This is a genomic window from Martelella lutilitoris (assembly GCF_005924265.1).
GTDB classification, from domain to species: Bacteria; Pseudomonadota; Alphaproteobacteria; order Rhizobiales; family Rhizobiaceae; genus Martelella; species Martelella lutilitoris.
The window spans coordinates 57,672-113,586 of record NZ_VCLB01000001.1 but is presented as its reverse complement, the minus strand read 5'-3'; the positions used below and the strand labels follow the sequence as shown (position 1 = coordinate 113,586).

Here is a 55,915-nt window from a genome sequence, read left to right as displayed (position 1 = left end):
GCCCGCGGCATCGGGCTCGGCGAGTTTCTCGATCATGTTGGCCGATGCGCGGGCGTTGACGGTTGCCGCGCTTTCTCCAAGGCCCGCGAAGCGTTCGCGCTGGGCCTCGCGGGCGCGGGCAACGCGGCGGGCGACGGCGGCGCTGGTCTCGCCGGTTGCGCTTGCGCCGATGAGGTCGATGGCGGCAACCGCCGGCACGTCGATGCGGATGTCGATCCGGTCCATCAGCGGTCCGGAAATCCGTGCCTGATATTCACTTGCGCAGCGCGGCCCGCGCGCGCAGCTGTGGCCCGGCTCCCCTGCCATGCCGCAGCGGCACGGGTTCATGGCGGCGACAAGCTGAAAGGCAGCCGGATAGGAGACGCGATGATTGGCGCGGGCAATCACGCACTCACCGTTTTCCAGCGGTTGGCGCAGCGCATCGAGCACCTGCGGTGAAAACTCCGGCAGTTCGTCGAGAAACAGAACGCCGTGATGGGCAAGCGAGGCCTCGCCGGGCCTTGCCTTGATGCCGCCGCCGACAAGCGAGGCCATGCTGGCGGAATGATGCGGCGCACGGAAGGGCCGTCGGTCGGAAAGCCGCCCGCCGGCAAGCTTGCCGGCAATCGAATGCACCATCGACATGTCCAGCAGTTCCTGCGGCAGGAGCGGCGGCAGGATGGAGGGCAGGCGTGCGGCCAGCATCGATTTTCCGGCGCCCGGCGGGCCGACCATCAGAAGGTTATGGCCGCCAGCGGCCGCCACCTCCAGTGCGCGCTTGGCGCTTTCCTGCCCCTTGATCTCCGAAAGGTCGGGCAGGTCATGCGCTGCGGCGCGCACGGCGGGGGCGGGGCGGGAGAGCACCTGGGTTCCCTTGAAATGATTGGCGATCGCAATCAGGCTTTTGGGCGCGAGGACATCGATATCGGCGCCGGCCCATGCCGCTTCCGGCCCGCAGTCCGCCGGGCAAATCAGGCCCTTGTCCATGGCATTGGCGGTCATCGCCGCGGGGAGCGCGCCGGTCACGGCGGCGATCGTGCCGTCGAGATTGAGCTCGCCGATGACGACGTAATCCGCCAGCGCGTCAGCCGGAACCGCGCCGAGCGCTGCCATCAGGCCCAGTGCTATGGCGAGATCGAAATGCGAACCCTCCTTCGGCAGGTCGGCGGGCGCAAGATTGACCGTCACGCGCTTGGCCGGCAAGGCGAGGCCCGTTGCGTGGAGCGCGGCCTGCACCCGTTCGCGGCTTTCGGCCACGGCCTTGTCCGGCAGGCCGACGATTTGCATGCCGATCTTGCCCGGCGCGACCATCACCTGGACATCGACCGGCACACCCTCGATCCCCTGAAATGCAACCGTTTGAACCCTGGATACCATGTAAAGCCCCGCGCCGGCCCCACCCGGCGTCCCCTCAAGAACAGCGTCTCATCAAACCCAATGGTTGTAAGGATTCCACAATGCGCGCCGATATGCAAGAACAAAAGATGAACTTCTTTTCATTCAGCCGTGCATTGGCGCCTGTGGGATGGACATTTGCGTTGGCGCCGCCGTACACAGGCGGAAAAGGTTTGCCGAAGCAGAATGGCGGAGAATGGCATGGGACTTTCGACCGAAGAACAGATCCTGATCGAGCAGCGGGTGACAAACGGCGCGAAATCGGCGGCGGCGGCGTATCTCCTGTGGTTCTTCGTCGGTTGGGCCGGCGCGCACCGCTTCTATCTCGGCAGACCGGGGTCGGCGATCGCCATGCTGCTTCTCAATGTCGTCGGCTGGTTCACCGCCGTCTTCGTTGTCGGTTTTCTGTTTCTCGCCATTTTCGGCATCTGGTGGCTGGTCGACCTGTTCCTGATCTCCGGCATGATCGACGCCCAGAAGAGCGCGCTGCGCAATTCGCTCACGCAGCAGGCGCTGGTGTCACAAAACAAGTAGAGCCTCAGCCGCGCTTCTTCTCGATCGCGTCCCACATCAGGCTCGCGATATCGGCGCCGCCGAACCGCTTCACCTCGCGAATGCCGGTGGGGGAGGTGACGTTGATTTCCGTCATGTAATCGCCGATCACATCGATCCCGACGAGAATGAAGCCGCGCTCCTTCAGCGAGGGGCCGATGCGCGCGCAAATCTCTTCCTCGCGCGCCGTCAGTTCGGAAGGCTCGGCGCGTCCGCCGACATGCATGTTGGAGCGGCTGTCGGTCTCTGCCGGCACGCGGTTGATCGCGCCGGCGAACTCGCCGTCAACGAGGATGATCCGCTTGTCGCCCTTGCGCACGGCCGGCAGATAGGCCTGGGCGATATAGGGCTCGCGGAACATCTGCTCGAACATTTCCAGAAGCGAGGTGAAATTGCGGTCGTCACGGGTGGAATGGAACACGCCCGCACCGCCATTGCCGTAGAGCGGTTTCAGGATGATGTCGCCCATTTCCTCGCGGAAGCGCGCGATCTCGCCGACATCCTTGGTGATCAGCGTCGGCGGCATCAGGTCGGCGAATTCGGTGACGAAGATCTTCTCCGGCGAGTTGCGCACCCAGGCCGGGTCGTTGACCACCAGCGTCTTGGGGTGGATGCGCTCAAGCATGTGGGTCGAGGTGATATAGGCCATGTCGAAGGGCGGGTCCTGGCGCAGCAGCACCACATCCATGGTCGAAAGGTCGGTGCGTTCGGCGGGCTCGAGCGTGTAATGGTCTCCCTCCACATCGCGCAGCGTCATCTTCTCGACGGCGGCAATCACCTTGCCGTCCCTCAGCGTCAGCCGGTCGGGGGTGTAGTGATAAAGCTCATAGCCGCGGTTTTGCGCCTCCAGCGACATGGCGAAGGTGGAATCGCCCGCAATCTTCACAGTGGAGATATGGTCCATCTGGACGGCGACTTTTTTGATTGCGGCCATGAAACTGGAGCCCCCGGTCTGGTTTGAAGCGCCTCGATATGTAGTCACCGCGCGGGCGCTTGGCAATCGCCTTCAGTCAGGCGGAGATGCCCGAGACCGTGCAGATCAGCAGATCGTGATCCGAAAGGGGCGTGCCCTCGTCATCCAGCGCGTCGATCACGCGGCTTTCGGCAATCTGAAGGCCGCGCGACAAAAACCAGTCGAGCTTCATCGGCTTGGGGGCCGTCCCGGAGATCAGGCTCGGGCGCGTGGTGATCCTGTCTTTCGGGCCGCCATGGCGCTGATAGCCCCTGTCGCGCGCCAGATCGAAAAGGGTTTCTGCGTCCGGGTCGCCGCCGGTGCGGTTGCCGGTGTTGAGATCGCCGCCGATCAGCACCGGCAGGTCGGAAAAATGCCAGTCGATCAGGTCGAAGATGTCGGCCATCTGGCGTTCGCGCAGTTCAATGTCGCCGTGGCTTTCCAGGTGGGTCGACAGCGCGACGACCGGGCCCCCGGTGGTCTCGATCTTCGCGCCGATCGCCATGCGCGCACCGATGCGCGGCTGGTCGTTGTCTTCTGAAAACCAGATCGGCGGGCCGGAAAGCGGCAGCATGAAAGGGGTCTCCAGCGCCGTGGCGGCAAGAAGCGCATTGCCGTGGAAGCCCTTGGCATTGAAATCATCGCTGCAATAAGGCCGTTCCGCCGCATTGCCGAGGCCGAGTTCGAGGAACTCGACGCCGTAGGCATAGGCCATTCCAAGCGCGCTGGCGATCTCGGCGGTCGGGTGGCGCTGGGCGGTGCGCGCCATGCCGTTGTCCATCTCCGAGAGCATCACCAGGCCGGCCTGTTCGGCGGCGAGCTTTACGGCGCTCTTTTCGGAGAACAGCCCGCGCTGCAGGTTCCAGGCGGCCGCCTGAAAGGGGAAAGCGAGCGGGTCTCTCGTAGACATGCCCTCGCCGGTCTCGATCGTCTGCAGGCAGGAGAGTTCTTGCCGGCAGCGATCATGAACATGCGTCGATTTTTCCAGTCCCAGTATGCGCGCGCGTTCGACGCGGCCGGGCGCATCAAGGGTGTGGACGCAATCGGTGAAAAGTTCCGGCATGGGCGTTGCTTCAGGCTGTAACCGTCGCGCTCCGGGAATGGATCCGCTTGCCGGTTTCCCGATCATAGAAATGGAGTTTCGCCGGATCAATCGAAAAGCGCATCTCGTCGGAAAGCGGAATTGCGGGCGAAAGGGCGGCGGTCAGGCTCTGCTCGCCGATCAGGCAATGGGCAAGACGCGTTGCGCCCAGCTCCTCGACATAGTCGAGCTTGGCGGTGATCGTCTGCGCGGCCGGATCCTCGGCGACCTGCAGGTCCTCGGCGCGGATGCCGACCGTCAGCAGGCCGTCAACCGGCAGGTCGCGCGTCATGTCCAGCACATTGTAGCCGACGGCGAGACGGTCACCGTTGAGCTCCGCGGACAGCAGGTTCATCGCCGGCGAGCCGATGAAGTTGGCGACGAAGGTCGAGGCCGGCTTGTGGTAGACCTCGAGCGGCGTGCCGATCTGCTCGATGCGGCCCGCATTCAGTACGACCAGCCGATCAGCCAGCGTCATCGCCTCGAGCTGGTCATGGGTGACGTAGATGGAGGTGGTGCCGAGGCGCTTCTGCAGATGCTTGATCTCGCCGCGCATCGAAACGCGCAGCTTGGCGTCGAGGTTCGACAGCGGCTCGTCGAACAGGAAGGCTTTCGGTTCGCGGACAATCGCGCGACCCATGGCGACGCGCTGGCGCTGCCCGCCGGAAAGGGCGCGCGGCTTGCGTTCGAGATATTGTTCGATCTCCAGCATTTTCGCTGCCGCCCGGATTCGCCTGTCGATCTCGTTTTTCGGTGTCTTGCGGTTCTTCAGGCCATAGGCGAGATTGTTGTAGACGCTCATATGCGGATAGAGCGCATAGTTTTGAAACACCATGGCAATGTCGCGATCGGCCGGTTCGACAGTGTTGACCGTCTTGTCTCCGATCCGGGCTTGACCGTCGGAAATGGTCTCCAGTCCGGCAACCATGCGCAGCAGAGTGGATTTGCCGCATCCGGACGGCCCGACGAGCACAATGAACTCGCCATCGGCAATGTCGAGATTGATATCGCTGACGGCTCTGGTGCCGCCGGGATAGACCTTCGCAATGTTCTCAAGCGTTATTGAGGCCATGTTTATTTCTCCGTCTCGACGAGGCCCTTCACGAAGAGCTTCTGCATGAAAATGACGACCAGAACCGGCGGCAGCATGGCCAGCGTCACGGATGCCATCACCAGGTGCCAGCGCGGCTCGGCGTCAACGGCATCCGACATGCGTTTGATGCCCATCACAATGGTGTAAAAACGCTCATCCGTGGTCACGAGCAGCGGCCAGAGATACTGGTTCCAGCCAAAGATGAAGAGAATGACGAACAGCGCTGCCATGTTCGTGCGGGAGAGCGGCAGCAGCATATCCTTGAAGAATTTCATCGGGCCTGCGCCATCGATGCGGGCGGCCTCGGTCAGTTCGTCCGGCATGGTGAGAAAAACCTGACGAAACAGGAATGTTGCCGTGGCAGAGGCAATCAGCGGCAGCGACAGCCCCGCATAGCTGTTCAGCATGCCGAGATCGGCAACCACCTTGTAGGTTGGCATGATGCGGACTTCCACGGGCAGCATCAGCGTGACGAAGATCAGCCAGAAGGCGAGCATGCGGAAGCGGAACCGGAAATAGACGATCGCAAAGGCCGAGGTGATCGAGATCGCGATCTTGCCGATGGCGACGATCAGGGCCATCAGCAGGCTGTTGAACAGCATCAGCGAGATCGGCGGCGTGCCGGAGTTGTCGATCCCCGAGAAGAGAATGGCCTTGTAGTTTTCGAACGCATGCGTACTGGGCAGGAGCGGGATCATGCCCGACAGAAAATCGCCGGATGCATGGGTCGAGGCAATCACCGCGATATAGACCGGGAAGGCGACAACCAGCAGCCCGAGCAGCAAGACGGCATGGGCGAGGACGTCGAGCCAGCGCTTGTTTTCAACCATGGTTTTTTCCTCAGTATTCGACGCGGCGTTCGATGAAGCGGAACTGGATCACCGTCAGTGCGATCACGACGAGCATCAGGACCACGGACTGGGCGGCCGAGGAACCGAGGTTGAGGCCGATATAGCCGTCCTGATAGACCTTGTAGACGAGGATGTTGGTGGCCTGCGCGGGCCCGCCTGCCGTTGTCGCATCGATCACGCCGAAGGTGTCGAACATGGTGTAGACGACGTTGACGACCATCAGGAAAAACGTCGTCGGGGAGAGCAGGGGAAACGTGATCGTCCAGAAGCGCTTGAACGGACCGGAGCCATCGATTGCAGCGGCTTCGCGAAGCGCGCGCGGGATCGATTGCAGGCCGGCCAGAAAGAACAGGAAATTGTAGCTTACCTGTTTCCAGCTTGCCGCGATCACGACAAGGATCATGGCGTCCGTCGAAGACGCCGTCTGGCTGAAATCATAGCCGACCTGTCTGAGCAGATAGGGCAAGACGCCGAGGGTCGGATTGAAGATGAACCACCACAAAACGCCCGCCACCGCAGGCGCGACGGCATAGGGCCAGACCAGAAGCGTCGTATAGGTCTGCGCCGATTTCACCAGGCGGTCGACCGCGACGGCAAACAACAGCGCAAGCCCCATCGAGAGCAGCGCGACCGATAGCGCGAAGACGACGGTCACCTTTGCCGAGTTGATATAAACCGGGTCATGAAACAGACGAGTATAGTTCGCAAGGCCCACGAAGGTGGTCTTGAAGCCGAAAGCATCTTCGCGAAGGAAGGATTGTCGGATCGCCTGTCCGGCTGGCCACAAAAAGAAAATCACCGTAATCGCCATCTGGGGGGCCAGCAGCAGATACGGCAAAACCGGATTGCGGAAGATCGTGCGCTTCGTTGACATGGTGTGCTTTTGGAAAAATGCCGACGCGCAAGCGTGTCGGAAGACAGAAGAAGGTCCGCACAGAAAAGTGCGGACCCGTTTGTTGCCAGGTGCCGGATTTACTGGTTGGCGGCCTGGAACTCGACGAGCAGCTCGTTGCCGCGCGAAACAACGCTGTCGAGAGCGCCCTGGGCGTCCTTCTTGTTGTTGAGCATGGCTTCGAATTCATCGTCGATGATGTTGCGGATCTGAACATAGTTGCCGAAGCGAAGACCCTTGGAATTGGCGGTCGGCGGGTTCAGCGTGATTTCCTTGATGCCGACATCGGCGCCCGGATTGGCTTCGTAATAGCCCTGTTCCTGGCCGAGTTCGTAAGCGGCATTGGTGATCGGCAGATAACCGGAGAACTGGTGCCAGTCGGCCTGGACTTCCGGCGAGGACAGGTAGGAGAAGAAGTCGGCCACGCCCTCGTAGACGGCATTGTCCTTCTGGCCCTGGAGAACCCAAAGCGTTGCGCCGCCGATGATCGAGTTCTGCGGAGCGCCGTCGACGTCGTCGTAATAGGGCAGCATGCCGAAGCCGACGTCGAAGTCCTTGGCGTTGGCCATGACGCCGGCGCGCGAAGCGGACGAGTTCATCATCATGGCGCAGGTCTGGGCATAGAAGAGCGGCTGGGCATCGTCGCCGCCGACAGGGCCGGCATATTTGTAAAGACCCTCGTCAGCCCACTTCTTCATGTTGCCCCAGTGCTTGGCCTGAACCGGTCCGTTCATGGTCAGACGGGCGTCGAGGCCGCCGAAGCCGTTTTCTTCGGTGCCGAGCGGGACGTTGTGCCAGGCGGAGAAATTCTCGGTCTGGATCCAGGAGACCCAGCCCGTGGTGAAGCCGCAGTCAGCCGCACCGCTGTCGACGATCTTCTTGGAAAACTCTTCCATCTCGGCCCAGGTCTTCGGCGGCGTGTTCGGGTCGAGACCGGCCTTTTCGAAGACGTCCTTGTTGTAATAGAGGATCGGCGTGGAGGAGTTGAAGGGCATGGACAGCATGTTGCCGTCGGTATCGGTGTAGTAGCCGACTACTGCAGGCAGGAAGGCGTTCGGATCGAAATCTTCGCCGGTTTCCTTCATCAGCTGATAGACCGGATAGATCGCGCCCTTGGCGGCCATCATCGTGCCGGTGCCGACTTCGTAAACCTGAACGATGGCCGGTTGCTGGCCTGCGCGGAAGGCCGCGATCGCGGAATTCATCGTGTCGGCATAACCGCCCTTGTACGAAGCGACCACTTCGTATTCGTCCTGGGAGGCGTTGTAACCAGCGACGATCTCGTCAACTTTCTTGCCAAGTTCACCGCCCATGGCATGCCACCACTGCACCTGGGTTGCGGCGAAGGCCGTCGAGCTTGAAAGGCCGACGGTCAGCGCGGCCAGAACAAATTTCTTCATCATGAAAGTCCCCGTTCAGAATCTGAGTAATCATCGTGATGGATGATGGAAGCGGGGGTATCGTTGTTGCGTGACGTCTGAACGACGAATTTGTTTCACTTTTATAAAACCGAAGGCGCTCATCCTTTCATTTGCGCATCTTCAATGTTCGTATCGTCAAAATGCATCGGGGAAATGCCGCGGCAGGCGGCGGGGCAGGCAGGCGAGGATGTCGTATCGTTGCGACAGGCGATGGGCGTCGGCCTGCCGCGAGAGCCAGACATCGGAGGCCGCGCGGATGCGTCTTTGGGCAGAGGCGGTCACGGCGTCGACGGCGAGCTGCTCGCTGACGCGCGCCTTGACCTCGACAAAGACGGCGAGGTCGCCTTTGCGGGCGATGATGTCGATTTCGCCGGCATGGCATTTGAAGCGCATGGCAAGGATGCGGTAACCTTTCAGGCGAAGGTAAAGGGCGGCAAGGCTTTCCGCGCGCCGGCCGCGGCGTTCCGCATCCCGCCGTCTCGTCGCCTCACGCGCCATCGCCGTGCTTCAGGTCGAGAAGTCGCTGGTAGAGATCCTTGCGCGCAAGGCCGGTCTGTCTCGCCGCCTGCGCTGCAGCCTTTGCCGCAGGCATATCGGCGACAAGCGCCTGCAGAAGCGCGTCGACATCCGCCTCCCCCGGCGCTTCCGGCTCGGGCGGCGGGCCGATGACGAGCACGATCTCGCCTTTGACCTCCGCTTGGCGATAGGCCTCCGCAAGCTCGCCAAGCGTGCCGCGCCGGAATTCCTCATAGGTCTTGGTCAATTCCCGGCAGACGGCGGCCTGCCGGCTTTCGCCGAGTACCGCACTTGCCGCCTCAAGCGTCGCGCCGATGCGATGGGGCGATTCGAAGAAGATCAGCGTTGCCGGAATATCCGCCAGTTCCGCCAGCCGGTCGCGGCGGCCCTTGTCCTTGTGCGGCAGGAAGCCGGCAAAGAAAAAGGCATCATTGGGCAGCCCCGCGCCGACAAGGGCTGCCAGCGGCGCGGAAGCGCCGGGGATCGGCACAACCTTGATGTCCTCGGCGATCGCCAGGCCTGCGAGCCTGTAGCCGGGGTCGGAGACGAGCGGCGTTCCGGCATCGGAGACGAGGGCGACGCTCTTTCCCGCGCGAAGGGCCGTCATCAGCTGCTCCCCGGCCTTTTCCGCATTGTGCTCGTGATAGGCGAAGGGGCGCTTGGCGATGGCGAAGCGGTCGAGCAGCTTGCGGGTCACGCGCGTATCCTCGCAGGCGAGGATGTCCGCGCCGGCAAGGGTCTCGAGCGCGCGCACGGTGATATCGCCGAGATTGCCGATCGGGGTGGCGACAAGGTAGAGGCCGGGCGAAAGGGGCCTTGCCTCGATCGAATGTCCCGCGATTTCAAATCTGTTGCCGTCGCTCATCTCACGTCCCCGGTTTCCCTCTTTGATCATGGCCGTCAGGCCGCGACAAGGGGAGAGGGCATCTCTGCGGCCCGGGGGTGGGCGGAATATGGGTGGAGGCTTGATGGCGGGCCTTGCAATCGGCGCGGATTTGCTGTCATTTTGTCTCCCCGCCCGTGGCCTTTTCGGACGCGTGGCCCCGTTCGATTGCCGTCCGGCATTTGACCCGTGCGAAAGAGTGAAAGCGAAAGTCATGCGTATCACGCTCGAAAGATCCGACCTTCTGAAGTCCCTGAACCATGTTCACCGCGTGGTCGAGCGCCGCAACACCATTCCGATTCTCTCCAACGTTCTGTTGAAGGCCGAGGGCAATGATCTCGAAATGAAGGCGACCGACCTTGACCTCGAGATCACCGAGAAGACGCCGGCCATGGTCGAGCAGGCGGGCGCGACAACCGTTCCGGCCCACCTGCTCTACGAGATCGTGCGCAAGCTTTCCGACGGCGCCGAGGTTTCGCTGGCAACGGCCTCAGACGGCCAGACCATTTCGGTCGCCTCCGGCAAGTCCAAGTTCTCGCTGCAGTGCCTGCCGCAGGAGGATTTCCCGGACCTGACCGCCGGCACGTTCAGCCATGCCTTCAAGCTGAAGGCCGCCGATCTGAAGATGCTGATCGACCGCACCCAGTTCGCGATCTCGACCGAGGAAACGCGCTACTATCTCAACGGCATCTATTTCCACGCCATGACCGAAGGCTCCGAGCTGAAGCTGCGCGCGGTCGCCACCGACGGCCACCGTCTGGCGCGCGCCGAGATCGATGCGCCGTCCGGCTGCGAGAACATGCCGGGCGTCATCATACCCCGCAAGACCGTCGGCGAGTTGCAGAAGCTCGTCGATGACCCTGAGATCATTGTCAGTGTCGAAGTCTCAGACGCGAAGATCCGCTTTACCATCGGCTCAGTGGTCATCACCTCCAAGCTGATCGACGGCACCTTCCCGGATTACCAGCGCGTCATCCCGGCCAATAACGACCGCGAGATGCGGATCGAATGCGATGCCTTCGCCAAGGCGGTCGATCGCGTGTCGACCGTTTCGTCGGAGCGCGGCCGCGCCGTCAAATTGTCGCTTGCCGAAGGCCAGCTGACGCTCACCGTCAACAATCCCGATTCGGGCAGCGCCACCGATGAACTCGCCGTCGGCTATGACAGCGAGGCCATGGATATCGGCTTCAATGCCAAATATCTGCTCGACATCACCTCGCAGCTGACCGGCGACGAGGCGATCTTCCTGTTCGCCGACGCCGGCTCGCCGACGCTGGTGCGCGACACTGACAGCGAGAACGCGCTTTATGTGCTGATGCCGATGCGGGTCTGACCCGGCCTTTTTGCTTCCCATCCGAGCGGTTTTGTGCGACTTGAGGCTCCCAGAACGGCTATCGGCAAGAAGGGGAATGGCATGAGCGCACGCGAACGCTTGATCGTGGGACTGGATGTCCCGAGTGTGGACGAGGCGGCGCAGATGGTCGCGCGGCTCGGCGACAGCGTCTCCTTCTACAAGATCGGCTACCAACTTGCCTTCGCCGGCGGGCTATCCTTTGCCCGCGAACTGGCTGCCGACGGCAAGCAGATCTTCCTCGATATGAAGCTGCTCGACATCGACAATACGGTCGCCAAGGGTGTCGAGAACATCGCCAAGATGGGCATGTCGATGCTGACGCTGCATGCCTATCCCAAAGCCATGCGCGCGGCCGTGGAAGCGGCCGAGGGCTCCGGGCTCTGCCTTCTCGGCGTGACGGTGCTCACCTCGATGGATGACGCCGATCTTGCCGAGGCCGGCTATCCGGGCGATGCGCAGGCGCTGGTGAAGCGCCGCGCCGCGCAGGCGGCGGACGCGGGCATGGGCGGCATCGTCTGTTCGGCGGCCGAAGCGGTGCTGGTGCGCGATATCATCGGCCCCGATCGCGCCATCGTCACGCCCGGCATCCGGCCTTCGGGTGTATCCTCGGACGACCAGAAGCGGGTGATGACGCCGGCCAAGGCCATTTCCGCCGGCGCGTCCCACCTCGTCGTCGCCCGACCGATCCTCCGGGCGGACGATCCGAAGGCGGCGGCTAAGGCCATTGTCGCCGATATCGAGAACGCTATGTCAGTAGGAACAGGGTTCGCATAAGGGGCAATGTGTCACTTTGGACACGCCAGGCGGGAAATAATGTGAGGTCTGCTGCGCCTGCGAAAACTGCGTCAGCTTGACCCTTCACCTTCGGCCCGGTTTGGGCTATTGCACTCATATAATCAATTCGGCTTTCGGCGATTTCAGGAGCTAGGCATGACGCTATCGAACATTCCTCCGCTGGTCACGGTTTTCGGCGGGTCGGGTTTCGTCGGGCGTTATGTTGTCCGCGCGCTCGCAAAGCGGGGCTATCGCATCCGCGTTGCCGTGCGCCGGCCGGATCTCGCGCTGTTCCTGCAGCCGCTCGGCAATGTCGGGCAGATCACCTTCTTCCAGTCCAATCTGCGCTATCCCGACTCGGTGCGTCGGGCTGTTGAAGGCGCCGATCATGTCGTCAACTGCGTCGGCATCCTGTTTGAAAGCGGCAAGAACGGGTTTAACGCGGTGCAGGCCGACGGCGCCCGCCTCGTGGCCGAATGCGCGCGCGATGCCGGCGCCACGCTGACCCACGTTTCGGCAATCGGCGCCGACGAGAAAAGCGAATCGCACTATGCCCGCTCCAAGGCCAAGGCCGAGGCTTCCGTCCGGGAGATCCTGCCGGAAGCCGTGATCGTCCGTCCCTCGATCATCTTCGGACCGGAGGACGACTTCTTCAACAAGTTCGGCAAGATGTCGCTGATCTCGCCCTTCCTGCCTCTGATCGGCGGCGGCAAGACGAAGTTCCAGCCCGTCTATGTGGCTGACGTCGCCGAAGTGATCGCCCGCGCCGTCGACGGCAAGGTCGAAGGCGGCAAGGTCTACGAGCTCGGCGGTCGCGATGTGCTGACCTTCCGCGAATGTCTCGAGGAGGTGCTGCGCGTGACCGGTCGCAAGCGCGGTCTCGTGTCGCTGCCCTTCGGCCTCGCTTCGTTCTTCGGCGGCATTGCCGGTTCCGTACCGCTGATCGCTCCGCCGCTGACGGCCGATCAGGTGAAGCTCCTGAAGGCGGACAATGTCGTCTCCGAGGAGGCAGCTGCCGAGGGCCGCACGCTTGCAGGTCTCGGCATTCGCCCCGCCCAGCTTGACGCGATCCTGCCGACTTACCTCGTGCAATATCGCCAGCACGGCCAGTTCGGCCGAACCGCCTGAACAGCCCACATGGCGGGGTTTTCGCCTGAACGAGAGAAAAATGCGCGTGTTCTGCGGAACCCGTCACATGGCTTACGTCTTTACCAATTATTGAAAGGTCATCGGGAAGATGACCTTGCCGGTCCTACTGAAACAAGGTGTCTTTGAAAATGGGTAAGTCAATTGCTGTTCTGTTTGCAGGTGCGGCTTTGATCATCATGGCGGCGTCTCTGGCCGCGCCGGGCAGTATCGCGGCAGGCAAGCCGGGCTGCGCGCCCTCCTATGGCATCGATCCCTGCGCCATGGCCTCCATCAAATAAAGACCTTTCGGCGGCAGATGCTGCTTCAACGTGACGTGAGCGCTGGCGATAGCGTTTAATCTTGACAGCGACCCTCTCCTTTTGCAAATAAGGGAAGATCGCTGACGAACGTCAATGGTGAAGCGCATGCTTGTCTGCAGCTGTAATTTTGTAACTGAAAAAGAAATCGTCGACGTGGTGAACGAGCTCCTCGATGAGGATTGCTGGCGCATCATCGTTCCCGGCACGGTTTACAACCGCATGCAGAAGCGCGGCCGCTGCTGCGGCTGCTTCCCCAACGTCATCGATATCATCGTCCGGACCTCCGAGCAGTATCACGTCAATCGCGACTCGACCGGCGCTGAGTTTTGTGATTTTTTGAGCCGCCTGAAGAAGTTCCAAGAAGAAAAAAGGAGAACGGACGTTGAAAGGCGACAAAAAAGTAATCGAGCGGCTGAACGAAGCACTGTTTCTTGAGCTCGGCGCCGTCAACCAGTACTGGCTGCATTACCGTCTGTTGCAGGACTGGGGCCTGACCAAGCTGGCGTCCAAGGAGCGTGCCGAGTCCATCGAAGAGATGCACCACGCCGACAAGCTGACCGACCGCATCATCTTCCTCGAAGGCCATCCGAACCTCCAGACCGTGGCGCCGCTGCGTATCGGCCAGACGGTGAAGGAAGTGCTCGAGGGCGATCTCGCCGGCGAATATGAGGCGCGCAATTCCTACAAGGAATCCCGTGATATCTGTCACGAGGCCGGCGATTACGTCAGCATGAAGCTGTTCGAGGAGCTGATGATCGACGAAGAAGGCCATATCGACTTCCTCGAAACCCAGCTCGAACTCCTGGAATCGCTCGGCGAGAAAAAATACGCCCAGCTGAACGCCGGCGCGACCGACGAAGCCGAGTAAGGCGCATTCGCTTTTGTATTTCAAGGGCCCGGACCAAAGCGGTTCGGGCCTTTTTCACGTTCCGGGTCAGCCCTTGGCCAGATGCCGGAATTCGGCCACCACCTGCTCGTAGACGGCACGCTTGAAATCGACGATCAGGCCGGCAAGTTCGTCGATATCGGTCCACTGCCAGGCATCGAACTCCTGCATGTGGCCCTCCGGCGGCGGGTTGATCGCGATCTCGCCGTCAGACCCAAGAAAGCGAAAGGCGAACCAGCGCTGGGTCTGGCCGCGATAGCGACCCTTGAGCCCGATGCCGATCAGGTGGTCGGGCAGGTCGTAATTGATCCAGCCCTTTGATTCGCCGAGAAGCTTGACCGTCTTCATACCGGTCTCCTCGTAGAGCTCGCGCCTGGCTGCCTCGAGCGGGGCCTCGCCCGGATCGATGCCGCCCTGCGGCATCTGCCAGAGCTGTGGTGAACCGTCGGATTCCGAATTGCCCTCCGAAAGGCGGCGGCCGAGCCAGACCTTGCCTTCAGGGTTCAGGATCATCACGCCGACATTGGGGCGGTAGGGGAGGTCTTGGGCTTTGGGAAGGGGGTGTGCGTCAGACATGGGCGCTCCTTGGGAGGGAGGGGGAAGGACGGTTGTTTCCTCCTAGCACGCCTCCCGAGCCTGCCAAAGGGGTATGCGCCTATGCCGAGCGTTCCATCAGCGCCGTCATGGCCTTGCGGAAGCGGGCCGAAATCGCCGTGCGTTTGCGGTGACGCCCGCCCTCGACCTGTTTTGTGCCGTTCACCCAGACGCAATCCGGCTTCACCTGGTTTGCGAAGATGAAGCCGTCGAGCGCCTGATCGTCCTTCAGCCACGGGGCGGCGCTATCGTCGAGCGAGAAGAAGTTTCCCGGCGCGCCTTTGAAAATGCCAGCCTCGATCCCCATGGCCTGAGCTCCGCCGGCAAGCGCGCCGTCAAACAGGCGGCGACCGGTCGTGCCGCCGGTTTCGGCGATGACGTTGCGGGCCCGTTCGCCGAGACGCTGGGCATATTCGAGCTGGCGCAACTCATCGGCAAGGCCGATCAGCACATTGGAGTCCGAGCCAATGCCGAAGCGGCCGCCTGCGCCAAGGAACCGGCTTGCGGGGAAGATGCCGTCGCCGAGATTGGCTTCGGTCACGGGGCAAAGGCCGGCGACCGCGCCGGACTTTGCAAGGCCATCGGTCTCGGCGTCGGTCATGTGTGTCGCGTGGATCAGGCACCAGCGCCCATCGACGCCGGTATTGTCGAGCAGCCATTCAACCGGGCGCTTTCCGCTCCAGGCAAGGCAGTCGTCGACTTCCTTCGTCTGCTCGGCGATATGCATGTGCACCGGGCCGTCCGTCATGCTTTCGGAAAATGCGAGCTCTTCCGGGGTGACGGCGCGCAGGGAATGCGGGGCGACGCCGAGAACGGCGCTTTCCAGCCCGGCAACCACTTTTGCCGAGGCTTCCATCAGCCGCTGAAAGCTGTCGCGATCATGGATGAAGCGGCGCTGGCCATTGTTCGGTTCCGCGCCGCCGAAATTCGAGTGGGCGTAGAAGACCGGCAGCAGCGTCAGGCCGATGCCGGTTTCAGACGCCGCAGCGCCAATGCGCTCGGCCATCTCGCCGATGTTTCCGTAATGGCTGCCGTCCTTGTCATTGTGCAGATAGTTGAACTCGCCGACGCGGCAAAAGCCCGCTTCCAGCATTTCCATGTAAAGCTGCGCCGCGATCGCCTCGGCCTCGTCCGGTTCGATGGCGAAGGTGAAGCGGTACATCACTTCCCGCCAGCTCCAGAAATTGTCGCTGGCCGGGCCGCGGCGTTCGGCAAGGCCGGCCATGGCGCGCTGGAAGGCATGGGAATGGAGATTGGCCACAGCCGGCACGATGGTCCCGTGTCGCTCGTCCCCGGCCTCCGGCGCCTGCTCGAAGGCAAGGCCGGAAATGCGCCCTTCTGCGAGCGAAAGACGCGCATTCGAGCGCCAGCCTTCCGGTGTCAGCACGTTTTCTGCGAAGATCGTCATTGGCGTCTGGGGCATCTGGTCGGTTCCGCCTCGAAATTTATTCTTGCTGATCGTTTCGTTATGTATATACATAATAATCAACCAAGACAATAAGGGGGAAGAGATGCGTTCTGCGCCGAACACGCTTTTTACCAATGCCCGGATTTCCGCGATGACCGGCGGCGACATCGCGCCAGTTTCCGGTGTTCTGGCCGTCCGCGACGGGCGGATTACCTATGTCGGGCCCGAAGACGGGCTCCCGCCGGACTGCGCCGGTTTCGAGACGGTCGATTGCGGCGGCAGGCTGGTCACGCCCTCGCTGATCGATTGCCACACCCACATCGTCTATGGCGGCAGCCGCGCGAAGGAATTCGAGATGCGGCTCGAGGGCGTGCCCTATGAGGAGATCGCCCGCGCCGGCGGCGGCATCGTCTCAACGGTTTCGGCCACCAATGCGCTTTCGGAGGATGACCTGGTCGAAACGGCCCTGCCGCGCCTCGACGCGCTGATTGCCGAGGGCGTGGCCACCATCGAAATCAAATCCGGCTACGGGCTCAATGTCGAGGCCGAACTGAAGATGCTGCGCGCCGCCCGCCGTCTTGCCGCGCTGCGGCCCGTTCGCATCAAGACCACCTGGCTTGCTGCCCACGCCACGCCGCCGGAATACGGGGGACGTAACGGCGACTATATCGCGGAGGTGGTCCTGCCCGGTCTCGAGGTTGCCCATGCGCAGGGCCTTGTCGATGCCGTCGATGCATTCTGCGAGGGCATTGCCTTTTCGCCAGACGAACTGAAGCCGGTGTTCGAAAAGGCAACGGCGCTCGGCCTGCCGGTCAAGCTCCATGCCGAACAGCTTTCCAACCTTCACGGCGCGGAAATGGCGGCCTCCTTCGGCGCGCTTTCCGCCGATCATCTGGAGTATCTCGATGCGGCCGGCGCGAAGGCAATGGCTGAAGCCGGGTCGGTCGCGGTGCTCCTGCCCGGCGCGTTCTACACGCTGAAGGAAAAGCAGCTTCCGCCCGTCGCCGCCCTGCGTGAGGCCGGTGCGAAGATCGCGCTTGCGACCGACTGCAATCCCGGAACCTCGCCGCTGACCTCGCTTCTCCTGACCATGAACATGGGCGCAACGCTGTTTGGCCTGACCGTCTCGGAATGCCTCGCCGGCGTCACCCGCAACGCGGCGGTCGCCCTCGGCCTTTCGGAAGAAACGGGCACGCTCGAAGCCGGCAAGGCGGCGGACATCGCCATCTGGGATATCGATGCGCCGGCAGAGCTGGTCTACCGCATCGGCTTCAATCCGCTTGATCGCCTTTACGCTGAAGGTCGGGAGGTCCGGCTGTGACGATCACCCTTGAACCCGGTTCCGTTACGCTTGCCGTGCTGGAAGAGGTCTATCGCGGTGTCGAGCCGGCAAGGCTTGCGCCGTCCTGCGACGCTGCCATCGAAAAGGCGGCCGCCCGCATTGCCCGGATCGCCGCCGGCAACGCGCCGGTCTACGGCATCAATACCGGTTTCGGCAAACTCGCCTCGATCAAGATCGACGCCGCCGATACGGCGACCCTGCAGCGCAATCTGATCCTCTCGCATTGCTGCGGGGTCGGCGCGCCGCTGTCCGCCGAGATCGTCCGTCTGATCATGGTGCTGAAGCTGATCTCGCTCGGGCGCGGCGCGTCCGGCGTGCGCCTGGAACTCGTCCGTCTGATCGAGGCGATGATCGAAAAGGGCGTCACCCCGCTGATCCCCGAAAAGGGCTCCGTCGGCGCCTCCGGCGATCTTGCGCCGCTTGCCCATATGGCGGCGGTGATGATGGGCGAGGGCGAGGCCTTCTTTGCCGGAGAGCGGCTTTCCGGCGCTGAGGCATTGGCACGGGCGGGGCTGACCCCGGTCACCTTGGCAGCCAAGGAAGGCCTCGCGCTGATCAACGGCACGCAGGTCTCCACTGCGCTCGCACTTGCCGGGCTCTTCCGCGCTTTCCGCTGTGCCCAGACGGCGCTAATCACCGGCGCGCTGTCCACCGATGCGGCGATGGGCTCGCCCGCGCCCTTCCATCCGGATATCCACACGTTGCGCGGCCACCAGGGCCAGATCGATGCCGCCGCCAGCCTGCGCGGTCTGCTCGAAGGTTCCGAAATCCGCGTGTCCCATATCGAAGGCGACGAGCGGGTGCAGGATCCGTACTGTATCCGCTGCCAGCCGCAGGTCGATGGCGCCTGCCTCGATCTTCTGCGCCAGGCCGGTCGCACGCTGGAAATCGAGGCCAATGCGGCGACAGACAATCCGCTGGTGCTTTCCGACGACAGCGTCGTTTCCGGCGGCAATTTCCACGCCGAGCCGGTGGCGTTTGCCGCCGACCAGATTGCCATTGCCGTTTCGGAGCTCGGCGCGATTGCCCAGCGCCGCATTGCGCTTCTGGTGGACCCGGCGCTCTCCTTCGGGCTTCCGGCCTTTCTGTCGAAGAAGCCGGGGCTCAATTCCGGGCTGATGATTGCCGAGGTCACCTCCGCCGCGCTGATGAGCGAGAACAAGCAGATGTCGCACCCGGCGTCTGTCGATTCCACGCCGACCTCCGCCAACCAGGAGGACCATGTGTCCATGGCCTGCCACGGCGCTCGTCGCCTGCTGCAGATGACGGAAAATCTTGCGGACATCATCGGCATTGAGGCGCTTTGCAGCGTTCAGGGCGTGGAACTGCGCGCGCCGCTTTCCACCAGTCCGGCTCTGCAAGGGGGGATTGCCGCATTCCGAGGACTGGTGCCGACGCTCGAAGACGACCGCTACATGGCCGACGATCTTGAGAAGGCTGCGATGGCGGTGCGCGACGGCGTACTGATCGATGCGGTCGGGGCAGGGGTGTTGCCGGAGTTGAAGGTTTGATGGCACTTGTGGAAAGGGAAGGTGTGCGACCGCCCACACCGGGGTTCCGCCCCTCACCCGGCGCATCCGCGCCACCCTCTCCCCCGCGGGGCGAGGGTGAGCGAAGCAGCCAGCGCCGGAACGCGCGGACAGGCAGAGCCTCGCCGGCGTGCCCTTCTCCCCTTGGGGAGAAGGTGGCCGAAGGCCGGATGAGGGCAAGCGGCGCAAGCAGTAACACTAGACGTAGGAATATTGTCCCATGATCGATCCCGTTATCGTCAAACAGGGCGCATCGCCCGTCGTTCTGGGCTTCCCCCACACCGGCACCTTTGTCCCGCCCGAAATCGAGGCGCGGCTGAACGAGAACGGCCGCCTGCTGGCCGATACCGACTGGCATGTCGACCGGCTCTATGATGGTCTGCTCGACGGCGCGACCACGGTGAAGGCGAATTTCCATCGCTATGTCATCGATGCCAATCGCGATCCGGCGGGCGTCAGCCTCTATCCGGGTCAGAATACGACCGGTCTGGTACCCGAAACCGATTTCGACGGCGTCGCGATCTGGAAGGATGGCGAAGCGCCGGACGATGCCGATAGCGCCGAACGGCTTGAGGCCTTCCATAGGCCCTATCATGCAGCCCTTGCAGCCGAGCTTGAGCGGGTACGTCAGGAGCACGGCATCGCCATTCTCTATGACTGCCACTCGATCCGCTCGCATATTCCGTTTCTGTTCGAGGGCAAGCTGCCGGATTTCAACATCGGCACCAATCTCGGCACAACCTGCGCGCCGGAATTTGAAGCAGCCGTGGAGAGCGTCGTTTCGCTGGCGCCGGGCTACGATTATGCCGTCAATGGCCGCTTCAAGGGCGGCTGGACGACGCGGCATTACGGCAGGCCGGAGACCGGCATTCACGCCATCCAGATGGAACTGGCGCAGTCGACCCATCTTGCCGCCGAAGCGCCGCCATTCGCCTATGACGAGGAGAAAGCGGAAAAGCTGCGCCGCCATCTGCAGGATATTCTCGAGCGGATCGAACGCCTGTCGTTCTCCGCGCGCATGTAACAGAGGGAACACGCCATGACCGACAATCCGCGACACAACGCCCGCGAAATTCACGCCCCGACCGGCACGGAGCTCAATGCCAAGAGCTGGCTCACCGAAGCGCCGCTCCGGATGCTGATGAACAATCTCGATCCGGACGTCGCCGAAAAGCCGCATGAACTTGTCGTCTATGGCGGCATCGGCCGCGCCGCCCGCACCTGGGACGATTTCGACAGGATCGTCGAGACGCTGAAGACGCTTGAAGATGACGAGACGCTGCTGGTGCAGTCCGGCAAGCCGGTCGGCGTGTTCCGCACCCATGCCGATGCGCCGCGCGTGCTGATCGCCAATTCCAACCTCGTGCCGCACTGGGCCAACTGGGACCATTTTCACGAGCTCGATAAGAAAGGCCTGATGATGTACGGCCAGATGACGGCCGGATCGTGGATCTATATCGGCGCGCAGGGCATCGTGCAGGGCACCTATGAGACTTTCGTGGAGGCCGGTCGCCAGCATTACAACGGCGATCTTTCGGGCAAGTGGATCCTGACCGGCGGTCTTGGCGGCATGGGCGGCGCGCAGCCGCTGGCTGCCGTCATGGCCGGCGCCTGCTGCCTTGCGGTGGAATGCGATCCGACCCGCATCGATTTCCGCATCCGCACCGGCTATGTCGATGAAAAGGCCGAGACGCTCGACGAGGCGCTCGCCATGATCGACGCCTGGACCAAGGCCGGCGAGGCGAAATCCGTCGGCCTGCTCGGCAATACCGCGGAAATTCTTCCCGAGCTTGTGAAGCGTGGCGTCCGGCCCGATATCGTCACCGACCAGACCTCGGCGCATGATCCGGTCAACGGCTATCTGCCCGCGGGCTGGAGTCTCGGCGAATGGCGCGACAAGGCCGAGCGTGATCCGAAGGCGGTCGAAAAGGCGGCGCGCGCCTCGATGCGCACCCACGTGGAGGCGATGCTCGCCTTTTGGGACATGGGCATTCCGACGGTCGATTATGGCAACAATATCCGCCAGATGGCCAAGGAAGAAGGCTGCGAGCGCGCCTTTGATTTTCCCGGCTTCGTGCCGGCCTATATCCGCCCGCTGTTCTGCCGGGGCATCGGCCCGTTCCGCTGGGCTGCCCTTTCCGGCGATCCGGAGGACATCTACAAGACCGACCGCAAGGTCAAGGAACTGCTGCCGGACAACACCCACCTGCACAACTGGCTCGACATGGCCCGCGAACGCATCCATTTCCAGGGACTGCCGGCGCGCATCTGCTGGGTTGGCCTCGGCGATCGTCACCGGCTCGGCCTCGCCTTCAACGAGATGGTGAAGAACGGCGAACTGAAGGCCCCGATCGTGATCGGTCGCGACCATCTCGATTCAGGCTCGGTCGCCTCGCCGAACCGAGAGACAGAAGCGATGCTGGACGGTTCCGACGCCGTCTCCGACTGGCCGCTCTTGAACGCGCTGCTTAATACGGCCTCGGGCGCCACATGGGTGTCGCTGCATCACGGCGGCGGCGTCGGCATGGGCTTTTCCCAGCATGCCGGCATGGTGATCTGCTGCGATGGTTCCGACGATGCCGCCCGCCGCGTCGGCCGCGTGCTCTGGAACGACCCGGCCACCGGCGTCATGCGCCATGCGGATGCGGGTTACGACATCGCCATCGAATGCGCGAAGGAAAACGGCCTTCGCCTGCCGGGGATTCTGGGCAACTGAAGGTCCAGGGCGTCTGGCATTTTTGAAATATTTACCCGAACCGGGCATTCGGGTGCAAGACTGCGCATTTGGCGTGTCTGTGGTTCTCCAATGCGTGCCGGGAGGAATTTCATGCGCTGGTTCGCCGCCATCCTCGTTTCGTTTGCCATCACAATACCGGCACGGGCTGCCCTTGCCGAAACGCTCTGCACGCTCGTTGCCGATGCGGCAACGGGTGCTGTGTTGCTGGAAGAGGGCGATTGTCAGGTCAGGGTCACGCCGGCTTCCACCTTCAAGGTGCCGCTGGCGGTGATGGGATATGACGCCGGATTTCTGAAAGACGCCGCGCATCCTGTTCTGGCCTATCAGGAGGGCGATCCCGATTGGGGCGGGGCGAACTGGCGGCGCGATACCAATCCGGCGGACTGGCTGCGTTACTCGGTCGTATGGTATTCACAGCGTATCACCCATGCGCTGGGGGCAGAGGCGCTGACGGCCTTTGCGCAAGCCTTCGGCTACGGCAACGCCGATTTTTCCGGCGATGCGGGTTTTGACAACGGGCTTGATCGGGCATGGATCGCGTCCTCTCTTCAGGTTTCGCCCGCTGAGCAGGTGCGTTTCCTGCGCGCCCTTCTTCTCGGTGCGCTGCCGGTGCGCGAAGATGCCATGGCCCGCACGCGCGCCATCGTCGAGACCCGACAGGCCGGCGACTGGCTGGTGCACGGCAAAACCGGCGCGGCCTATCCCCGCCGGGCGGATCGCAGTTTCGACTATGCGCACGGGTGGGGCTGGTATATCGGGTGGGCTGAAGAGACCGATCAAACGCTGATCTTCGTCCGGCTGACACAGACACGCGAGAGAATGAAGGGCTCTGCCGGGCTTCATGCACGGGACGCCTTTCTGTCCGAATGGCCAGCGCTTGCCGCTCAATTCCAGTAACATGCGTCAACCCGATGCATCTCAAAATGCCGGCCGATTGGTGATGCGATATTTTGTCTAGACAAATTATCGGACGCCTGACTAATATGCCCATCGGAATAGCAATCAGCAAAACTGCTCAAAATAAAGCAAAGAGGGGTTCCAACATGACATTCAAATGGCTTGCAGCCACCGCTATCGCCGTCTCGTCTCTGGCTACCGGCGCTCAGGCGCAGGAGACGAAGGTCGCCGTCGGGCTTTCCGGCTGGACCGGTTTCGCGCCGCTGACGCTCGCCAAGGAAGCCGGCATTTTCGAGAAGAACGGGCTTGATGTCGATCTCGTCAAGATCCCGCAGGCCAGCCGCCATCTGGCGCTCGCCTCCGGTGATATCCAGTGCGCGGCAACGACGGTCGAGACCTGGATCGTCTGGGCCGCAGCCGGCGTGCCGACCACGCAGATCTTCCAGCTTGACAAGTCCCACGGCGCCGACGGCATGGTCGTGCGCTCCGATATCGAGAAGATCACCGACCTGAAGGGCAAGACCGTCGCGGCCTCCGCGCCGGGCACCTCGCCCTATTTCTATCTCGCCTGGATCCTCAAGGAAAACGGCATGACGATGGATGACGTCAAGGTCGTCAATCTGGAGCCGGGCCCGGCCGCCCAGGCCTTCATCGCCGGTCAGAACGACGCGGCGATGACCTACGAGCCTTATCTGTCGTCCGTCCGCGAAGCGCCCGATGCCGGCAAGATCATCGCCACCACGCTCGACTATCCGGCCGTCATGGACACGTTCGGCTGCACGCCGGCCTTCCTGGAGGAAAACCCGGATGCGGCGAAAGCGCTCGCCACCTCCTATTACGAAGCGCTCGACATGATTGCCGAAAGCCCGGAAGAAGCCTATGGCATCATGGGCGCGGACGTGAACCAGTCGGCAGAGCAGTTTGCCGGCTCGGCGCAGTATCTCGAATGGCAGGACCGCGATGCGGCGATCGCCTTTTTCGGCGGCGAGTTCAACGACTTCTCCTCCGACGCAGCCGAGCTTCTGCTCGATGCCGGCGTGATCCGCGAGATCCCGGACCTTTCGACGCTGGCCGATCCCTCGTTTATCCAGGAGTAACACGAAACGCCCTCATTCAATCTCCCCCCTTGAGGGGGAGATGCCCCGACAAGGGGCAGAGGGGGGTAAACCCTATCCGAGAGCACGGAGATTGCGGCTTATAGGGCTTGCGCCCTCTACCCCTCTCTGTCGCTTTCGCGACATCTCCCCCTCAAGGGGGGGAGATTGGTGGGAGTGCGAGGCGAGCGCAACCAGATGCAACAAGGGATCGCAACCCACCGCTGCCCTAACCACGGAAAACCCAATGAAACCGCTTGAGCCGATCAGCCCACGCTTGAGAATATCTCTCGGCATCCTGTTCTTCGCCATCTTCTTTGCCGGCTGGTCGTTTGCGACCTTTGGCGGCTTTGTCTCGAAAACCTTCCTGGCGGACCCGATCACCATGCTGCAGGACGGCTGGTGGCTCTTGTCGAAGCGCGGCTTTCTCGGCGATATCGGCATCACCGTCTGGCGCGTGGTTGGCGGCTTCGTGCTGGCCTCGGTCATCGCCGTGCCGCTCGGCATCGCCATGGGGGCCTACAAGCCGATCGAGGCGCTGCTGGAGCCTTTCGTCTCCTTTGCCCGCTACCTGCCGGCCTCTGCCTTCGTGCCGCTGTTGATCCTTTGGGCCGGCATTGGCGAAATGCAGAAACTGCTCGTCATCTTCATCGGCGCGGTGTTCCAGATCATTCTCATGGTCGCCGTCTATGTCGCCAATACCAGGCGTGATCTGGTCGAGGCCGCCTATACGCTCGGCGCCTCGCATCGCGGCATCGTCCGGCGCGTGCTGTTGCCGGCCTCCGCCCCCGACATCGCCGAGACGCTGCGCCTCGTGCTCGGCTGGGCCTGGACCTATGTGATCGTTGCCGAGCTGATCGGCGCATCATCCGGCATCGGCTACATGATCATCAATTCCCAGGCGCTGATGGCAACCGGCCAGATCATCTTCGGCATCATCGTCATCGGCGTCATCGGCCTGATCTCCGACTTTGCCTTCAAGATGGCCAATCGCGCCCTGTTTGCCTGGAGGTTCGCATGAGCGCGCCGGAACTTGAGATCAAGGGCGTCTCGCGCGTCTTTCCGGGCCGCAAGGGCGGTGCGCCCATCGAGGCGCTTTCGCCCACGGACCTTACGCTCGCAAAGAACGATTTCGTCACCATTCTGGGCCCGTCCGGCTGCGGCAAGTCAACGCTCCTGCGCATCGTTGCCGGTCTCGACAAGCCGACCACCGGCGAGGTTCTGCTGGAGGGCAAGGCGATCAAGGGGCCGGGCGCAGACCGGGGCATGGTGTTCCAATCCTACACGCTGTTTCCCTGGCTGACGATCCGCGAGAATGTCGGCTTCGGCCTGCGCGAAAAGGGCGTTCGAGACAAGCAGGTTCGAGAGGCAGTCGACCTCTATCTCGACCGGGTGGGGCTTTCCGCCTTTGCCGATCACTGGCCTAAACAGCTTTCCGGCGGCATGCAGCAGCGTACGGCCATTGCCCGCGCCCTTGCCAATGATCCGAAGATCCTGCTTCTCGACGAGCCCTTCGGCGCGCTCGACAACCAGACGCGCGGGCTGATGCAGGAGCTTCTGCTCGGCATCTGGGAGCGGGAAAAGAAGACGGTGATCTTCGTCACCCATGACATCGAGGAATCCGTGTTCATGGCGTCCCGCGTCGTCACCATGTCGGCCCGTCCCGGACGCATCTCGTCGATCACGCCGGTCGATTTCCCGCATCCGCGCGACTATCACCTGAAGGCCGATCCCGAATTCGCCCGGCTTCGGATGAAGCTGACGGAGGAAATCCGCGCCGAGGTGGTGGCCGCCGCAAGTCGGGGGTGAGAAGGACGCCGATGGCAGAAGAGCGCGCGCGCAAAAGCGTTTCCCGAAAGATCGAGACAAAGCCGCTGGCGTTGCACGCCCGCATCCAGCGCGATGTCGAAGACCGGATCGTGTCCGGTGAATGGCCGCCGGGCACGCGCATTCCCTTCGAGCACGAGCTGACCGCCGAATATGGCTGTTCGCGCATGACCGTGAACAAGGCGCTGTCGGAACTCGTCAAGAAGGGCCTGATCGAGCGCCGCCGCAAGTCCGGCTCCTATGTGCGCCAGCCGGAAGTCTTGTCCGCCGTTTTGGAAATCCACCAGCTGGAGCGTGAGGTCAGGGCGCTCGGACTGGCTTACGATTTTCGGCTGATCGAACGGGAAGAGCGGACAGCGGATGACGGCGACCGGAAGCGGCTGCGTCTCCCGCGGTCGGGCAGGGTCCTGAGCCTCAAGGGTCTGCACACGGCCGGCCAGCGCCCGTTCTGCCTCGAAGACCGACTGATCAGCCTCGAAGAAGTGCCGCAGGCGCTGGAAGCGGATTTTTCACGTAATCCGCCGGGCACCTGGCTGCTGGAGCAGGTGCCGTGGAGCGCCGCCGAACATCGCATTCGCGCCACGGGCGCGGATCGTGATATCGCCGATGTCCTCGACCTTGCCGAGGGCGCCCCCTGTCTGGTGATCGAAAGGCGGACCTGGAACGCTTCCGGCTCGATCACCCAGGTCAATCTCACCTATCCCGGCGACATGCACACCCTCGTCGCCCAGTTCGCCCCGTCGGCAAGGCCGGGGTGACGGGCGCAGGGCTGTGCGACAAGCAGAGCGCTCTCGCTTTATTCCTTGTCCATCGTTGGCAGCACCGTCGCGACGATCGAGGCGTCGAGCTTTTCGTAGGCTGCGAGGTCGATCGTCTCGTAGAGCTCGGCGCGGGTCTGCATGTCGTCCAGCATGGCCTTGGTCGAGCCGGTTTCCTTCAATGTTGAAAACAACCGCTCCTGCGCCTTGTTGGCGACCCGCAGCGAGGAGACCGGGAAGATCACCATGCGGTAGCCCATTTCCTCGAACTCCGACGCTGTCATATAGGGCGTGCGGCCGAACTCGGTCATGTTGGCGAGAAGCGGCACGCCCTCCATGCGGGCGGCAAATTCGCGGAACATATCGACATTGGTCAGCGCCTCGGGGAAGATCGCATCGGCGCCGGCCTCCATGAACAGTTTCGCCCGCGCCACCGCGCCGTCGATCCCCTCGCTTGCCGCAGCGTCGGTGCGGGCGATGACGTAGAGATTGCGGCGGGCCTTGGCCGCTGCGGCGATCTTGGCGGCCATGTCATGCGGGTCGGCGAGCTTCTTGTCGTTCAGGTGGCCGCATTTCTTCGGCAGAAGCTGGTCCTCGATATGGACGCCGGCCGCCCCTGCATCCTCGAATGTGCGGACCATGTGCATCACGTTCAGCGCCTCGCCGTAGCCGGTGTCGCCGTCGACAAGCAGCGGCAGGCCGCTGGCCCGGGTGATCTGGCGGATGAAGAAGGCAACCTCGTCCACCGTGATCATGCCAAGGTCCGGAATGCCCATGGAAGCGGTCATCGCCGCGCCCGAAAGATAAAGCGCGTCAAAGCCGGCCTTCTTCGCCTGGAGGGCTGCCATGCCGTTGTGCACGCCGGGCATGGTGACGATGTCGCCCGCCTCCACCTGGCGGCGGAGGCGCAGGCCTGCGGGTTCTTGCGGAAGGTCGGCGGAAATCAGATAGGGCATGGCAATAATCCTGTCAGGCTCGCTCATTCATGGGCACGAAGGGCCGGTTGTCCGGGCCGGTGTAATTTGCGGCGGGGCGGATGATCTTGCCGTCCTCGCGCTGCTCGATGATATGGGCCGCCCAGCCGGCCATGCGGGCAATCACGAAGAGCGGCGTGAACATCGCCGTCGGCACGCCCATCATGTGATAGGAAACGGCCGAGAACCAGTCGAGATTGGGGAACATGCTGCGCGCATCCGCCATGGTGGTCTCGATCTTTTCGGCAATGTCGAACATCTTCATCGAGCCGGCTTCCTCGGAGAGACTGCGGGCGACTTCCTTGATCACCTTGTTGCGCGGATCGGAGACCGTATAAACCGGGTGCCCGAAGCCGATGATCACCTGTTTCTGCGCCACCCGTTCACGGATATCGGCATCGGCTTCTTCAGGCGTGTCGTAACGCTTCTGGATCTCGAAGGCGAACTCGTTTGCGCCGCCGTGTTTCGGCCCGCGCAAGGCCCCGATCGCGCCGCAGACGGCGGAATAGAAATCCGTGCCGGTACCGGTGATCGAGCGGGCGGTGAAGGTCGAGGCGTTGAACTCGTGCTCGGCATAGAGAATGAGCGAGGTGTGCATCGCCCGCACATGGCTCTCGCTCGGCGCCTTGCCGTGGAGAAGATGCAGGAAGTGCCCGCCGATCGAGGCGTCATCGGTCTCCACATCGATCCGCCGGCCATTATGGGAGAAGTGATACCAATAGAGCAGCATCGAGCCGAGCGAGGCCATCAGCCGGTCGGCGATGTCGCGCGCGCCCGCCTTGTTGTGGTCCGCAGCCTCCGGCAGCACGCAGCCGAGCACGGAGGCGCCGGTGCGCATCACGTCCATCGGGTGGGTGGCCGCCGGCAAAAGCTCCAGCGCGCCGCGCACCGCGGACGGCAGGCCGCGAAGGGCGGAAAGCTTGGCCTTGTAGGCGGCAAGCGTGGCGGCGCTCGGCAATGCGCCATAGACCAGAAGATAGGCGATTTCCTCGAATTCGCAGGTGTCGGCAATGTCGAGAATGTCATAACCGCGATAATGCAGGTCGTTGCCGCTTTGGCCGACGGAGCACAGCGCCGTATTGCCGGCGACGACGCCGGAAAGCGCCACGGATTTCTTCGGTTTCCTTGCTTCAGTCATGATCTCTCCTCCCGATCATGCGCCGCGCGGCGTCGGCCCTCCTCAAGGCCGAACCGGCGGCTCGGTTCTTATCTCCAGTCGAAAATGCCGGTTTTCGCCGGTGCACCGAGCTTGTCGGGCGCGACGACGAAATTCAGGCCGGAAAGTTCCTCCGGCGCAAGCGAGGTCAGCCGCTCGACGGTTGCAAGAAAGCGGTCCTGTTCGCCTGCCGCCACCACGCCATGGGCCAGCATGCGGAATTTCTTCACATAATCGGGCCGCGAAAAGGGTCGGTTTCCGAGCGGATTGGCATCGGCGATGGCCAACTGGTCCTCGATGATCCGTCCGTCCTCCATGGTAACGATCACATGGCCGCCGAAAGCCTTTTCGGCTGGATCATGGCTGTGATAGCGTCGCGTCCATTCCGGGTTCTCGGCCGTGGCGATCTTGTGCCACAGCGCAACCGTTTCCGGGCGTTTCGCCCGTTCCGGCGCATAGGAGCGCTCGTGGTGCCAGCCGCCGTCCTCGAGCGCCACGGCGAAGATGTACATGATCGAGTGGTCGAGCGTCTCGCGGCTGGCGTTGGGATCCATCTTCTGCGGGTCGTTGGCGCCGGTGCCGATCACATAATGGGTGTGGTGGCTGGTCTCGATCAGGATCGACTTCACCTTGGAAAGATCGCCGATCGCGGGGCCCATGCGGCGGGCAAGGTCGATCAGCGCCTGGCTCTGGTATTCGGCCGAGTGCTCCTTGGTGTAGGTGTCCATGATGGCGCGTTTTGCTTCGCCCTTTTCCGGCAGCGGCACGGTGTATTCGGCGCCGGGGCCGGAAAGGAGGTAGGCGATGAAGCCGTCCTCGCCCTCCCAGGCCGGCGACGGCGCGCCTTCACCGCGCATCACCCGGTCAACGGCCTCGACGGCCATCTTGCCGGCGAAGGCCGGCGCATAGGCCTTCCAGCTTGAGATCTCGCCCTTGCGCGACTGCCGTGTCGTGGTCGTCACATGCAGCGCCTGCTGCACGGCCTGGTAGATGGTCTCGGCATCAAGCCCGAGCGCGGTGCCGATGCCGGCAGCCGCCGACGGTCCCAGATGGGCGATATGGTCGATCTTGTGCTCGTGCAGGCAGATGCCGCGGACCAGATCGACCTGGACTTCATAGCCGGTTGCAATACCCCTCGCCAAGGCCTCGCCGGAAAGCCCGCAATGCTGGGCGACGGCCAGGATCGGCGGAATGTTGTCGCCGGGGTGGGAGTAATCTGCCGCAAGGAAAGTGTCATGATAATCAAGCTCGCGCACGGCAACGCCATTGGCCCAGGCTGCCCATTCCGGCGAAAAGCGCTTGTCGGCGGCAAGGCCGAAGATGGTCGCGCCGGGGGTAAACGGATGGGCGGTTGCCTGCGCCCGTGCGCTCACGGCCGGCCTGCGGGCGACGGAGGCGGCGGCCACGGCGGCATTGTCGATGATCCGGTTGCCGATCATCTCCACCACGTCATCGTCAAGCGCCACGGGGTCTGCCGCGACCTCGGCGATCTTCCAGGCAAGCTGGTCTTCGCGTTTCAGGTTTTCCGATGATTTGTGGGTGCGCACCTTGTGCTCGAGCATGACGTCTCCTCCCGCTTCAATGCCAACGCCGTTGTCCTCTGTTTGGCGCCGATTGTCCATCGGCGACAATGCAGCCATTAGTCTTAGGCAATTTGGCGGTTTCACGCAAAACGGCCCGCGCATGGCGGGCCGTCGCGTTCAGGCTATGCGGGCGGATCAGTCCGCAGCCACCGTGCGCTGTTCGATTTCCTCAAGCGTGATGCCCTTGGTTTCCGGCGCCACGGCGATCGCGTAGAAAATGCCGATCACGCAGAAGCCGGTGAAGATCCCGAAAGTCCCGACGATGCCGATGCCCGCCAGAAGTTCGGGGAACAGCAGGGCGACGACAAAGTTGAAGAACCAGTTGGCGATCGATGCCAGCGCCATGCCGCGCGGACGCAGTCTCAGCGGGAACAGTTCGGCCATGTAGAGCCAGGGCAACGGGCCAAGGCTGACGGCGAAGAAGGCGATGAAGGCGAAGATCCCGATCAAGGCCAGATAGGGGGTCGCGGCGACATCCATCATGGTCGCGACGGTTACCAGCGCCATGGAGGCGGCGGTGCCGAGAAAGCCCAGGATCAGCAGCTTGCGCCGGCCTATGGATTCAACCAGATACATGGCGACGATCGTCAGCGCCACATTGACGACGCCGATGCCGACGGTGGCCAGAAGCTGGGTCATGGTGCCGGAGAAGCCGGCGCTCTTGAAGATTTCCGGCGCGTAATAGATGATCGCGTTGATGCCGGAGAGCTGCTGCAGCACGAACACGATCATGGCAAAGCTCGTGACCGGCAGGATGCCCTTTTTCAGAAAGGTGCTCCATGCGGGGGTTGCTTCTTCATCCCTCGCGCTTTCCTTGATCTCGGCGATGATTTCATCGATTTCGGCATCGGAACTCTCCGGCTGCAGCTTGGCGATGATGTCGCGCGCCTTGTCGGCGTTCGAATTCAGCGTCAGCCAGCGCGGCGTTTCCGGCGAGAGCAGGATGCCGGCAAGGGCGATGATCGACGGGAACACGCCGACGCCGATCATCCAGCGCCAGTCGCCGGTGCCGCCGAAGGCCGCGTCCGACATGTAGGAAATCATGATGCCGATGGTGATCATCAACTGGAAGGCCGAAACGATGGTGCCGCGAATGCGTGCCGGCGCCACTTCCGCCAGGAACATCGGGGCTGTCATGGCCGATGCGCCGATGCCGACGCCGATCAGAAGGCGGGCGAGCGTCAGCACATATTGGTTGAAGGCGAAAGCGGAAATCAGCGAGCCGACGAGGAAGATCACGGCGCCGAGGATCAGCATCGGCTTTCGTCCGTAGCGGTCGGTGGTAACCATGGCAAGCAGCGTACCCGCCACCGCGCCGAGCGGCACGGCCGAGGTGATCACGCCCTCCATGAAAGGCGTGATGGTGAAATCCTGTTTGATGAACGGCAAAGCGCCGGAAATCACGCCCTGGTCAAAGCCGAAGAGCATGCCGAACAGTGCCGCCACGATGACGATGGCGATAAGCATTGGTTTCCTCCGCAAAATAAGGCGCAGCCGGCTTTCCGGCACGCCTGTCAGTTTTTTCTGTTTTCCGACCCTTAGTCTTTTTTTGTGAACGCTAGCTGAAAATTTCGCCTGCAGCCAAGGTTTCCTGACAACTTGAAGATGAGAATCGCCCTTGTTGTCAACTCAATTCGCCTTTTCGCGGCCGCAAGGAGTGTCGGCGCTTCTTGACCGGGCCGCACGACACGGGCATAGATGAGCGCATCCGAGGGGTGCGATCTTCGTCAGAGGATGCTGAGATGGCTTGAAGCCGAACCCTTGAACCTGATCCGGGTCATGCCGGCGTAGGAACGGAGTTTGGTGTTGAGCGATACGCCCATAAAATCAGCCTGTTTTGTTACGTCCGCTGCCCGGCTGCGCCGGGGAGAGGGGACTTGAGACAAAGCCTTGTCGCCGTTTTCAGATCTCTTCTGGTGGTGCTTGCACTCGTCCTGCTGTGGCAGGCGGTCGTCACGGCGCTTGAGCTGCCGCGCTATATCCTGCCCGCGCCCTCAGCCGTTGCCGCAAGGCTGTGGACCGGCCATGCTTCTCTGCTGACGAATGCCCTCATCACGCTGCGCGAGATCATCGCCGGCTTTGCCGCCGGCGCGGTTTTTGGCGCGGGCGCCGCCTTTCTGCTCGCCGGTTTTCCCCGGTTCGGACGTCTCGTCTGGCCGGCGCTCGTCGTGCTGCAATCCTTCCCGGTTTTCGTCATCGCGCCCATGCTGGTGCTCTGGTTCGGGTTCGGCATGACGTCCAAGGTGGTGATGACGATGATCATCGTCTTCTTTCCGGTCGCCTCGAATTTCGCCGACGGGCTTGCCCGCACCGACAGCGCCATCGTCAAGGCGGCGCATCTCGATGGGGCCGGACACTGGCAACTTCTCATTCTCATCCGGCTGCCGCTCGCCATGCCGCAACTGTTTTCGGGCCTGCGCATCGCAGCACCCCTTGCCCCTCTCGGCGCCGTCGTCGGCGAATGGGTGGGCGCTGCCGGCGGTCTCGGTTTCGTCATGGTGCAGGCCAATGCCCGTATGCAGGCCGATACGGTGTTTGCCGCCATGTTCATCCTGGCGCTCGAGGCCGTCCTGTTTCGCAAGGCGGTGGATCTTGCCGCGCCCTTTTTCACCCGCTGGTCGCCCGCCCAATGAGCGGCCGCGCGATTTCCCAAGGAGGATCAAATGCTCAAAAGACTAGCCCTCGCGGCCGCCCTGGCGCTTCTGCCCGGCCTTGCCGCCGCCAATGACAAGCTCAGCGTCATTCTCGAATGGTATGTGAACCCGGACCACGCACCAATGGTGATTGCCGAGGCAAACGGCTATTTCGCCGACGAGGGGCTCGACGTGGACCTCGTGCCGCCGGCCGATCCGTCCATGGTGCCGCGCATGGTCGCCGCCGGCCGGGCCGATATCGGCGTTCACTACCAGCCGAACCTCTATCTCGACCATGCCGCCGGCATCGACATCAAGCGCTTCGGCACGCTGGTCTCCACACCGCTCAACACGCTGACGGTAATGGCAAACGGACCGGTGCAGTCGCTCGCCGACCTGAAGGGCCGCAAGATCGGCTTTTCGGTCGCCGGCATCGAGGAGGCGGTGGTTTCCGCCATGCTCTCGAGTGCCGGGCTCACGCGAGACGACATCACGCTGGTCAATGTCAATTTCGCGCTTACCCAGTCGCTCCTCTCCGGTCAGGTCGATGCCACGATCGGCGCGTTCCGCAATTTCGAATTGACCCAGATGGCGATCGAAGGCGAGGAGGGCAAGGCCTTTTTCCCGGAGGAGAACGGCGTCCCGGTCTATGACGAGCTGATTTATGTGACCCGCAGCGACCTCATCGACGATGATCGCCTGCCGCGCTTCCTCGACGCGGTGGAACGCGCGACGATCTTCATCACCAACCACCCGGACGAGGCCTGGAACTCTTTCGCCGAGGCCTATCCCGATCTCGACGACGAACTGAACCGCACGGCCTTTGCCGATACCATCACTCGTTTTAGCAAGAGCCCCGCCGCCTTCGATGCCGGCCGCTACCAGCGGTTCGGCGCATTCATGGCGGAAAACGGACTGATCGAGGAGGCGCCCGAGGTTTCGGACATCTCGGTTTCGCTTTACGAGGGATAGGCCTTTCCGGCCTCAAATCGCCACAAAACCGGATTAGAAGGAACGAAATACAGGAAGGCGGCCACTGGCCGTCTTTCGCGTTTCGGTCTTTTTAAGTTGAAAGACGGACGGCGGCGCGTCGTCCCGAGGAAGACCGATCTCGATCATGCGCTTTTCAGCCTCAGGGAGATCGGAACATGAAACTAGCCGGCCTGGTGCTGGTGGTGATCGGCCTTGCCACCCTGACCATCCGTTTCGGCCTTTATCACTATCGCGACGTCGCTGGCGATATCGAGGGCAGTCTTCTGACCCCGCTCGCCCATCTCGTCCTCCTGGTCGGCGCCCTGCTTCTGGCGCTGCATCTCGTGCTGCGCTTCGTCCGGCATGTGATCTGGCACGATTGAGAGCGTCGTCGGCGGAGGGCGGCGGCCCTCAGCCGGCAATCTTCGAGAAGTCCGCCACCGTGCCGGTCGCCTCGCGGATCATCGCCAGCAACGCCAGGCGGTTTGCCCGCACGGCCTCGTCCTCGGTATTGACCAGCACATCCTCAAAGAAGGCGTCGACGGGTGCACGCAGCGCCGAAAGCGCCTCCATGGCGGCAAAGTAGTCTTCCCGCTTCGAGGCTTCGCGCGCCCTCTTCTCCGCCGCAAGAATGGCGTCGTGGAGCGCCTTTTCGGCATCGGTTTCAAACAGCGCCGGATCAACCGTGTCGGCAACCCGCGTCTTCTTCTTTTCTTCCGCAGCGAGAAGCTGTCCGGCGCGTTTTTCGCCCGCCAGCAGGTTCCTGCCGTCTTCTGAATCGAGGAATTTCGTCAGCGCCTCCACCCGCCGGGCAACGACTTCCAGATCATCCGCGTCCGCCGACAATACCGCGTCGATCAGATCGTGACGCGCGCCCATGTCGCGCAGATAGACCTTGAAGCGGTCGTGGAAGAAGGAGAGCAGGTCGCGGTCGTCGAAGACCGAAAGCAGCGGCAGGCGGACGCCGCGCTCCAGTATGATGCGGATGACGCCAAGCGCGGCGCGCCTCAAAGCATAGGGGTCGCCGGAACCGGTCGGCTTTTCGTCGATCGACCAGAAGCCCGTCAGCGTGTCGAGCTTGTCGGCGAGCGCCACCGTCAGCGAGACCTTGTTGCGCGGTACGACATCGGAGGGGCCGAGCGGCTTGTAGTGTTCCTCGATGGCGGCCGCGACATCCTCGCTCTCGCCCTGCAGAAGCGCGTATTTGCGGCCCATGGCGCCCTGAAGCTCGGGGAATTCGCCGACGGCCTCGGTGCGAAGATCCGCCTTTGCCAGAACCACGGCGCGGTCCACCTCGGCCGCATCGGCGCCAACGATCGGGGCCAGATCCCCTGCCAGTTTGCGGATGCGGTCGACGCGGGCGCCCTGGCTGCCGAGCCTGGCGTGGAAGGTCACGTTCAGCGCGTCGAGCTTGGCCATGCGCTGGTCGAGCGGTTTCTTCAGGTCGAGGCCGAACTGCGCCGCCGATTTCTTAAGCGTCGCAAGGTCCGGCAGGTCGCGCTGGTCCATATGCCAGAAATGCAGCGCGTCGGAGAGGCGCGCGCGCACGACCTTGCCGTTGCCGTAGCGGATTTCCTTGCCGCCGTCGGTGGCGGCGATGTTGGCAACCAGGATAAACTTGTTGGTGAGGCTGTCCTCGCCATGCTTCCTGACGACGAAGCATTTCTGGTTGGTCTTGATCGTCAGGCGGATGATCTCGTCCGGGATTTCGAGGAAGGCTTCCTCGAATTCGCCGAGCAGCACCTGCGGATATTCGACAAGGCCGGCAACCTCGTCCAGAAGCCCCTCATCCTCGACCACGTCGAGCCCGTTGGCAAAGGCCAGATTGGCGGCGTCATCGCGGATGATATCCTTGCGCCGGTCGGCATCGAGAATGACGCAGGCCTTTTCCAGGCCCGCCGCATAATCGGCGAACCGCCTGACCTCGAAGGGTTCCGGCGCGTGGAAACGGTGACCATAGGTGACATTCGAGGCGGCAATGCCGTCGATCTCGAAATCGATGACCCTGGTTTCCTCGATCTCCGTGCCGAAGGTGCAAACGATCGACTGCAGCGGCCTCACCCAGCGCAGCGCGCCGGGCTCGGAAGACGCAGCGCCCCAGCGCATCGATTTCGGCCATGGGAAGTTGCGGATGATGCCGGGCATCACGTCGCGGATGATCTCTTCGGCATCGCGTCCGGGCTTTTCGATGACGGCGACGTAGAAATCGCCCTTCTTCGGGTCCGACTGGATCTGCGCCTGGGAAATGTCGTCAAGGCCAGCGCCGCGCAGAAAGCCCGCGACCGCCTTTTCCGGCGAGCCGACGCGCGGGCCCTTGCGCTCCTCGCGCACATCGGCCGAGCGCGCCGTCAGCCCGTGGATGTCGAGCGTCAGCCGGCGCGGGGTGAAATATTCGCGCGCGCCCTCATAGGTCAGACCCGCATCCACCAGCGCATCGGTCACGCGCTTCTTCAGTTCGCCTGCCGCCTGGCGCTGCATGCGGGCGGGGATTTCCTCGGAACGGAGTTCAAGCAAAAGGTCGGGCATGGGACAGCTTCTATCGTGGTCTGAATGTCGGTGACGGCGTGTTAGCAAGCCCGGCGGCAAAAGTCATCCGGGAATAGAGGTTTTGGAAGGTCCGACGGCACAGAAGCGCCGCCGCGCCACGCAATTGCCGGATTTTGGGATCCATCATGCAGCATGAACAGAAAAATCGCAGTCCCATTCTCCGCGCTTGCCCTTATGGCGCTTGCCGCCGCGCCCGCCCAGGCGGAAACGATGTTGCCGCAGGGCCACTACAAGACGGCCTGCCTGCCGATCGGCAAGAATGACCGCCACGGCTTTATCGCCGAGGTGACGATCGAAGGCGCAGTTCTGTCGGCGACCGCGCAATCCTATGCGCATGACAACTGCGATGTCCCGACCGTGAAGGCGGAGTATCGCGGCGTTATCGAGGAGGCCAGCCGCCAGGAAAACCATATCGATTTCGTTCAGCGCACCGGTCCGTTCCTCTACACATTGCTGCTGCCCGAAGTGACGACCTATTACAACGCCAATATCGGCTCCGCCGGCTGCGATATCGGTGACTGGGAAACCGGCGTCCCGCGCGATGTTTCGGGCAAGACCTGCGCGCCCTACACCTTCCCGGAGGTCGGCTCCAGGCTGAAGGACCGGCTCTGGATCAAGGGCGACCGGATATCCTTCGGCCATCTTCCGCTCAGCTGGCAGAACGAGGCCGATGGCGGCTTTCCCGAGACGTCGTCTCCGATAAGCTTCGTCAGGGTCGAGGACTGAGCCGCCTACCAGCCGCCGCCGCCACCACCGCCGCCTCCGCCTCCGGAGAAGCCGCCGCCGCCGGAAAAACCGGAGGACGAGGTGTTTTGCGTCGGCATGGAGGACGACATGGTGGACGCCATGGAGGAGGAGAAGCTGCCGATCTGGTCGGACAGGTTCTGGTGGCGAAAATCCCCGTAATACCAGTAGGGCGAATAATAGCTCGCCGTGCCCGCCGCGATTGCCGCCGTCAGCCATGTGTCGAAGGTCTTCGACCATGGTTTTTCAACGCCGAGCGCCACGGCATAGGGCAGCAGCGTCTCGAAGTGCTGCGGCGACATTTCCGGCGCGCCCGCAAGGTTCATGCGGTTTGCCTCGGCAAGAGTCAGATATTGTTTCAGCCCGGCGATCTCGTCCATTTTCTTCCGACCCGAAGGCGTCGGCGCGCCCATCAGGAAAAAGAACAGGAGGTTCATCAGCACGACCCCGCCGACGGAGGCGATCACCGCCCAGTCCTCGGCGTAAAGATGCGAGCTTGCGAGCGTCAGCAGCAGGCCGCCGAGCGCGTGGACGGCGAAGAAGCCGAATATGCCGATGCCGATCAGCAGGCCGACGGCCGAACCGAAACTGCGGCCGCGCCGGCGGAAACTGCGGGCGAAGGAGGCCGCGAAAGTGCTGATGACGATTGACATAAACCCCGATACCAGCAGAACCGGCACCACATCTTTGGAGATATAGCCGAAGGCGAAGAGCGCGATGACGGAGATAACCGAAAGCGCGACGCCGCCGATCGTGTAACCGATATTGGTGACGAAATAATCGCCGCGGTGCTCGCGCGTGATGGCGGAGGTGAAGGCGCTTGCCATGGAGGCGACCGACTTGCCATGGGCCTTGTCGACGATGAAGACGCCGCCGGCATCGTCGACGGCCTTCAGCAGCGCCTTCTGGCCGGGCGGCAAAGCGGGGTCGAAGGGCTTATCGGTGCGCTTCAGCGTCATGCCCTTCTTCGGCTCGTCGATGATCAGGAAGCCCTTGACCGCGAGGTCGATCGCCGTTGCCGCGATCGCGTCAAACCGGCTGGAGCCGAAACCCTGGTTCTCGACATAGGAGACGAGCGCCGGTGAAAGGCCTTCCGGCGGGTCCCAGCGCGGCACGACGATGCCGGCCGGCGGATCGCGGCCCACGCGCAGCCATGAGAGAAGATAGTAGGCAAAGACCAGCAAAAGACCGGCAAAGCCAATGAAATAATTGCGATAGTCGCTCAGGAACCAGCTGGCGCTCTCGGCATCGGTCGGCGCGTCGATCGCCCCCTTGGGCACGGCGATGACGACGGAAAGGCCTTCCTTCGGTCCAAGGGGAGCCGTCGTCTCGAAGGTGACGACATTGCCGTCGGTCGAAACCGTGGCGTTCTTGTCGCGCGAACCGTAGGCGCCGGTATAGAAGGTCGTGTCCGTCGGCTTCACGCCCTCAGGGAGGGTGATCACCGCTGTCGCCTTTTCGATCGGGAAAGCCCAGAAATTGCCGGTCGCGTTCCAGTAGATCTCGTCGTGATCGTCGAAATAGCGCACCTGCCGGTCGGTCTCGTAGGTGAGCTGATAGGTGTGGTTGCCGGGCGAAACCGTGGCATCGGCCGATCCCAGATAGATGCGGATGCCGCCCGATATGCTCTCCGTATGGTGGTCAACCGGCTTGCCGTCGAGCGTCGCGGATTTCAGGTCGAAGGTCACCTGGCCGGAACGGCCATCGTCATTGCGGAAGGTCAGCGGGAAATCGCGATAGATGCCGCGCTTGATCTGGTCGCCTTCGGCGTGGACGGCGATCGTCTCGGTGACGTCGTAGAGGCCGGATTTCTCGACGGTGACATTGGAGGTGAAGCTGTTGATGACCTCGGCTGCCTGGACGGGGGTGACGGCAAGAAGGAGCGTTGCGAGGAGGGTGGCGGCGAAGGGTGCCCGCCGATCTCCCACCTTGAGGGGGAGATGTCGCGAAAGCGACAGAGGGGGGTGAACCCTCTCGATCGGACTCAGAGTGCGCGGCTTTCGCTGCGCCCCTCTCTGCACCTCAAGGGGGGAGATTGAAGGGTGTGCCGCTGCGAAGTTCGCGCGAGCCCACAAGACCCACCGCATGGCAAAACCCCGCAAATCTGACAGTGTCCGGTTCGCCATGGTGCTTCCCCTCAGGTTTCGTACTTAACGCCCAGCGAAGCGAGCGCGTCCCAATATCCCGGATAGGTCTTGCCGACGCAAAGGGGATCGAGAATGGTGATGCCGGAAATCTTCAGGCCCGCAAGCGCAAAGCACATGGCAATGCGATGATCTGCAAAAGTGTCGATTTCGGCCGGCAGATGCTGACCGGCGAGGGCGGGATCGGCATGGACGATGAGGTCATCGCCATCTTCCTCCGCCAGTCCCTCGCGGATCGCGTTCAGTCCCAGCGACAGCGCCCGCGTGCGGTCGCACTCCTTGACGCGCAGGTTCTCGATGCCGGTAAAGCGTACGGGCGAATTGTTGAAGGCGGCGAGCACGGCAAGCGTCGGCACGGCGTCCTGCATCTGGCTGCCGTCGATTTCCGCCGGCATGTGCGGGAAGGAGGCGATCACGCCATAGGCCTTGGCATCGGGCTGGGTGAAGCTTTCCGCCGGCGTGCCGATGTCGATCGATCCGCCGGTGAGCTTTTCTGCCGCCCATAGATAGGTCGCGGCAGACGCATCCGGCTCAATGTGGAAGTCGGCCGCGCGGTAGCCGGTCGGCAGCACTTTCCAGGTCGCCTCGTCCACCTGCTCGACCTTGGCGCCGAAGGCGACCATGGCATCCAGCGTCAGGCCGATATAGCCGCGCGCGCCGATCTCCTTGCCGGTCAGCGCAATCGTCACCGGTTCCGTCGTGCCCTCGGGCGCAAGCGGGGCTGCCATCAGCAGGGCTGAGACATACTGGCTGGACAGCCCGGCGTCGATCTCCACCCGGCCCGTGCCGAAATGGCCCTGCCCCTCGATCGTCACCGGCGGGCAGCCGGTCGGCGCTTCCGCCTTGATTCCGAGGCTTTGTAACGCGATCACCAGGGGGGCGATCGGGCGTTTGTGCATGTGTTCGTCGCCGTCGACGATCACAATGCCCTCGACGGCTGCGGCGGCTGCCGTCAGAAACCGCGTCGCCGTGCCGGCATTGCCGAGGAAGAGCGGACCGGAGGGCGCTTGAAGACGCCCCGTTCCCGTGACGACGAAGCTTGTTTCGTCGGGCTCGTCCACGGAAACGCCCATGGCGCGCAGCGCATTGGCCATGTAGCGCGTGTCATCGCTCTTCAGCGCTCCCGTCAGCCGGCTGGTGCCGCGGGCAAGGCCTGCGAGCAGCAGCGCGCGGTTGGTGATCGACTTGGAGCCGGGCGGGTTGACCTTGCCGGAAAGGGCATGGCCGGGCGGAATGACAGTGAGCCTGTCCTTGTTCATGCGTAAGACTTTCATCCAGAGCGCGCCCAGGAAAAGTGGATGCCGGTTTTCCGTCCGGACACGCGAAAAAATCAGAACGAGACGTTGGGGACCGCCCGGTCGGCGGGCTCTTCGATCTCGAAATAGTCGCGCTTTTCAAAGCCGAACTGACCGGCGACGATATTGCTCGGGAAGCTCTCGACCTTGACGTTCAGCTCCCGCGTCGCGCCGTTATAGTAGCGCCGCGCCATCTGGATTTCGCTTTCGGTCTTTTCGAGCGAGGCCTGCAGATCGGCGAAGTTCTGGTTGGCCTTCAGATCCGGATAGGCTTCCGAGAGCGCGAAGAGGCGACCGAGCGCCTGGGTCAGCTCGCCCTCGGCCCGGGCGCGGCCGGTAACATCATTGGCGGCGACCGACTGCGCCTTGTTGCGCTTTTCGACAACCTCTTCCAGCGTGCCGCGCTCGTGGCTCGCATAGCCCTTCACGGTCTCGACCAGGTTCGGGATGAGATCGGCGCGGCGTTTGAGCTGCACGTCGATGCCGGACCAGGCCTCCTCGGCCGTCTGGCGCGCGCGCACCAGCGCGTTGTAGAGCGAAATCACGAAGCCCGCGATCGCGCCGATGATCACGATCAGGATGATAAGGGTTGTCAGCATGCGCGTCTCCCAAGCTCAACGATCAGGCGCGGTCAATAACGCCCCCTTGATCAGGTCAGGCCGCTTTCGGCTGGAACCCGCCTGCTTCCGTCAGAAGATAGGCTTCTCCGCAGGCTTTGGCCAGTGTGCGGACCCTGAGGATATAGCTCTGCCGCTCGGTGACCGAGATCACGCCGCGCGCATCCAGCAGGTTGAAGAGATGCGAGGCCTTGATGCACTGGTCATAGGCCGGAAAGACGCATTTGTGCAGGCTGGCCGCATCGCCCGGCGCGCCGGCTGCAAGCAGCGCTCGGCATTCGGCCTCGGCGTCGAGAAAGTGGCGGTGCAGCATCTCGGTATTGGCATATTCGAAATTGTGGCGCGAATATTCCTGCTCGGTCTGCAGGAAGACTTCGCCATAGGTGACCTTCTCGTCGCCCTCGCGGCCGTTGAAGTTGAGGTCGTAGACATTGTCAACGCCCTGCACATACATGGCCAGCCGCTCAAGGCCATAGGTCAGTTCGCCGGCCACCGGCGCGCATTCGATGCCGCAGACCTGCTGGAAATACGTGAACTGCGAGACCTCCATGCCGTCGCACCAGCATTCCCAGCCAAGGCCCCAGGAGCCCGTCGTCGGGTTTTCCCAGTCGTCCTCGACAAAGCGGATATCGTGCAGCAGCGGATCAAGGCCGATCGCCTTCAGCGAGCCGAGATAGAGCTCCTGCAGGTCCGGCGGCGAGGGCTTCAGGAGCACCTGACACTGGTAGTAATGCTGCAGCCGGTTCGGGTTTTCGCCGTAACGCCCGTCGGCGGGCCGGCGCGAGGGCTGTATATAGGCGACGTTCCAGCGCTTCGGTCCGAGCGCCCTGAGCGTCGTCGAGGGATGCAGCGTGCCGGCGCCCACTTCCATGTCATAGGGCTGAAGAATGGCGCAGCCCTTGTCGGCCCAATAGGCCTGCAGCGTCAGGATCAACCCCTGAAAGGAGCGCTTCGGGTGCATATGCGGCTTGATTTCGGACATCTCGGACATGGCATTCGGTCTCTCTGGAAGAATGACCGGTGAAGTGCCACTAAAGCGGCGAGGGGTCAAGTGGCGGAAGGCCGGGCAGCCGGGCCGAGAAGGAAAGGAAGGGGCGGCGGCACGATGCCCCGCCCCCCTTTTTCAGCTTCGCCTATTCCGCAGCGGGCGAAAGCGGGCGGAACTCGTCCTTGGTCGGCGTCATCAGGCTCACCACCCAGATGGCGATGAAGGCGACGATGAAGCCCGGGATGATCTCGTAAACGCCGGGGCCGCCGAGGAAGCTCGAGCCCCAGCCGAGCGAAATCCAGATGATGACGGTGAGCGCGCCGGCGACGAGACCCGCGACCGCGCCCGCGCCCGACATGCCGCGCCAGGTGAGCGACAGGATGATCAGCGGACCGAAGGCGGCACCGAAGCCGGCCCAGGCATTGGAGACGAGGCCGAGAACCTTCGAATCCGGGTCCCAGCCGATGATTGCGGCGACGATGGCAACGACCAGCACGAAGAAGCGGCCGATATTGACCATTTCCCGCTCGCTCGCATGGCGGCGCAGGAACAGGCGGTAGAAATCCTCTGTCAGCGAGGACGAGGCCACCAGAAGCTGGCTCGAGATCGTGCTCATGATCGCCGCCAGCAGCGCCGCCAGAAGGAAACCGGTCACCAGCGGAACGAAGAGCTGGTTGGCCAAAACGATGAAGATGGTCTCGGGGTCGGCGATGTCGATATTGTTGCCGACCACATAGGAGCGCCCGAAAATACCGAGCCCGACGGCGCCGGCCAGCGAGATGATCATCCAGGCCATGCCGATATTGCGCGCCTTCGGCACGTCCTCGACCGAACGCACGGCCATGAAGCGGACGATGATGTGCGGCTGGCCGAAATAGCCGAGCCCCCAGGCGACCGCCGAGAAGAAACCGACCACGGTCAGCCCGTGGAACATCGACAGGAAGTTCGGGTCGACGCTCAGCATCCGCGCTTCCGACACGCCGACGCCGCCGGCCTTGTAAACGACGACGAGCGGCATGATCACGAGCGCCAGCATCATGATGCAACCCTGGACGAAGTCGGTCAGGCTGACGGCAAGAAAGCCGCCGATCAGCGTGTAGACCAGAACAATGCCCATCGTCAGGATGATGCCGGTCTGGTAGGCGGAGAGACTGCCGATGTGGATGAGGTCGGGGAAAGCGGTGTCGAACAGCTTGCCGCCGGCGACAAGTCCGGAGCCGGTATAGACGGCGAAGAAGACGACGATGACGATCGCCGACACGCTTCGAAGCGCCATCGCCTTGCTGGGAAAGCGTTTCGACAGGAATTCCGGAATGGTCAGGCTGTTGTCATAGCGCTCGGTCTGCTCGCGCAGCCGGGGCGCGACGATGATCCAGTTGAAGAAGGCGCCGATGACAAGGCCGATCCCGATCCAGCTCTGCGTCAGGCCGGATACGAAGAGCGCGCCGGGAAGCCCCATCAGGAGCCAGCCGCTCATGTCGGATGCGCCGGCCGAAAGTGCGGCGACGGCCGGCGAAAGCTGACGCCCGCCGAGCATGTATTCTTCGGAATTGGACGTGGATTTGCGCCAGGCATAAATGCCGATGGCGATCATCAGAACGAAATAGAGTGTCAGACTGACAGTGACGCCGAAGCTCATGGCAGGTTCCCTTGCTGGAGGTCTGAACCGATCCGGTTCCTCGAGAGGAAATCGCGAGCGCCTCAGGCCGCCGCGCCTTCCGTTTTCCGGGGAGTTGCCTGACCGAAAAACCCTCGCGCCAGGGATATGGCAGGGAAGGGTCACCCCGTCAGAATCGGCGCATTGCGCAACTCCGCGTGAACGGTTCGCAGCTTGTCGGCGATTGGATTTTGCCGTTCACAGACAAAGTGTAACACTTTGATGAAAGTGGCGGCAAGTCGGTTGAAAAATGTCAATTATGCGGCGGAGGGCGGCGGTGGCCCTCCGATGCCCGCGCGGCGTCGCGGACTGAAGGCGCCCGCTTCAGGGCGCGTCGGTCTTCTTCACGTAATATTCGCCGGTCGCCGGGTCCTTCACCAGCGTGCCAGTGGCGCCGTTTTTCTGCTCGGCGCGCTTCTGTTCGCCGCGCGCGGTGACGGCTTCCGCGTCGTTGATGAACTTGCGGTAGAGCATGTAGCCGCCGCCCGCAATGGCGGCGAGAACCATAAGCCGTCCCATATCGGCCTCCTCACAAACCGTAGCGCGCCCATAATGCGCGTTCTTCCGCCGTTTCGGCAAGCCCCGAAGCGAGGCCCGCGCCGATTTCCGGGGCGGAAAGGCCGATGCCGGCAACCCCCGGCTTGGCGCGGCCGAGAAGATTGGTCGGCGTCGAGACGAGCTTCATCTCCGCCTTGTCGCCGTAACGCGCCTTCAGCGTCGCGCGCATCTCGCCGATACCGTCGACCAGACCGAGCTCCGCGCCCCTGATGCCGCTCCAGAACAGGCCGGAGAAGAGGTCCGGGTCGTCGGCAAGCTTTTCGCCGCGTCGTTCCTTCACCATCTGGATAAAGACCTGGTGGATTTCGCCCTGCAGGTCCTTGAGGAAGGCGACGTCCTTTTCCTTTTCCGGCTGGAAGGGGTCGAGCATCACCTTGTTCTCGCCGGCGGTATAGACGCGCCGCTCAACGCCGATCTTCTCGATCAGCCCGGTAAAGCCGAAGCCGCCGGAGACGACGCCGATGGAGCCGACGATCGAGGTCGGGTCGACGAAGATCTCGTCACCGGCGAGCGCGATCATGTAGCCGCCGGAGGCCGCGACGTCCTCGACGAAGATCAGCACCTTCTTGTTCTTTTCCTCGGAAAGCGCGCGGATGCGGCTGAAGATCAGACGCGACTGCACGGGAGAGCCGCCGGGCGAATTGAGCGAGATGGCAACGCATGGGCTCGCCTTCAGCGAAAACGCCTTGTCGAGCGCGGCAGAGACGGAGGCGAGGTTGAGACTGCGCCGTCCGGGGGAGCCGCCGGCCATGATCGCGCCGGAAAGCCGCACCACCGGAATGATCGTCTTGTCCTTGCGGAACCGCTTGGGGATCAACCCGGAAACCAGCCTCTTCATCCTGTCCTCGCCTCGCAAAATCGTTTCAACGCATGTATGCGCAGCCGCAGCAAAGACAAGGGCGAGCTTTAAAGATTCGCGCGTCGCGTCACGCCGTTGCGCGGATAGGATGCGCGGCCGTTGTTGAGGTCATCGACGAGCGGCAGGAAGGCGTGGCTGTCGCTTGCGTGCATAACGAGGGCCGGGCGCAGCGAAAGCCGGGCGCGCGATCCCTTGACGGCGGAGACGAGAATGCGGAACGCTTCCTCGCCGCTGCGGGCATGCACCGGCGTGATCTCGATCCCGCCGAAGCGCTTTCCGCATGCCGCGATGATCTCGCCGATCGACTGCGGCCTTGCAATCAGCGAGAGCACGCCGCCGGGCTTCAAAATGGCGCCGGCGGTGCGGATCCACTGTTCGAAAAGCCCGTCCGTCATGGCATGGGCGACGCCCTTCAGCGCATCGGGCGTGCGGCGGTCCGCCGTCCAGTTGAAGGGCGGGTTCATGATCACATGGTCGAACGCGTCATCGGTGAGGCCGGCGGTGTTGCGGGCTGCACCCTTCAGCGTCACATCGGCTTCATGCACGACAACGCGACCGGAGAGCGCGGCATTTTCCGCAAGGGCCAGCGTCTGCCGGGCGAAATCCGCCATTTCGGCGGAAATCTCGTAGAGGCGCACTTCGGCTTGCGGCAGGCGCGCGGCAACGGCAAGGCCGGCCGCGCCAGCGCCTGCGCCGAGATCGGCGACCTTAAGCCGGCCGTCGCCCTCCACCATCGCGGCCAGGAGCATGGCGTCCATGCCGGCCCGGTGGCCCCGGCCTTTCGGCTGGACAAGGAAGAAGCGTCCGCGATGGAAGGCGTCGATCGTCTTTTCAGGCATCGCGCTCATTCAGGTTTCAGCTCCTTGCCAAGCCCCGCCTCGGTCAGGATCGCGCGCGCTTCCGCCAGCTGGTCCTCCTCCACCATCAGCCGGCGCGGCAACAGGCCGAGCGAGCCTTCCATGACGCTCATTGACCGGTCGGCCACGAAAAAGTGAATGCCGGCATCTTTCAGAAGGCTCTCGGCAAGGCCCAGAACCACGGCGTCATTGGTGCGCATCAGATTGGTCAGGCCCATATCAAACTCCCGATTTTGAATGAAAAGGAACAATTTGCCCCTTGTCGCTCCCGCTGCCGCTCCCTATTGTCGGCGAACAGAATTCAACAGGAGCGTGCTGCTTTGGGCGCCGTTACATCGCTGGCAAAAGAGAACAAACCAACAGGCTCGGTCAAGCCCATCGTGGACCTGACCGCGGCGGACATGGAGCGTGTCAACAAGCTTATCCTGTCAAAGGCAGGCTCCGATGTCGAGATGATACCGGAAGTTGCCAATCACCTGATTTCGTCCGGCGGCAAGCGCCTGCGTCCGATGCTGACGCTCGCGACCGCCGCGATGTTCGGCTATCGCGGCGATTATCACGTCTATCTCGCCACCAGCGTAGAGTTCATGCATACGGCCACCCTGCTGCATGACGACGTGGTTGACGAGAGCGACATGCGGCGCGGCAAGTCGTCCGCACGGATGATCTGGGGCAACCAGGCGAGCGTGCTTGTCGGCGATTTCCTGCTCGGCCAGGCCTTCCGCATGATGGTGGAGACCGGTTCGATGGAGGCGCTGAAGGTGCTTTCCAACGCCGCCGCCGTGATTGCCGAGGGCGAGGTGCTGCAGCTTTCCGTCGCCAAGAAGATGGACACCACGGAAGACGACTATATCGCCGTCATCCGCGGCAAGACGGCCGAGCTTTTCGCTGCCGCAGCGGAAGTCGGTCCGATCATCGCCGGGGCGTCGGACGCCGAACGCACGGCGTTGCGCGACTATGGCATGGCGCTCGGCCTTGCCTTCCAGCTTGTCGATGACGTGTTGGATTATGGCGGATCCAGCGCCGATCTCGGCAAGAATGTCGGCGATGATTTCCGCGAGGGCAAGGTGACCATGCCGGTGATCCTCGCGCATCAGCGGGGCGACGCCGAGGAGAAGGCTTTCTGGCGCAGCGCGATCGAGGACGGCGAGAACGACGATGTCGCGCTTGAGAAGGCGCGCCGGCTGATCGCCAAACACAACGCGCTTTCCGATTCGATTTCCCGGGCGCTTGCCTATGGCGATGCTGCGCGGGCGGCGCTGGCGCCGCTTCCCATGTCGACCGGCCGGCATGCGCTCGAAGAAGTGATCGATTACTGCATCGCCCGCATCAGTTGACGCCGGTGGCGGGCGGGCCCGCCTTTCCCACCGTATCGCCGATGAAAGGTTCCTGATGACGAACACGATCCCGATGAAACGGCTCTTGACGACGGCAGCCCTTGCCGCCGCGCTGATGCTGCCCCTCTCGGCTTCCGCCGAGACGAACAGCGACAGCGAGGCAGCGCTCGATGCCGCCATGGAGGCTGTGAGCGCGGAGAGCTTTGCCGGCGCGCTGCTTGCCGGCCAGACGGCCGCCTTCGACAACGATCTCGACCGGGCGGTTGCCTATTTCCGCCGCGCGCTGCAGTACCGGCCGGAAGATGCCGGAACCAACAATCAGCTGTTCATCGCGCTGATCTTCAACGGCGACCTGAAGGGCGCCGAGGCCCAGGCGGCCAAGACCACGGACGAGCCGCAACTCGTGCCCCTGCGCGAGCTTTCGCTGGCGCTCGCCGCCCTTTCCGAGGAACGCTACGACGACGCGATCACCATGCTGGATGATTTCGGCGGCAGCGCGCTCGATGAACTCGTCTCGGCGCTGCTGAAGGCCTGGGCGCTGACGGGCAAGGGCGAGCCCGATGCCGCGCTTGCCGGGCTGGAGGCGCTTTCCGGTCCGCCCTGGTACGATCTCTTCGTCAACTACAATGCCGGGGCGATTGCCGCCCTTTCCGGCGAAACGGCGAAGGCCCGGACCCATCTCAACGCCGCGCTTGCCGACCGCGAAGGCGGCGTCACCGCGCCCGACACCATGCTGGCGACCGTGATCGGCCTCGCCGCGATCGAGCAGCAGGCCGGCAATACGCGCAAGGCCCTGGACACGGTTTCCGTCGCAGAGACCTACGGCCTCAATGCCGCCGTGCTGGAACCGATCCGCGAGCGGATCGAGGCAGGCGCGCCGGTCATGGGCCTGCCGGAAACGGCGAAAGCGGGGGCGTCCGGCGTGCTGTTCGAGATCGCCGCCGCGCTCAATCAGGGCACCGCCGACGATATCGTCTCGCTCTATCTCGCGCTTGCCGAGGCGCTCAATCCTGGCTCGCCGGACGTGCTCTATCTGAGCGGCGTCGTGGAAGCGGCCAATGACAGGCCGGAACGCGCGCTCTCCTATTTTTCCCGCATTCCGGAAGACGCGACGCAGTATCGCCTTGCCGAGCTGCAGCAGGGGATCGCCCTTGCCGAACTCGACCGCAAGGACGAGGCGGTCGAGATGCTCTACGCCATGGTCGAGGATGCGCCCGATGACAGGCGCGGTTATCTGGCGCTTTCGGGCGTGCTGTCCAGCGAAAAGCGGTTTGCCGAAATGGCAGAGGTGCTCGACCGCGCGGCGAGCCGTATCGGCCCGGTGGCCGCGCCGGAGGACTGGAGCATTTTCTACCGCCGCGGCATCGCCTATGAACGGCTGAAGGAATGGGACAAGGCCGAGCCCAATTTCCTGCGCGCGCTCGAGCTCTATCCCGACCAGCCGCAGGTGCTGAATTACCTTGGTTATTCATGGATCGACCAGGGCATGAACCTCGAAGAGGGCCTCGACCTGATCAACCAGGCCGTCGACCAGCGTCCCGATGACGGCTACATCGTCGATTCACTCGGCTGGGCCTATTACCGGCTCGGCCGCTACGAGGATGCGCTGCGCGAGCTCGAGCGGGCCGTCGCGCTCGATACCGGCGATCCGACCATCAACGATCATCTGGGCGATGCCTACTGGCAGGTCGGCCGCAAGCTCGAGGCGATCTATCAGTGGAACAAGGCGCTGGCCGCCGAGCCGGACGAGGATCTCATTCCCGAGATCAAGGCGAAGATCGCCCACGGCCTTCCTGCCGAGAGGCAAGATGATGACAGCCCGCTGGCGCAGTCGCCGGAGGGTGATGGCGGGACGGTTCAGTGACGGAGGCGCCTGCCGGCGGCGCGATTTGTGAATTTGCCGCCGCAAAGATCAATCTCGCGCTGCATGTGACCGGGCAACGCGGCGATGGCTATCATCTGCTCGATTCGCTGGTGACCTTCGCGGATCTTGGCGATCGGCTGACCTTCTCACCGTCCGAATCCGACCGTTTTACCCTCTCCGGCCGCTTTGCCGGTGACCTGCCGCATCACGATGATCCCCGAACCGGCAATCTAGTGCTGAAGGCGCGCAATCGCCTGCGCGAGACGACTGTTGAAGCCGGCGAAGCCGCCGGGCCGGTTCATATCCATCTGGAAAAGAACCTGCCGCCCGCCGCGGGCATCGGCGGCGGCTCCGCCGATGCGGCCGCGGTGCTGCGCGGGCTCGACCGGCTGTGGCAGCCCGGGCTCGACGCGGAGACGCTGGCGCGGATTGCCCTCTCGCTTGGCGCGGACGTGCCCATGTGCCTCTCCTCCCGCCCGCTGGTCGCGCGCGGGATCGGCGATATCATCGTGCCGGCGACCGGATTTCCCGGTCTTGATATGGTGCTCGCGAACCCGCTGCGGCCGATCGCGACGCCGGCCGTGTTTGCGGCCCTGGAGAATCGCCACAATCCGCCGCTATCCATCGAGGGGCAGACCCCGGCGGACGCGTCGGAATGGATCGCCCTCGTGCGAGAAAGCCGCAACGACCTGCAGCTAGCCGCAAGCCGGATCGCGCCGGTCATTCATGGCGTGCTCGATGCGTTGTCGTCGGCGGGCGCATCGCTTGCCCGCATGTCGGGTTCGGGCGCGACCTGTTTCGGCCTGTTTGACGATGCTGAAAGCGCGCGGGCGGCTGCCGACCGGCTTGCCCATGCCCGCCCGGACTGGTTCGTGGCGGCAACCGCAACCCTTGCCGAAGGAGACGACGATCATGTCTGAACGCCGCTTCATTCCCGTCCGCTTCGCCGTGCTGACCGTCTCCGACACGCGTACGCCTGACGATGACCGCTCGGGCGACACGCTTGCCGAGCGCATCGCCAGGGCCGGCCATACGCTCGCCGACCGACGCATCGTCGGCGACGACCGCGCGGCGATCACGGCCGTCGTCAAGGACTGGTGCTGGAACCAGGCGGTCGACGTGGTTCTGACGACGGGCGGCACGGGCTTTACCGGCCGGGATGTAACGCCCGACGCAATCGAGCCGATGTTCGAGAAGCGCATGGACGGTTTCTCCGCCGTCTTCCACCGGATTTCCTTCGAGAAGATCGGCACCTCGACCGTGCAGTCAAGGGCGACAGCCGGGCTTTGCAACCAGACTTTCGTCTTCGTGCTGCCCGGCTCGCCCGGCGCCTGCCGCGATGCCTGGGACGGCATTCTGGAAAAACAGTTCGACTACTGTCACATGCCCTGCAATTTCGTGGAAATCATGCCGCGTCTCGACGAGCACCTGAAGCGCGGCTGATTGCGCGGAGGTCAGACCCTGACGGAGGCCCAGGCGGGAATGATCTCGCAGGAGAGCTTGCGCGTCATCTGCCGGCGGGCGAGCGCAAAGGGCGACGTGCCGCAGGCTTCCGCCTTTTCCACGGCAAGCGACTTCGGCAGGAGAACGCCCACTTCAAGCGGGCAGCGCGGCTTGAACAGGACATGCCGGAGCGACCGGCGATGCCTGCGCGAGCGGGAAAAGCGCGCTGGCCGCGTTTCCAGCGCCATATGCTCGAAAATCGCCTCGACCCAGCCTGTAAGCGGGCGGGCGCCGGGTTCCAGAACGAGGATCCAGTCGCCGCGCGCCTGGCGCATCACGTCCGGCAGGTCCCAGGCGCGCAGGTAACGGCAGCCGGCCGCCTCGGCGACGCGCTCGGTGCCGTCGTCGGAACTGTGATCGAGCACGATGACATCGCTGACAAGCCCCTCGACCGCGCCGACAACCAGCGTCGAAAGCGTGTGGGCGAGTTCCGCCTCGTGATTGTTGGTTTCGATAACGACGCTCAGCATGATGGGTACTTATTGCAAAAGTAAGGGCTTGTTGCAAAGGGGGAGGATATATGTTCTTGTTTTGTTCTCCGTATTGCGCTAAGTTTGCTGCAATGTGTTGCCGCCGGTCCGCTTGTTTCGGTCCGCAAACCGCCGAGGAGGTTCGATCATGGATGATGCCTTCATTACCGATTTTGCCCCGCGTCCCGTGCAGGAGCCGCATTTCGAGCCGGTGATGCCGGAGGCTCGGCGCGGGCGCGCGGCAACGGCCAATCCGGACGGCCGCTTCGAGACGGTCTCGCGCGAGCGCTTCGACGATGGCTGGGATCTGGACGATGATCTGCCGACGCTTGCAACCGAGGTGCAGGTGGAAAAGGCAAAGACGATCATCACCCGCAACACCTCACCGGACGTGCCGTTCGAGCGCTCGGTCAACCCCTATCGCGGCTGCGAGCATGGCTGCATCTATTGTTTTGCCCGGCCGACGCATGGGTTCATGGGGCTTTCCGCCGGGCTGGATTTCGAGACGAAGCTGTTTGCCAAGCCGGATGCGCCGCGCCAGCTTGCCCGCGAACTGGCAAAGCCCGGCTACAAGGCCAAGACGATCGCGATCGGCACCAATACCGATCCCTATCAGCCGGTGGAAAGGACCTGGCGGATCATGCGCCAGCTGCTGGAGGTTCTGGCGGAGGCCAATCACCCCGTGTCGATCACCACCAAATCGGCGCTCGTGCTGCGCGACCTCGATCTTCTCTCGGCCATGGCGGAAAAGCACCTCGTCAAGCTCATGGTCTCGGTGACGACGCTTGACCGCAAGCTTGCCAGGGCGATGGAGCCGAGGGCGGCCACGCCGCCGCGGAGGCTCGAGACCATCCGCACGCTTTCAGAGCATGGCATCCCTGTCGGCATTTCCGTGGCGCCGGTCATTCCGGCCCTGACGGATCACGAGATCGAGCGCATTCTCGACAGCGGCAAGGCTGCGGGCGCGCGCGAGGCAAGCTATATCCTGCTGCGCCTGCCGCTGGAGGTGGCGCCGCTCTTCAAGGACTGGCTGCTGGAACATCATCCCGAGCGGTATCGCCATGTGATGAGCCTGATCCGTTCGATGCGCGGCGGTAAGGATTATGACGCCGAGTTCGGAAAGCGGATGAAGGGGAGCGGCCCCTATGCCTGGCAGATCGCCCGTCGCTTCGAGCTTGCGACCAAGCGCCTCGGCCTTGCGCGGCGCGGCGGGGCGCTGAGGGAGGATTTGTTCCAGCCGCCCGACGGCGCGGGGACGCAGCTCAACCTGTTCTGATCCCGGCTTCAACGCCAGAAGCGGGCGGCCGGGAAGCCGCCCGCCAGCCTTTCCGGCCGGCCTTCCCTGGGCCGATGCCGAAGAAGTCTCCTTCGCCGCCGCACTCGGGTTATCCCCGCAAGGATCGCCCGGAAGGAGACTTGCGGGAGATCGGCGGGTCGTGTCAAATGACGCCATGTCATTCAGCGATCCAGCCGATTCTCCTGCCCTTTTCGATCTGCCGCCAACCGGGCCCGATTTTGTGCTCGAGCAAAGCGCGCGCGCCAGGGGTCTCTGGCCGGTCGCCGGCTGCGATGAGGCCGGACGCGGTCCGCTGGCAGGCCCCGTGGTTGCCGCCGCCGTGATCCTCGATCCCGACCGCATTCCCGAGGGCCTCGACGATTCGAAGAAGCTGACGGCGAAGCGGCGCGAGGATCTGTTCGACAAGATCATGGCGGATGCCGTCGTCTCCGTCGCCTCGAGCAGCCCCGCCCTCATCGACCGCATCAACATTCTCGCAGCAAGCCTCGATGCGATGCGGCGCGCCGTTTGCGGTCTCGCCCGCGTGCCGATGCTCGTTCTCGCAGACGGTCGCGATCGACCGCCGGGCATTGCCTGCGGCGCGGAGGCGGTGATCAAGGGAGACGGGCGGTCCCTGTCGATCGCCGCTGCCTCCATCGTCGCAAAAGTGACGCGCGACCGGATGATGGCAAATGCCGGCCTGCTCTATCCGGTTTATGGATTTGATGCCCATGCGGGATACGGAACCGCCCGCCATATTTCGGCGATTGCCGAAGCCGGGCCATGTCCGCTCCACCGCAGGAGCTTTCGGCCAATCCGCGAACACGGGCGCGCTGCCGATGACGTCACGCCGGATGCCGCCAAGCCCTGACTGCAAATATGCCGGCGCAGAATGAAACGCATGCGCGGCGGCGCGCCGGCCCTGCAAACAAAAAACGAAAGGGGATAATCTCGGGAAATTGGATGGTCGGAGTGGCAAGATTCGAACTTGCGACCCCCTCGTCCCGAACGAGGTGCGCTACCAGGCTGCGCTACACTCCGTGACCAGCGGCTGCTCTATAAAACAGCGTGCCGTGTTCGGCAAGCGCCTGTCGAAACTTTTTTGATGGTTTTGTCACAAGCAGGCGATAGCCTTGTCCGGGTGCCCAACTGGAAGAGCCCTCGTGACAAAACAACGGCGGTGCGGTTTTCAGAAATGGCCGAACTTTATTAAGGTTGGAACGCTTCGGAGCGTTGCGCGTTTATAATGCGTCATAGTATCGTGCGACCGACTGTTTTGAATGAATGCATCCGCCAGCCCTGGGCGCTTGCGCTAGGCAACGCCTCGAAGGGAATGATGGTTTTTTAATTGTGTCGGCCGTTTTACTCTGGCCGTTGATTGCGCCAAAAAAGGGATAGATTGTTTCAATGAGTGTGAAATTCGGGACCAGCGGGCTGCGCGGCCTTTCGGTGGATCTACTGGGCGAACCATCCTCTCTGTATTCCGCGGCGTTTTGCCGCCATCTTCTGGAAACCGGGCAGGCGAAAGCGGGCGATGCTGTTCTCGTCGGCCAGGATTTTCGCGAATCCAGTCCGGCAATTGCCGCCAGTTGCATGGGCGCGATTGCCGCTGCCGGGTTCAGGCCGGTCGATTGCGGCGCGCTGCCGACGCCGGCGCTTGCCTTTTTCGGGCAGAAGAAGAATGCCGCCTCGATCATGATCACCGGTTCGCATATTCCCGCCGACCGCAACGGCATCAAGTTCTACCGCGCCGACGGCGAGATCACCAAGGAAGACGAGCAGGCCATTTCCGCCTGGGCGGAAAAGCTGAAGGGCACGGTCGCCACCGATGACGGCGAAGGCGATGACATGGCAAGCGAGGCGCTGGCGCTGTTTGGCGCGCGCTGCACATCCATTCTGCCTGAAGATGCGCTTTCGGGCATGAAGGTCGGCGTCTACCAGCATTCCACCGTCGCCCGCGACCTGTTCATCGCCGTGCTCGAGCATTTCGGCGCCGATGTCGTGCCGCTTGGTTTTTCCGAAAGCTTCATTCCGGTCGATACCGAGGCGGTTTCGCCGGAGACCGTCGCTCTTTTGAAGGGCTGGGCGAAGGAGCACGGCCTCGATGCGCTGGTTTCCGCCGACGGCGATGCCGACCGTCCGCTGGTGGCGGACGAGACCGGGACGCCGCTGCGCGGCGATCTCGTCGGTCTGATGACCGCGAATTTCCTCAAGGCAAAGGTGGTCGTCACGCCGGTCACCTCCAATTCCGGCATTGAAAAGAACGGCGATTTTGACGTGGTGCGCACCCGCGTCGGCTCCCCCTTCGTCATTGCCGGCATGATGGAGGCGCTGTCTGCCGGCAAGGAGGGCGTGATGGGCTTCGAAGCCAATGGCGGGCTCTTGACCGCCTCTGCCTTCCGGCCTGCCGATGACACGATCGCTGCGCTGCCGACGCGCGACTGCTTCCTGCCGATCCTGTCTGCGCTTTATCTTGCGGCCAAAGACAAGCGGGCGATGTCGGAACTGGCAAGCGCCTACAGCCTGCCGGTCGCCGACGCCGACCGCATCAAGGACTTCGCCCAGGAACGCAGCGCAGCGCTGATGGATCATCTGCGGTCAAGCGACGACAACCTTGCCGCTTTTCTCGCCCCGATCGGCTCCGTTGCCGGCAAGAGCGACATTGACGGCCTCAGGGTGACGCTCGAGGACGGCCGCATCATCCATTTCCGCCCCTCCGGCAATGCGCCGGAAATGCGCTGCTATGTCGAGGCGGAAACGGCGGAAGCGGCGTGTGACCTGCTGAAACAGGGCCTCTCCCTGATCGAGGCTTTCAAGGCCGACTGAACCGATCCCATTTTCACAAGACATTTGAAGAAAAATCATTGGAGTAACAAGACTATGACCAGCAAGATCGTTCCCGTCATCATGGCCGGCGGCAAGGGCACGCGGCTCTGGCCGCTGTCCCGCGCAACCGCGCCGAAGCAGTTCATCCGCTTTCTCGGGCCGAAGACGCTTTACCAGAAGACGCTGGAGCGGGTTTCCGACAGCGATCGCTACGAAGCGCCGATTATCCTGACGAACGAGGATTTCCGTTTTCTCGCCGCAGAACAGGCGCGCGAGATCGACATGGAACTGACGGGTATCATTCTGGAACCGATCGCGCGCAACACTGCGCCCGCCGTTGCCGCCGCCGCCGCACTGGTGCGCGCCAATTTCGGCGAGGACGCGATCATGCAGGTCTTTGCCTCAGACCACGAAATCGAAGCCGGGCCTGACTATTTCGCCTGCATCGATACGGCCTTTGCCGCCGCCAAATCCGGCAAGCTCGTGACCTTCGGCATTGAGCCGACGGAGCCGGCCACCGGCTATGGCTATATCGAAGCCGGCGATGAACTGCCGTCGGGCGCGCGCTCCGTCGCCCGTTTCGTGGAGAAGCCTGAACTGGCGAAGGCCGAGGAGATGCTTGCTGCCGGACACTACACCTGGAATTCCGGCATCTTCATGTTCCCGATCGCGGTTCTGGTGCGCGAGCTTGAGACCTATGCGCCGGAGGTGATGCAATATGCCGAGCAGGCCGTGCTCAAGGATGAAAGCGACCTCGAGCTCGACTTTATCCGTCTCGACAAGGACGCCTTT

54 protein-coding genes, 1 tRNA gene and 1 riboswitch (2 of these 56 only partly in view) are annotated in these 55,915 nt (G+C 63.2%); of the genes, 28 read left to right on the top strand and 27 right to left on the bottom strand.

Annotated features, from left to right (window positions below):
• On the bottom strand, positions 1–1,356 hold the 5' portion of the coding sequence (locus tag FF124_RS00505) for a YifB family Mg chelatase-like AAA ATPase (RefSeq protein ID WP_138746521.1). Its footprint begins 183 nt before the window's first position; 1,356 of the gene's 1,539 nt are visible here — the first part of the coding sequence; the start codon lies at positions 1,354–1,356; the stop codon falls past the left edge of the window.
• Positions 1,357–1,575: 219 nt separating this feature from the next.
• Here FF124_RS00505 and FF124_RS00500 point away from each other — a divergent pair, with 219 nt between their 5' ends.
• The gene (locus tag FF124_RS00500; protein ID WP_138746520.1) at positions 1,576–1,908 is read left to right on the top strand and encodes a TM2 domain-containing protein; all 333 of its coding nucleotides are present in this window, start codon (positions 1,576–1,578) and stop codon (positions 1,906–1,908) included.
• A gap of 4 nt (positions 1,909–1,912) precedes the next feature.
• Here FF124_RS00500 and gshB read toward each other — a convergent pair whose 3' ends face one another.
• The 8 genes from gshB to rsmI form a co-directional block, all read right to left on the bottom strand.
• The gene (gene gshB / locus FF124_RS00495) at positions 1,913–2,860 is read right to left on the bottom strand and encodes a glutathione synthase (RefSeq protein WP_138746519.1); all 948 of its coding nucleotides are present in this window, start codon (positions 2,858–2,860) and stop codon (positions 1,913–1,915) included.
• Between the two features lie 76 nt (positions 2,861–2,936).
• Complete coding sequence (locus FF124_RS00490) at positions 2,937–3,941, bottom strand: exonuclease/endonuclease/phosphatase family protein (RefSeq protein WP_138746518.1); 1,005 nt, start codon at positions 3,939–3,941, stop codon at positions 2,937–2,939.
• Between the two features lie 10 nt (positions 3,942–3,951).
• Positions 3,952–5,031, bottom strand: coding sequence for a sn-glycerol-3-phosphate import ATP-binding protein UgpC (locus FF124_RS00485; RefSeq protein WP_138746517.1), 1,080 nt, complete (start codon positions 5,029–5,031; stop codon positions 3,952–3,954).
• Between the two features lie 2 nt (positions 5,032–5,033).
• Complete coding sequence (gene ugpE / locus FF124_RS00480; protein ID WP_138746516.1) at positions 5,034–5,882, bottom strand: sn-glycerol-3-phosphate ABC transporter permease UgpE; 849 nt, start codon at positions 5,880–5,882, stop codon at positions 5,034–5,036.
• Between the two features lie 10 nt (positions 5,883–5,892).
• Positions 5,893–6,777 (bottom strand): sn-glycerol-3-phosphate ABC transporter permease UgpA, encoded by an 885-nt coding sequence (gene ugpA, locus FF124_RS00475; protein WP_138746515.1) that lies wholly within the window; start codon positions 6,775–6,777, stop codon positions 5,893–5,895.
• 98 nt (positions 6,778–6,875) lie between these two features.
• A complete protein-coding gene (gene ugpB / locus FF124_RS00470; RefSeq protein WP_138746958.1) occupies positions 6,876–8,195 on the bottom strand; it encodes a sn-glycerol-3-phosphate ABC transporter substrate-binding protein UgpB in 1,320 nt (439 codons plus the stop codon).
• 156 nt (positions 8,196–8,351) lie between these two features.
• Positions 8,352–8,714 (bottom strand): YraN family protein, encoded by a 363-nt coding sequence (locus FF124_RS00465; protein ID WP_138746514.1) that lies wholly within the window; start codon positions 8,712–8,714, stop codon positions 8,352–8,354.
• Positions 8,704–9,597 (bottom strand): 16S rRNA (cytidine(1402)-2'-O)-methyltransferase, encoded by an 894-nt coding sequence (rsmI, locus tag FF124_RS00460; RefSeq protein ID WP_187326757.1) that lies wholly within the window; start codon positions 9,595–9,597, stop codon positions 8,704–8,706. Before rsmI ends, FF124_RS00465 begins: the two co-directional genes overlap by 11 nt.
• A 232-nt stretch (positions 9,598–9,829) precedes the next feature.
• Between rsmI and dnaN the strand changes: the two genes are divergently transcribed.
• From dnaN to bfr, 6 genes are all read left to right on the top strand, one after another.
• The gene (dnaN, locus tag FF124_RS00455; protein WP_138746512.1) at positions 9,830–10,948 is read left to right on the top strand and encodes a DNA polymerase III subunit beta; all 1,119 of its coding nucleotides are present in this window, start codon (positions 9,830–9,832) and stop codon (positions 10,946–10,948) included.
• A gap of 81 nt (positions 10,949–11,029) precedes the next feature.
• Entirely contained in the window at positions 11,030–11,743 is a 714-nt protein-coding gene (gene pyrF / locus FF124_RS00450; RefSeq protein WP_138746511.1) for an orotidine-5'-phosphate decarboxylase, read from the top strand.
• 156 nt (positions 11,744–11,899) lie between these two features.
• Positions 11,900–12,871, top strand: coding sequence for a complex I NDUFA9 subunit family protein (locus FF124_RS00445; protein ID WP_138746510.1), 972 nt, complete (start codon positions 11,900–11,902; stop codon positions 12,869–12,871).
• A 149-nt stretch (positions 12,872–13,020) separates the two neighbouring features.
• A complete protein-coding gene (locus FF124_RS20485) occupies positions 13,021–13,170 on the top strand; it encodes a hypothetical protein (protein ID WP_187326756.1) in 150 nt (49 codons plus the stop codon).
• Between the two features lie 126 nt (positions 13,171–13,296).
• Entirely contained in the window at positions 13,297–13,626 is a 330-nt protein-coding gene (locus FF124_RS00440; RefSeq protein ID WP_138746957.1) for a (2Fe-2S)-binding protein, read from the top strand.
• Positions 13,574–14,059: a bacterioferritin gene (gene bfr / locus FF124_RS00435; RefSeq protein WP_138746509.1), complete on the top strand. Its 486-nt coding sequence runs from the start codon at positions 13,574–13,576 to the stop codon at positions 14,057–14,059. Before FF124_RS00440 ends, bfr begins: the two co-directional genes overlap by 53 nt.
• Before the next feature lie 66 nt (positions 14,060–14,125).
• Here the strand turns inward: bfr and FF124_RS00430 are convergent, their stop codons facing one another.
• Entirely contained in the window at positions 14,126–14,653 is a 528-nt protein-coding gene (locus FF124_RS00430; RefSeq protein WP_138746508.1) for an RNA pyrophosphohydrolase, read from the bottom strand.
• 79 nt (positions 14,654–14,732) lie between these two features.
• Positions 14,733–16,094: a formimidoylglutamate deiminase gene (locus FF124_RS00425; RefSeq protein WP_425462495.1), complete on the bottom strand. Its 1,362-nt coding sequence runs from the start codon at positions 16,092–16,094 to the stop codon at positions 14,733–14,735.
• Positions 16,095–16,230: 136 nt separating this feature from the next.
• Between FF124_RS00425 and hutI the strand changes: the two genes are divergently transcribed.
• From hutI to hutC, 9 genes are all read left to right on the top strand, one after another.
• Complete coding sequence (gene hutI / locus FF124_RS00420; protein WP_425462498.1) at positions 16,231–17,400, top strand: imidazolonepropionase; 1,170 nt, start codon at positions 16,231–16,233, stop codon at positions 17,398–17,400.
• Positions 17,397–18,932, top strand: coding sequence for a histidine ammonia-lyase (gene hutH, locus FF124_RS00415; protein ID WP_138746506.1), 1,536 nt, complete (start codon positions 17,397–17,399; stop codon positions 18,930–18,932). The genes hutI and hutH overlap by 4 nt, the downstream gene beginning before the upstream one ends.
• Positions 18,933–19,170: 238 nt before the next feature.
• Positions 19,171–19,974 (top strand): N-formylglutamate deformylase, encoded by an 804-nt coding sequence (gene hutG, locus FF124_RS00410; RefSeq protein WP_138746505.1) that lies wholly within the window; start codon positions 19,171–19,173, stop codon positions 19,972–19,974.
• A 15-nt stretch (positions 19,975–19,989) separates the two neighbouring features.
• Entirely contained in the window at positions 19,990–21,666 is a 1,677-nt protein-coding gene (gene hutU, locus FF124_RS00405; protein WP_138746504.1) for a urocanate hydratase, read from the top strand.
• Positions 21,667–21,777: 111 nt separating this feature from the next.
• Positions 21,778–22,584 carry a class D beta-lactamase gene (gene blaOXA / locus FF124_RS00400; RefSeq protein ID WP_138746503.1) on the top strand — a complete coding sequence of 269 codons (807 nt, stop codon included), beginning with the start codon at positions 21,778–21,780 and terminating at the stop codon, positions 22,582–22,584.
• Between the two features lie 146 nt (positions 22,585–22,730).
• Positions 22,731–23,681 carry an ABC transporter substrate-binding protein gene (locus FF124_RS00395; RefSeq protein WP_138746502.1) on the top strand — a complete coding sequence of 317 codons (951 nt, stop codon included), beginning with the start codon at positions 22,731–22,733 and terminating at the stop codon, positions 23,679–23,681.
• Between the two features lie 244 nt (positions 23,682–23,925).
• A complete protein-coding gene (locus FF124_RS00390) occupies positions 23,926–24,699 on the top strand; it encodes an ABC transporter permease (protein ID WP_138746501.1) in 774 nt (257 codons plus the stop codon).
• Positions 24,696–25,487 carry an ABC transporter ATP-binding protein gene (locus FF124_RS00385; protein ID WP_138746500.1) on the top strand — a complete coding sequence of 264 codons (792 nt, stop codon included), beginning with the start codon at positions 24,696–24,698 and terminating at the stop codon, positions 25,485–25,487. Before FF124_RS00390 ends, FF124_RS00385 begins: the two co-directional genes overlap by 4 nt.
• Before the next feature lie 11 nt (positions 25,488–25,498).
• Entirely contained in the window at positions 25,499–26,263 is a 765-nt protein-coding gene (gene hutC, locus FF124_RS00380; protein WP_138746499.1) for a histidine utilization transcriptional repressor HutC, read from the top strand.
• Between the two features lie 38 nt (positions 26,264–26,301).
• On the opposite strand, the gene prpB is transcribed toward hutC, so the two are convergent.
• From prpB to FF124_RS00360, 4 genes are all read right to left on the bottom strand, one after another.
• On the bottom strand, positions 26,302–27,219 hold the full coding sequence (gene prpB / locus FF124_RS00375) for a methylisocitrate lyase (RefSeq protein WP_138746498.1): 918 nt from the start codon (positions 27,217–27,219) through the stop codon (positions 26,302–26,304).
• A 13-nt stretch (positions 27,220–27,232) separates the two neighbouring features.
• Entirely contained in the window at positions 27,233–28,375 is a 1,143-nt protein-coding gene (gene prpC, locus FF124_RS00370; RefSeq protein WP_138746497.1) for a bifunctional 2-methylcitrate synthase/citrate synthase, read from the bottom strand.
• Between the two features lie 68 nt (positions 28,376–28,443).
• A complete protein-coding gene (locus tag FF124_RS00365; RefSeq protein WP_138746496.1) occupies positions 28,444–29,955 on the bottom strand; it encodes an MmgE/PrpD family protein in 1,512 nt (503 codons plus the stop codon).
• Between the two features lie 156 nt (positions 29,956–30,111).
• Positions 30,112–31,485: a sugar porter family MFS transporter gene (locus tag FF124_RS00360; protein WP_281285210.1), complete on the bottom strand. Its 1,374-nt coding sequence runs from the start codon at positions 31,483–31,485 to the stop codon at positions 30,112–30,114.
• A 192-nt stretch (positions 31,486–31,677) separates the two neighbouring features.
• Positions 31,678–31,787, top strand: a riboswitch (TPP riboswitch).
• A gap of 66 nt (positions 31,788–31,853) precedes the next feature.
• Between FF124_RS00360 and FF124_RS00355 the strand changes: the two genes are divergently transcribed.
• The 3 genes from FF124_RS00355 (at position 31,854) to FF124_RS00345 (ending at position 33,964) form a co-directional block, all read left to right on the top strand.
• Positions 31,854–32,609, top strand: coding sequence for an ABC transporter permease (locus tag FF124_RS00355; protein WP_246072131.1), 756 nt, complete (start codon positions 31,854–31,856; stop codon positions 32,607–32,609).
• Between the two features lie 30 nt (positions 32,610–32,639).
• Complete coding sequence (locus FF124_RS00350; RefSeq protein ID WP_138746494.1) at positions 32,640–33,581, top strand: ABC transporter substrate-binding protein; 942 nt, start codon at positions 32,640–32,642, stop codon at positions 33,579–33,581.
• A gap of 176 nt (positions 33,582–33,757) precedes the next feature.
• Entirely contained in the window at positions 33,758–33,964 is a 207-nt protein-coding gene (locus FF124_RS00345) for a hypothetical protein (RefSeq protein WP_138746493.1), read from the top strand.
• A gap of 28 nt (positions 33,965–33,992) precedes the next feature.
• Here FF124_RS00345 and glyS read toward each other — a convergent pair whose 3' ends face one another.
• Positions 33,993–36,107 (bottom strand): glycine--tRNA ligase subunit beta, encoded by a 2,115-nt coding sequence (gene glyS / locus FF124_RS00340; protein WP_138746492.1) that lies wholly within the window; start codon positions 36,105–36,107, stop codon positions 33,993–33,995.
• A gap of 153 nt (positions 36,108–36,260) precedes the next feature.
• On the opposite strand from glyS, the gene FF124_RS00335 reads away from it, so the two are divergent.
• Positions 36,261–36,854 (top strand): hypothetical protein, encoded by a 594-nt coding sequence (locus tag FF124_RS00335; RefSeq protein WP_138746491.1) that lies wholly within the window; start codon positions 36,261–36,263, stop codon positions 36,852–36,854.
• A 5-nt stretch (positions 36,855–36,859) separates the two neighbouring features.
• Here the strand turns inward: FF124_RS00335 and FF124_RS00330 are convergent, their stop codons facing one another.
• The 9 genes from FF124_RS00330 to FF124_RS00290 form a co-directional block, all read right to left on the bottom strand.
• Positions 36,860–38,800, bottom strand: coding sequence for a DUF2207 domain-containing protein (locus FF124_RS00330; RefSeq protein WP_138746490.1), 1,941 nt, complete (start codon positions 38,798–38,800; stop codon positions 36,860–36,862).
• Positions 38,801–39,009: 209 nt separating this feature from the next.
• Positions 39,010–40,275: a 3-phosphoshikimate 1-carboxyvinyltransferase gene (aroA, locus tag FF124_RS00325; RefSeq protein WP_138746489.1), complete on the bottom strand. Its 1,266-nt coding sequence runs from the start codon at positions 40,273–40,275 to the stop codon at positions 39,010–39,012.
• A 71-nt stretch (positions 40,276–40,346) separates the two neighbouring features.
• Positions 40,347–40,910 carry a LemA family protein gene (locus FF124_RS00320; protein ID WP_187326755.1) on the bottom strand — a complete coding sequence of 188 codons (564 nt, stop codon included), beginning with the start codon at positions 40,908–40,910 and terminating at the stop codon, positions 40,347–40,349.
• Positions 40,911–40,965: 55 nt separating this feature from the next.
• Positions 40,966–41,910 (bottom strand): glycine--tRNA ligase subunit alpha, encoded by a 945-nt coding sequence (locus FF124_RS00315; RefSeq protein WP_138746953.1) that lies wholly within the window; start codon positions 41,908–41,910, stop codon positions 40,966–40,968.
• A 151-nt stretch (positions 41,911–42,061) separates the two neighbouring features.
• Complete coding sequence (gene putP, locus FF124_RS00310) at positions 42,062–43,555, bottom strand: sodium/proline symporter PutP (RefSeq protein ID WP_138746488.1); 1,494 nt, start codon at positions 43,553–43,555, stop codon at positions 42,062–42,064.
• Positions 43,556–43,897: 342 nt separating this feature from the next.
• Positions 43,898–44,092, bottom strand: coding sequence for a hypothetical protein (locus tag FF124_RS00305; RefSeq protein WP_024708009.1), 195 nt, complete (start codon positions 44,090–44,092; stop codon positions 43,898–43,900).
• Positions 44,093–44,102: 10 nt separating this feature from the next.
• Positions 44,103–44,969, bottom strand: coding sequence for a S49 family peptidase (locus FF124_RS00300; RefSeq protein ID WP_138746487.1), 867 nt, complete (start codon positions 44,967–44,969; stop codon positions 44,103–44,105).
• Between the two features lie 68 nt (positions 44,970–45,037).
• Positions 45,038–45,838, bottom strand: coding sequence for a tRNA1(Val) (adenine(37)-N6)-methyltransferase (locus FF124_RS00295; protein WP_138746486.1), 801 nt, complete (start codon positions 45,836–45,838; stop codon positions 45,038–45,040).
• Positions 45,835–46,059, bottom strand: coding sequence for a putative signal transducing protein (locus FF124_RS00290; protein ID WP_187326781.1), 225 nt, complete (start codon positions 46,057–46,059; stop codon positions 45,835–45,837). The genes FF124_RS00295 and FF124_RS00290 overlap by 4 nt, the downstream gene beginning before the upstream one ends.
• Positions 46,060–46,167: 108 nt before the next feature.
• Here FF124_RS00290 and FF124_RS00285 point away from each other — a divergent pair, with 108 nt between their 5' ends.
• From FF124_RS00285 to moaB, 4 genes are read left to right on the top strand one after another with little or no spacing between them, the layout of a single operon-like run.
• A complete protein-coding gene (locus tag FF124_RS00285; protein ID WP_246072130.1) occupies positions 46,168–47,184 on the top strand; it encodes a polyprenyl synthetase family protein in 1,017 nt (338 codons plus the stop codon).
• Positions 47,185–47,239: 55 nt separating this feature from the next.
• A complete protein-coding gene (locus tag FF124_RS00280; protein ID WP_138746484.1) occupies positions 47,240–49,048 on the top strand; it encodes a tetratricopeptide repeat protein in 1,809 nt (602 codons plus the stop codon).
• Positions 49,045–49,968 (top strand): 4-(cytidine 5'-diphospho)-2-C-methyl-D-erythritol kinase, encoded by a 924-nt coding sequence (locus tag FF124_RS00275; protein ID WP_138746483.1) that lies wholly within the window; start codon positions 49,045–49,047, stop codon positions 49,966–49,968. Before FF124_RS00280 ends, FF124_RS00275 begins: the two co-directional genes overlap by 4 nt.
• Positions 49,961–50,491, top strand: coding sequence for a molybdenum cofactor biosynthesis protein B (moaB, locus tag FF124_RS00270; RefSeq protein ID WP_138746482.1), 531 nt, complete (start codon positions 49,961–49,963; stop codon positions 50,489–50,491). Before FF124_RS00275 ends, moaB begins: the two co-directional genes overlap by 8 nt.
• Positions 50,492–50,502: 11 nt before the next feature.
• Here moaB and FF124_RS00265 read toward each other — a convergent pair whose 3' ends face one another.
• Entirely contained in the window at positions 50,503–51,021 is a 519-nt protein-coding gene (locus FF124_RS00265) for a glycosyltransferase family protein (protein ID WP_138746481.1), read from the bottom strand.
• Positions 51,022–51,235: 214 nt separating this feature from the next.
• Between FF124_RS00265 and FF124_RS00260 the strand changes: the two genes are divergently transcribed.
• A complete protein-coding gene (locus FF124_RS00260; protein ID WP_246072152.1) occupies positions 51,236–52,297 on the top strand; it encodes a PA0069 family radical SAM protein in 1,062 nt (353 codons plus the stop codon).
• A gap of 175 nt (positions 52,298–52,472) precedes the next feature.
• Positions 52,473–53,168: a ribonuclease HII gene (locus FF124_RS00255; RefSeq protein ID WP_138746479.1), complete on the top strand. Its 696-nt coding sequence runs from the start codon at positions 52,473–52,475 to the stop codon at positions 53,166–53,168.
• A 93-nt stretch (positions 53,169–53,261) separates the two neighbouring features.
• Here the strand turns inward: FF124_RS00255 and FF124_RS00250 are convergent.
• Positions 53,262–53,338: transfer RNA gene (locus FF124_RS00250), tRNA-Pro, on the bottom strand.
• A gap of 366 nt (positions 53,339–53,704) precedes the next feature.
• On the opposite strand from FF124_RS00250, the gene FF124_RS20480 reads away from it, so the two are divergent.
• Positions 53,705–55,123 carry a phosphomannomutase gene (locus tag FF124_RS20480; RefSeq protein WP_187326754.1) on the top strand — a complete coding sequence of 473 codons (1,419 nt, stop codon included), beginning with the start codon at positions 53,705–53,707 and terminating at the stop codon, positions 55,121–55,123.
• Positions 55,124–55,177: 54 nt separating this feature from the next.
• Positions 55,178–55,915, top strand: the 5' portion of a protein-coding gene (locus FF124_RS20475; RefSeq protein ID WP_187326753.1) for a mannose-1-phosphate guanylyltransferase/mannose-6-phosphate isomerase. It continues 696 nt past the right edge of the window; the window shows 738 of its 1,434 coding nt (coding positions 1–738); its start codon is at positions 55,178–55,180; its stop codon lies off the right edge, out of view.

What these genes read in the sequence shown, in the direction of transcription:
- FF124_RS00255 (WP_138746479.1), top strand. Translation starts at nt 52,473, where the DNA reads ATGTCATTCAGCGATCCAGCCGATTCTCCTGCCCTTTTCGATCTGCCG.
- FF124_RS00335 (WP_138746491.1), top strand. Translation starts at nt 36,261, where the DNA reads ATGAACAGAAAAATCGCAGTCCCATTCTCCGCGCTTGCCCTTATGGCG.
- hutC (WP_138746499.1), top strand. Translation starts at nt 25,499, where the DNA reads ATGGCAGAAGAGCGCGCGCGCAAAAGCGTTTCCCGAAAGATCGAGACA.
- rsmI (WP_187326757.1), bottom strand. Translation starts at nt 9,597, where the DNA reads ATGAGCGACGGCAACAGATTTGAAATCGCGGGACATTCGATCGAGGCA.
- FF124_RS00320 (WP_187326755.1), bottom strand. Translation starts at nt 40,910, where the DNA reads ATGCTGACAACCCTTATCATCCTGATCGTGATCATCGGCGCGATCGCG.
- FF124_RS00280 (WP_138746484.1), top strand. Translation starts at nt 47,240, where the DNA reads ATGACGAACACGATCCCGATGAAACGGCTCTTGACGACGGCAGCCCTT.
- hutI (WP_425462498.1), top strand. Translation starts at nt 16,231, where the DNA reads ATGACCGGCGGCGACATCGCGCCAGTTTCCGGTGTTCTGGCCGTCCGC.
- ugpA (WP_138746515.1), bottom strand. Translation starts at nt 6,777, where the DNA reads ATGTCAACGAAGCGCACGATCTTCCGCAATCCGGTTTTGCCGTATCTG.
- FF124_RS00300 (WP_138746487.1), bottom strand. Translation starts at nt 44,969, where the DNA reads ATGAAGAGGCTGGTTTCCGGGTTGATCCCCAAGCGGTTCCGCAAGGAC.
- FF124_RS00500 (WP_138746520.1), top strand. Translation starts at nt 1,576, where the DNA reads ATGGGACTTTCGACCGAAGAACAGATCCTGATCGAGCAGCGGGTGACA.
- blaOXA (WP_138746503.1), top strand. Translation starts at nt 21,778, where the DNA reads ATGCGCTGGTTCGCCGCCATCCTCGTTTCGTTTGCCATCACAATACCG.
- putP (WP_138746488.1), bottom strand. Translation starts at nt 43,555, where the DNA reads ATGAGCTTCGGCGTCACTGTCAGTCTGACACTCTATTTCGTTCTGATG.
- FF124_RS00425 (WP_425462495.1), bottom strand. Translation starts at nt 16,094, where the DNA reads ATGCCCCAGACGCCAATGACGATCTTCGCAGAAAACGTGCTGACACCG.
- dnaN (WP_138746512.1), top strand. Translation starts at nt 9,830, where the DNA reads ATGCGTATCACGCTCGAAAGATCCGACCTTCTGAAGTCCCTGAACCAT.
- hutG (WP_138746505.1), top strand. Translation starts at nt 19,171, where the DNA reads ATGATCGATCCCGTTATCGTCAAACAGGGCGCATCGCCCGTCGTTCTG.
- prpB (WP_138746498.1), bottom strand. Translation starts at nt 27,219, where the DNA reads ATGCCCTATCTGATTTCCGCCGACCTTCCGCAAGAACCCGCAGGCCTG.
- ugpB (WP_138746958.1), bottom strand. Translation starts at nt 8,195, where the DNA reads ATGAAGAAATTTGTTCTGGCCGCGCTGACCGTCGGCCTTTCAAGCTCG.
- FF124_RS20485 (WP_187326756.1), top strand. Translation starts at nt 13,021, where the DNA reads ATGGGTAAGTCAATTGCTGTTCTGTTTGCAGGTGCGGCTTTGATCATC.
- FF124_RS20480 (WP_187326754.1), top strand. Translation starts at nt 53,705, where the DNA reads ATGAGTGTGAAATTCGGGACCAGCGGGCTGCGCGGCCTTTCGGTGGAT.
- glyS (WP_138746492.1), bottom strand. Translation starts at nt 36,107, where the DNA reads ATGCCCGACCTTTTGCTTGAACTCCGTTCCGAGGAAATCCCCGCCCGC.
- prpC (WP_138746497.1), bottom strand. Translation starts at nt 28,375, where the DNA reads ATGACTGAAGCAAGGAAACCGAAGAAATCCGTGGCGCTTTCCGGCGTC.
- FF124_RS00365 (WP_138746496.1), bottom strand. Translation starts at nt 29,955, where the DNA reads ATGCTCGAGCACAAGGTGCGCACCCACAAATCATCGGAAAACCTGAAA.
- gshB (WP_138746519.1), bottom strand. Translation starts at nt 2,860, where the DNA reads ATGGCCGCAATCAAAAAAGTCGCCGTCCAGATGGACCATATCTCCACT.
- FF124_RS00490 (WP_138746518.1), bottom strand. Translation starts at nt 3,941, where the DNA reads ATGCCGGAACTTTTCACCGATTGCGTCCACACCCTTGATGCGCCCGGC.
- FF124_RS00390 (WP_138746501.1), top strand. Translation starts at nt 23,926, where the DNA reads ATGAAACCGCTTGAGCCGATCAGCCCACGCTTGAGAATATCTCTCGGC.
- FF124_RS00350 (WP_138746494.1), top strand. Translation starts at nt 32,640, where the DNA reads ATGCTCAAAAGACTAGCCCTCGCGGCCGCCCTGGCGCTTCTGCCCGGC.
- FF124_RS00295 (WP_138746486.1), bottom strand. Translation starts at nt 45,838, where the DNA reads ATGAGCGCGATGCCTGAAAAGACGATCGACGCCTTCCATCGCGGACGC.
- FF124_RS00305 (WP_024708009.1), bottom strand. Translation starts at nt 44,092, where the DNA reads ATGGGACGGCTTATGGTTCTCGCCGCCATTGCGGGCGGCGGCTACATG.
- ugpE (WP_138746516.1), bottom strand. Translation starts at nt 5,882, where the DNA reads ATGGTTGAAAACAAGCGCTGGCTCGACGTCCTCGCCCATGCCGTCTTG.
- moaB (WP_138746482.1), top strand. Translation starts at nt 49,961, where the DNA reads ATGTCTGAACGCCGCTTCATTCCCGTCCGCTTCGCCGTGCTGACCGTC.
- FF124_RS00315 (WP_138746953.1), bottom strand. Translation starts at nt 41,910, where the DNA reads ATGTCCGAAATCAAGCCGCATATGCACCCGAAGCGCTCCTTTCAGGGG.
- FF124_RS00395 (WP_138746502.1), top strand. Translation starts at nt 22,731, where the DNA reads ATGACATTCAAATGGCTTGCAGCCACCGCTATCGCCGTCTCGTCTCTG.
- FF124_RS00485 (WP_138746517.1), bottom strand. Translation starts at nt 5,031, where the DNA reads ATGGCCTCAATAACGCTTGAGAACATTGCGAAGGTCTATCCCGGCGGC.
- pyrF (WP_138746511.1), top strand. Translation starts at nt 11,030, where the DNA reads ATGAGCGCACGCGAACGCTTGATCGTGGGACTGGATGTCCCGAGTGTG.
- FF124_RS00385 (WP_138746500.1), top strand. Translation starts at nt 24,696, where the DNA reads ATGAGCGCGCCGGAACTTGAGATCAAGGGCGTCTCGCGCGTCTTTCCG.
- FF124_RS00345 (WP_138746493.1), top strand. Translation starts at nt 33,758, where the DNA reads ATGAAACTAGCCGGCCTGGTGCTGGTGGTGATCGGCCTTGCCACCCTG.
- FF124_RS00465 (WP_138746514.1), bottom strand. Translation starts at nt 8,714, where the DNA reads ATGGCGCGTGAGGCGACGAGACGGCGGGATGCGGAACGCCGCGGCCGG.
- FF124_RS00445 (WP_138746510.1), top strand. Translation starts at nt 11,900, where the DNA reads ATGACGCTATCGAACATTCCTCCGCTGGTCACGGTTTTCGGCGGGTCG.
- aroA (WP_138746489.1), bottom strand. Translation starts at nt 40,275, where the DNA reads ATGAACAAGGACAGGCTCACTGTCATTCCGCCCGGCCATGCCCTTTCC.
- FF124_RS00430 (WP_138746508.1), bottom strand. Translation starts at nt 14,653, where the DNA reads ATGTCTGACGCACACCCCCTTCCCAAAGCCCAAGACCTCCCCTACCGC.
- hutU (WP_138746504.1), top strand. Translation starts at nt 19,990, where the DNA reads ATGACCGACAATCCGCGACACAACGCCCGCGAAATTCACGCCCCGACC.
- FF124_RS00260 (WP_246072152.1), top strand. Translation starts at nt 51,236, where the DNA reads ATGCCGGAGGCTCGGCGCGGGCGCGCGGCAACGGCCAATCCGGACGGC.
- FF124_RS00440 (WP_138746957.1), top strand. Translation starts at nt 13,297, where the DNA reads ATGCTTGTCTGCAGCTGTAATTTTGTAACTGAAAAAGAAATCGTCGAC.
- FF124_RS00265 (WP_138746481.1), bottom strand. Translation starts at nt 51,021, where the DNA reads ATGCTGAGCGTCGTTATCGAAACCAACAATCACGAGGCGGAACTCGCC.